This is a genomic window from Dyadobacter sp. BE31, assembly GCF_031457695.1.
Classification (GTDB): domain Bacteria; phylum Bacteroidota; class Bacteroidia; order Cytophagales; family Spirosomataceae; genus Dyadobacter.
Genome location: NZ_JAVDXA010000002.1, coordinates 346,028 through 403,698, shown reverse-complemented (window position 1 = coordinate 403,698; position 57,671 = coordinate 346,028). Strand labels below are relative to the sequence as shown.

The window sequence follows — 57,671 nt, the reverse complement described above, 5'->3', positions numbered from 1 at the left end:
TAACCGCTGGTTCTTATCGCATTTACGCAGTCGACGAAGCCATTTATTCCACCGGAAACAAAGAACCGAAAACTGTCAGCTGGTTTGAAAAAGAGGAAATAACCTATTCCAAAACGGATTCGAACGGCGTTTCAGAATGCCATATCTCGTATTCAATCCGGACAAAACCAACCGATTACTGGCAAAAAACAAAAGAATACAAAGCCTTTGTTTCCATCGACAAAGTGTTGCAGAATAAGGATAATGAATTGATTACTTCACTTGTATTCCCATACAGTCCGGCTGCTAAATGGGATGCATTTCAGCATTTCTCCATGGATGACGAGAATCCCCGGTATGGCCATTTGTCTTATTATGAAAATCTGGATCAACCGGCGCAAATCGATTCCCTTTATTTTCCAACTACTTTAAAAGTCACCGAACGTTTGGACACAACCGGGGTATTGCTATATCGTTTGGGATATAAGTATTACGCCGACGGCGTGGGTTTGGTCATGGATGTACAAACCGATTACGACTACCTTCAAAACAATGGGGAACTTGTCGATTACCGGGTAATCGACAAGGGTGTTCGCAGGATTCGGAAGATCATCGGCTATGGTATGGGAAAGTAGCGGCGATGGCTTCTTCGATCTGCTTTCTGAGCATGTCCGGATTGTTTGCGGCCTGAATTGCATGAATGCGGCCGGTGGGATCAATAATATAGGTTGTCGGATACACCGTCACATGATACGATTGGATGATCGGGTGCTCGCGCAGCTTGTTTTCCGTAAAGGCATGGTACCCCTTCACCCCGAATTTCGAGATTGCTCTCTTCCAGGTCATTTCATTGTCCACCGACACGGTTAAAAATACCACCCGCTCGTCATGCTCAAAGTGTTTCTTGACCGGCGCGATGGATTTAAAAAGTGCGTGGCACGGCCCGCAGCTGGCAAACCAGAAATCGAGGTACACAGTCTTACCACGGAACGAAGCAAGGTTGATTTTTTCTCCCGACAGATTTTGCACCGAAAACTCCGGTGCCTTATCCCCCGACCTGAGCAGGCTCCTGGCGGCCAATAAATCCAGAATATGCTGTTTCCACCGACTATCGGCAAGTAGTTCGGCAGCGCGCAGCACTACGCGCTCATTCAATTCACCCGGAGCCGTGGTGATATCCCATTTGAGCGTCATGAACAGGACAGGCGTACGCAACTTCCGAGGCAGCATTTCGACCAGTAGCTGGTACTTCCGATCCTCGAAATTATCGGTAATGGGCTGAATGTTATCTTCCAAATACATGGAAGCGAGGCTCTTGACGGCATCGACGTAGAACCTCGAATCATAAAATGCCTCGTCGTAATCCAGTAGCTTCTTCATTTGCGCTATGGACGCTTCACTCAGTTTTTCCCGATGGTTGGCCATAATGTTACTGTAAGAATCCCCGAAAACGGCTACCAGGCCACTTTGCTTTGCTTGCTGCTGAGTAGCCGCCAACGCTCCAAGTAACTGCTTATGGCTTTCAGCGCTCATCGATTTAGCCGCGAGGTCGATTCGCTGTTGAACATCGTCCTTCAAACTGTCAATTGCAGCAAACATATCATCCACGGGGTACCTACGTCCCTTCGCGGCGGCGGCAATAGTGCGTGCCATCCGCTTGAAATCCATCATCGAATGCACGATCACGAATTTCTCCCTGCCTTTTCCGGTGTAGGAAATGCTGTTTGCGAAATCCAGCCGGTCGTAAGCGATAACAATACTGTCGCCGGGCTCGACAAACCCTCCAAAATAGTTGGTACCATCGCTGAAACTGAGAAATGTAGATTCTGTTATATCAAACTGATAACCGAAATCCCCGCCCTTCATGGGGATGACCACCCCAACCGGATTGCTGCCGAGGTTGTTTGAAACAACCGTACATTGAAGGTTTTCTTCCGCGGCATTGCGGGCGTGCCCTCGTAGCTGCACACGCCCGGCGGAAGCCAGGTGCACAGAAAAAAGCACAGCGAGACACCATACAAACAATATTTTCATGGCTAATAAATAATTGATAAGCACGCTTAAATCTCCACTCCCACTGGATTTGACTCTTCCGACAGGATAAATATTTCTTCGACAGGCTTGCCGAAAACCCGCGCCAATTTGATTGCCAGCACCGCGGAGGGAATGAATTTGCCTGTTTCGATCGCATTGATCGCCTGACGCGACACATCCACGCGCCCGGCCAGCTCGGCCTGCGTCATACGCCTAACGGCACGCTCTACACGCAAGGTATTTTCCAGTTTCATGTCCCGGGCGCTCAATCCTGGTCCGCATTGAAGTAGATACCCGCGTAATAACGGAGCGCGTAGGCCACCAGAAAAGTGCCACTGGCCATCCCCAGAATGCCCTGAAATGTATTTTCCATTTGATAGCCGGGTGTAAAATAGAAATACGCAAAGGCGATCAGTCCCACCAGAAACTGCGCGATTACCGCAAACTGAATGGCTTCCAGCCGGATCCTGTAAAAATATTCGTCCGGCTCCTTTGCCAGAAACACCATGCCGGCCCCAATCGTAAGCATGCACGCCGACACAATTCCGAACGCCGCATTGACGTCCCAAAAATTGGCAGGATAAGGATAGGCGCCGTCGGGCAGCGTGTAGGCTGGCAAAATAATCCGGTAAACGTTGATCAGCCCTTCCCAGGACGCAACCCATAAGCCCAAAAACCCGGTAATGGCCAGGAAAACCCCGGCTGCCCGATACCTCGCTGAACGTGATAGTGCCATATTATAAAAGTTTAGTCGACTGCAATGTAATATACAGTTTACTAAAAGTAAAGTATACTTTACAAAAATATACACAACACCCTCAAAAATTGTCGCAACGAGGGAAGTACAGTATCTTACGGCGTTTCCTTTCTTCAACAACCAGCAGCAATGAAAGCGTTCTTCACTCGTTTCTTCACCTTCAACAACTGGGCAAACAAGGTTATTGCCGACTTCATTTCAGCCAACGACATACAGGACGAGCAGGTATTGCGAATTGCCTCTCATCTCGCACACGCGCAACGAAACTGGTATTTCAGGGTGATAGGGCAGCAGAACGACGTTCCGCTTTGGACACCGCTGCAACCTCCGGCCATCGCCGCACAGCTCGCGGAGAACGGGGCGCTCTGGCTCTCGCACCTGAGCGAATTGCAGGACGACGACTTTCATACCAAACTGGCTTACAAAAACATGGCCGGGGATCCGTACCTCGACAACCTCGCGGATGTGCTCACGCATATCGTGAACCACTCCACCTATCACCGGGGGCAGATCATCAATCTCATACGCGGGCTGGGTATGACGCCCCCCGGAACAGATTTCATCCTTTTTGCAAGGCAAATTCCCTGATATCACTTATAAAGATTGAATGTAGGCCCTGATCAACGCCACCCCGGCCGAATCGGGCACGGTTGTGCCTAGCTGCGGCATGCGGATGTTGGGGTTTGTCGCCTGAATCCGGTGCAGGATGTGGTCTTTCCGTGCCCCGATCCGCGTGGCTGAAAATGGAACTTCGTAGCCCAAAAACAACCGGGTACTTTCCGCGAAACCTGTGGACGAGTGGCAATGCGCGCAGTTGACGTCCAGGTATGCACGCGCCCGCTGATCCAGGGCGATGGAAGAATCTTGCCAGTCGGGCAGCGGCGCGAGCAGATCGTCGGGTTGTAAAGTCAGCAGACCTGCCCGCTGGAAATGCAGCAGCTGGCTTTCGTGATTGGGATGATCCATCAGGGATATATTCATGTTCCGTGATTTCGGGCCAATGGGTGTAATGGAGCGGCCCGAACGATGGCAGGAAGAACATTCTTCATTGGATGGAATGTGGTAACGCAGCGTTTGGCGAAGCCCTCGTTCATTCACCCAATTCACCGTTTCGTCCGTCCCGTTTTCCAGCAGAAATGCATCGGTTTGGGCTGCATTCCATTTATAGGTCCCCACATTCCATTGCCCTTTGACTTTTATCAGAATCCGGGTTTCGATCAGTTGTTTGCCGGCAGCGGGCTTTCGCTTGTCAGGATAATAAAAGAATGTCTTAACGAGGATCGAACTATCCGGAAAAACGGCATTGCCGGATGAATCAAAGGAAAATCGCGCCCCTCGCGGCAAATGGAGCAACCGCTGTTTTTCGGCATAATCGGTAAAAAGCTGGGTAGCCAGGTAATACTTGTGAAAACCGGCGGCGGGCCGTTCGATCGACCCGTCCGGAAATATCCCATAATCGGATAATTTGGGCGATAACGTGGCAGTGTTGGCAATGGGCGCCATATTACCGACGTCACACGAGCCGATTCCCCCGGCCACACCGCACAGCAAAATAATCGCGCTGTTGATCAAGTAGGTTTTCATGGCTTTTTCAGGGTTGGAACGAAATTTTTCAGGGTTGGAACGAAATTAAATCAGCTTCTTATGCCAGTCGACCCGGTAGCCGTATACCCAATCCATTTTCCGCGCTTCCAACTTTACGAAAAATGGAAGCAGCAAATCGCGGAAAAATTGCTGAAAACGGTTGGGAACAGTCTTAGTATCGCCCACTTTGCGTGCCTGCCGGATGATTGCCTGCACCCGCGCCTGGCGTAGCGACTGGAACCGGGCAAATGCTGCCTGCAAATCGGCACAGTCACGGATGCACTGGGCCAGTACCAGCGTATCTTCCAGCGCCAGCGATGCACCCTGCCCGATATGCGGAGCTGTGGCATGCGCCGCGTCGCCGATCAGGCATACGCCGCCCTGATGCCACTGGTCCAGAAACGGTATATCGTAAATCGGGTAAATCTCGATAGAATGGGCCCGCTCGATAATCGGCACGATCGGTTCAGGGTCATTCCTGTGCAGCGCCACCAACCGCTTCTTCAAATCCGCGAGTTCCGACTGATTCAGCTCATGCCGCTGAGGCGCCGTTTTCTGAGCGATGTTGTTGAACCACCAGACTTCTCCATGCGTGGAAACCGCGTATCCGAAGAATCCCCGCTCCCCGAACGTCATGCGAATGGAGTCGGCCGGAACTGCAAAATCGGGCCGGGTAAATCCGCCCGTCGACAGCAGGCCTGTGTATTGGGGTTCGGGCGCATTGGGAAAAACCGCCCGGCGTACGGCAGAATGAATGCCGTCACAGCCGATCAGCAAATCGCCCTCCGCGGTGGAGCCATCCGCAAAAGAGACCGTCACGGTACCCTCGCGCTGCCCGATGGCGACGAGCCGTTTACCAAATTCGATCGCTATGCCGGCGCGCTCAGCCGCCCGTCGCAAGGAGCCGTTGAGCAAGCCCCGCTTCACCTGGATCGTCTCGCTGCCATAGCGCGACGCCTGCTCCGCATTGTCGATAACCCCGATTGCCTTGTTACGCGCATTAAAAAAACGGATCTTGCCGGGTGTAGAATCGGCCATTACTTCTTCGAGTGCGACATATTCCCTCAAAATATTCAACCCATTTGGAGAAATACCCAGAAATGCGCCCTGGGTATCGTCCGCCGCTTCCCGGGCCTCATAAATAACGGCCTGCACGCCTATCTTTTGCAGCGCGAGCGCCATAGCGGGGCCGGCGATCCCGCAACCAATAATAATTGCTTTCATAATATCGATATGTTTAGCTGCCGCACACGGCTAAGCTTGGGGAACCGCATTACCGGCAGACTTCACCGTACGGTTAAGTGGAATGAGTACGAGTGAAAGAACCATAAATGCCGCTACACGAACCAGGTTCATCTGCCGCCAGTGCGCAGCCTTTTGCACGAGCATCTGATCGACGGTATCCGCGGCAGGTATTTGCTGAAAGAAGATGATCACCGGCGCGAAATACAGCAGCGTCCACGCCCGCACGACGATATGCGCCACGAAAACAACGAGCAGCACCTTTCGCCGGGCCGGTATTTTCCAATTCAAAATAAGGGCTGCCAGAAATGTCACTTCATGCAGCGAGTGAGCGACGATCCAGAAGGCCTTAAAATCCAATCCATAAGGCCCGTGAAATAAATGCAGGGACGCTGGCGGGGCGGTCGTCCAGACCGGCACCAGCACGGCCGTTTCAAATAACTGGGCCCCGTTGAGTAGCAGATAAGCTACTGTGGTGATTAACAGCGACATGTTAGCCGCCTCGCGATCTACGGGCGAGCTTTCAAGTGAAATTTCCATTTAAAATATATCGGTTCGGTTGTTATGTTGACAAAATTACATCGGATTAGATATATAAACAACGAAACCGACTATTTTATTTACATTTACAGCAAAAACGATCCATTATGAAGCCAGTTGTCGAATTGATCAGTGAATGGGATAGCTACCAGGAAACGCATCCGGACGCTACCGTGGCCGGTTTCTGCCGGCATTATCTGGCGATGGTGGAAACAAAAGGGTCGGGCGAAGGCCTTTTTTCCGGCATCGAGCCGCCGGACATGACATCCACCGTAGCCAAGCTGATCGGCCGGCTGGGCGCCATGCTGACCACGTATTCCAAACTCGCATTGAAAGAGGACGAGGAAGTGGAGCTGGACTGGTTCTATTGCCTGAATGCCATTTTCCATCAGGGAGAGGCCCGCAAAATTGACATTATCACCTATAATTTTCTCGAACAGACCACCGGCATCGATATGCTCAACCGGCTGAGAAAAGCCGGCTACATTTCCGAACGAGCCGATCCATCCGACAAACGCGCGAAGCTCGTGCAGCTCACCGCCGAGGGGAAACAACTGTTGTTCAGGCTTTATGAGCGGCTGTACCTGCCGGCCTATCTGCTGTTTGGCGGGATGTCCAAAGTGGATTCCCATCTGATGGTGAACCTGCTGGGGCCTATTGAGCAGAAGCACGGGAAGATATTGGAAGATAACCGCGCCAAAGGCTTCGCCGATTTGGTGGCTGAAACATTAGGTCCGGAAAAGCTCGAAGAGATAAATAGTTATCAGCAAAACCAGATTACCCAATTCGCTGCGGGCAAGCAGTAGCGGCGCACCATCAGTTTGCGACGGTAATCCGGTAATGATGGGGGCTTTGGCCGGTAATCTCCTTGAACCGCCTGTGAAAACAGCTGAAATTCGCAAAGCCGCTTTCGTAACAGACCTCTTTCAGGTTGATATTGTCGTCCATAAGCAGTTTGCAGGCATTTCCAACCCGGATTTCCGTCAGGAATTGGAGGTAGGTCTTGCCGGTCCGGGATTTGAAATAGCGGCAAAACGAATTGGGTACCAAGCCGGCTATCCCGGCGACGTGTTCGAGATAGATCTTCTTGTGGAAATTATTGAGGGTGTACTCGTAAATATCGTTGATCCGGTCGTTCTCCGAATCCAGCAGAACGCTCTGGTAGCCGATTGAGGATAGCATTACCGCTTCGTCGGACCGGTAAATGGTATACAGGATCTTCATCAGCGTCATGATCCGGTCGGGGCCCTCGGCGTGATCCAGACAGGCGATCTGCTGCCGGACCTCGTCCTTCAACCGGCCGGTCAGGAGCAGTCCCCTGCCCGCTTTCTCCAAAACCAGCCTGACCGGCTTGTTCTCGCTCAGGTCGAGAAATTTTTCTCCCCAGAAATCCGGCATAAAGTGGATGACCGTCGAAACGACATTACCCGAGACGTCCTCCACTTCCGAAGGCGCGTCAAATCGCCAGTAATGCGGCAGAAGGCTTCCTACCAGCACAATATCTCCCGCGAGAAACCTTTTGATATTGTCCCCCACAAACTGCGTCCCCGAACCCCTGTGAAAATGGATCAGCTCTACCTCCGGGTGGTAATGCCAGCGGTTGTTGATGTTCGTCATTTTATCCTGACGGACACTGAACGAATGTGCCTGCGCATTGGGGACGCGAAGAAGCTGCGGTTTCATACAAATATCTATACACCAAAAATACGTCGTTTAGTGATCAAGATGTTAATATCTCTTATAATTCAGTTAATGTTTTGCGCAATCTTCCTATCAAAATACAATTCCTTTGTATTGTTATAAAACCACAGACCCAACAAGGCAACTGTAATATTATCAGCGCATTTCCGGCTGTAACCGGCTATCATCATGAAGACATTAGTTTGCGAAACTCCCGGGAATTTCCGGTACCACGATTCCGACATTCCTGCTCTCACGGAAAACCACACGATCTTAAAAATCAGAACCATCGGCATTTGCGGCACTGATTTACATGCATTCGAAGGAACGCAGCCGTTTTTCAGCTACCCGAGGATACTCGGCCATGAGCTCGCAGGTGAAATCGTGGCCACACATGGAGCGCCGGGCTTTTCCGTAGGCGAAGCCGTTACTTTCCTGCCCTATTTCAACTGCGGGCATTGCATCGCGTGCCGGAACGGGAAAACCAATTGCTGCACCAGCATGAAGGTGTTCGGGGTGCATATAGACGGCGGAATGTCCGAATTCATTTCCGTCCCTTCCGACAAACTCGTTCATGCCGAAGGGCTTACATTCGAGGAACTGGCATTGGTTGAGCCGCTCGCCATAGGCGCACATGCTATCCGTCGGGCCGAAGTTACAGCCAACGATACGGTGCTGGTAGTGGGGGCAGGTCCCATCGGCCTGGGAGTCATGGAGTTTGCCCGGATCGCGGGTGCGAAGGTTATCGGCCTGGATATCCACGCCGGCCGGCTGCGATTCTGCGAGGAAAAAATCCAGCTCCAACACGGCATCAATGGTTTGACGCAGGACGTGGCCCGGGAACTGGTCAGACTCACCGACGGCGATATGCCCACTATAGTCGTCGACGCCACCGGCAGCCTGAAAGCCATTAACAAGGGGTTCGAGTACCTGTCGCATGGCGGTAAATATGTACTTGTGGGCCTGCAAGGAGGAGAGATTGCATTCAGCCACCCCGAGTTTCATAAGCGGGAAGCCACGCTGATGAGCAGTAGGAATGCCACACGCGCCGATTTCGAATACGTGATCAGCTGCATTAAAGACGGCCTGATAACCCCGTCGAACTACATTACCCACCGCGTCCGGTTCAGCGAGGTCGAGTCGGACTTCAACAGCTGGCTCGATCCTGCCACGAACGTGATCAAAGCCATGGCGTTCCTGGATTGAGCACGCATCCCTAATCAGAAAACTATCTATCTTATCCGAACCTCTATGAATTTTTTACCCAGGAAGTTAATTGTGGCCTCAGTGTTGGGGCTATGGTGTTTCAGCTCGCACGCGCAAGAGTCTGCCGGGTTGAAACTTTGGTATAAAAAGCCGGCCGCCAGGTGGGTGGAGGCGCTGCCGGTCGGGAACGGGCATATTGGCGCGATGATCTTCGGAGGCGTCGAACAGGAGCTGCTGCAACTCAACGAAAGCTCACTTTGGTCGGGCGGGCCTGTCAAAACGAATGTGAACCCGGCGTCGGCGTCCTATCTTCCGCAAGTGAGGGAAGCGCTTTTGAAAGAGCAAGACTATGAGAAAGCGAATGCATTGCTGAAAAAGATGCAGGGGCTTTACACCGAGTCGTACATGCCGATGGGTGACTTGCAGATCAGGCAGGACTTTAAAGACAAAAAGCCAACCAGCTACTACCGCGACCTGGATATTGCCAATTCCGTAGCCAGCACGAGTTTCACCGTCGATGGGGTGAGCTACAAACGGGAGATTTTCACATCGGCGCCCGACAATATTTTGGTCATGAGACTATCGGCTTCGAAACCGAAACAGCTCAATTTCACGGTTTCGGCCAACAGCCGGCTGCATTACCAGCTCGAAACCGCCGGGAAGGAGCTCGTGGTAAATGGCAAAGCTCCCTCGCACGTTAATCCGAACTATTACAATCCACCGGGACAGCAGCCGATCATTTACGACGACCCCAATGGCTGCAATGGCACGCGGTTTCAGTTCAGGATCAAAGCGGTGAGCAAGGATGGGATCATTTCGACGGATACCTCGGGGATTTCGGTCAAAGACGCTAGCGAAGTGTTTGTGTACCTGTCGGCAGCCACCAGCTTCAACGGCTTTGACAAATGTCCCGACAAAGACGGCAAAGATGAGAAAGCACTGGCCAAAGGTTACCTGGATAAGGCATTAGCCAGGACCTACGCCGACCTTAAAAAACGCCACGAATTTGATTATCATACCTATTTCAACCGCGTTAAGTTCGAGCTGGCAGATAGCTCACCTGCCAACCCCAATCTGAAACTGGCATCGGATGAGCGCCTGATGGCCTATTCAAAAGGAGACTATGATCCGAAACTGGAAGTGCTTTACTACCAATACGGAAGGTATTTGCTGATTTCGTCCTCGCGCCCCGCGCTACCGGGCGTACCCGCGGGCCCGCCTGCGAACCTGCAAGGCATATGGAACAAAGAAATGCGGCCGCCTTGGAGCTCCAACTACACGATCAATATCAACACGCAGATGAACTACTGGCCGGCAGAGGTGACGAACCTTTCGGAAATGCATATGCCGCTGCTCACGTGGATCAAGGATCTTTCTCAAACCGGGAAGGTCACTGCAAAGGAATTTTACGGTGCGCGAGGCTGGGTGGCACACCATAATGCGGACATTTGGGGGTTATCCAACCCGGTTGGTAATGTAGGGGACGGTGATCCCGTGTGGGCCAACTGGTATATGGGCGCCAACTGGCTGTGCCAGCACCTGTGGGAGCACTACCGGTTTTCGGGCGACAAGGCATTTCTGCGCGACAAAGGCTATCCGCTCATGAAGGAAGCGGCCCTGTTTACGCTCGACTGGCTCGTGGAAGACCAGGACGGTTACCTGGTAACGGCCCCTTCCACCTCCCCGGAGAACAAGTTCAAAGACCCCAAAGGCGGGGAAGCGGCCGTTTCGGTAGCGACCACCATGGACATTTCCATTGTGTACGACCTGTTTTCCAACCTCATCGAGGCCGCGGATGTGCTCGGCAATGATGCGGAATTTAAAAAGCTGCTGATTGAAAAAAGGGCTAAACTTTACCCATTGAAAATCGACAAGCGCGGCAGGTTGCAGGAGTGGTACAAAGATTTTAAAGAAACCGACAGTTTGCACCGCCACGTATCCCACCTGTTTGGACTGCACCCGGGACGTCAGATTTCCCAAAACACGCCGGAGTACTTCCAGGCAGCCAGGAAAACGCTCGAAGTGCGCGGCGACCATGGTACCGGGTGGAGCAAGGGTTGGAAAATCAATTTCTGGGCACGGCTCCTCGACGGCGACCATGCCTACAAGCTCATTCGCCAGTTGATGAAATACACCAACGAAGGCAATAGCGAATACAAAGGCGGCGGTACCTACCCCAACTTTTTCGACGCCCACCCGCCCTTCCAGATCGACGGGAACTTTGCCGGAACTGCGGGGATGTCGGAAATGCTGATCCAGAGCCATTTGAAAGAAATACACCTGTTACCCGCCCTCCCATCCGACTGGAAGGAAGGCAGCATCAAAGGCCTCCGCGCCCGCTCCGGATTTGAAGTGGATATCAACTGGAAAAACGGAAAACTGACCAGCTCTGTCATCAAATCACTGGACGGGCAAATGTGTACGCTCAAAACCAATGCACCCGTGAAAGTTGCCGGTGCAACCACCCGGAAAACCGACGCCGGATATATTACCGAGTTTAAAACCGCAAAAGGAAAAACTTATCAGGTTCTGGCCGTCAACTGATTGCGTTCAGGTCTGTACCTGAAATCAATATAAAGTCTGTTCAATAAAATAGCCCGGTTGCGATCAGCAACCGGGCTATTTTGTATTGGTAGTGAACTAGTTAATGCCGTACGTCCGTACGATAGGCGTCGCGGATCTGTCGCTGGTACTTTGCATGCAGCATCGCGGCCACTTCGGCGCTGCTACCCTTCGGCTCGACCGGGTAATCCTTCCGCATATTCACCCATTGCCACTCCCATTGGCGGATTGATTTTTCGAAAGCCTGCCAGTCAGGCGCGGTACCGGATTTCAGAGAACTCCCCAGCATACCAAAAAACTGCTCCCACCGCACCTTGTAAAAGTCGTTGAGCAATCCGCTCCACTGGCGGTTGGCGTATTCATGCAACGGACTATCCGCATCGCCCCAAAGCGTGATCAGGTCGCGGGCATTTTGTTCGTAGAGCGCTTTTTCGGCCGGGGTGGCTCCCCATTGCCTGGCCGAAGCGATCCAGGGCCCGAGTAAAAAATCCTTGCGGGTCGCCAGCAGCAGGTCCATGTCGGTGATCAGTTCAAGAAAAGCGCGGCTGTTTTTTTCGAAAGTCGCCCTATCCCTTTTGTGAAACGCCTCTACCCATCGCTTCTGAACGACCAATGCATAGTTGGCCAGCACCTGCCGCGAAATGTCGGTCAGGTCGTACAGGTAACCTTCGGTATGCGGTCCTTTCGCTGCCGACTCTACAAACAAGTCCCAGGCCGGAAGCAGGTCGGCCGGCGGGTAGTTCAGTTTAGTCCGGGTCCAAATGGTAGTGGAGTCCAGTGTAGGCCTGCCCGTGATGATCGATTCGGCCCCGTCGCGTATTTCCAGGCCGTTGTAGGCAGTCCGCCGGAGGATTTGCCAGGCCTTCACCAGCCGCTGGTCGTCGCTTCCGTAGCGGTTTCGCGCGTATCGGGGGAGCCACTCATCGAGGTCAATGGGCGTTGTCCGCCAGGTGTGGTCCATCATCAGTTCGTAAATCACCGGGTTCTGCTCGATGGCCTCCATCGTCAACCCAATCCCTTCCATCCGTTTTTTGGCGGGGTTGTTCCAGGCGGCTGCCGGCCCCGTGGCCACACCATCCATTCGTCCGAAGAGGTTCACGTTCCCGCCGAAGTTATTGAGCATATTCCATATCCATGGTTTGCCATAAAAAGCGTCCGTCCGCTTCCAAACCGGCTCTATCTCGGCGGCCAGGTCCAGCAACAGCATCCGGTCGTCGGGCACCGCATTGAGCAATGCTTCAATCTGCGGCGCTTTCCAGAACTTACGGTCGCTGTAAAAAAGCCAGCCCTGCATCACCCACACCGCGTCGGGGTCGGCCTGGCGCATGCCTTCGTAAATGCGCTCGCTCAGCTTGGAAAGGTAGGCGGGATCGTCCGTTGGCGGCTCATTCTCGTTGAATGTATCAGCCGAATACAAGTGGTCGGTGCCATAAAGTTCTTTTTGTTTATCCAAAAAACGCTTCCCTATCTCCGCAAAAAGCGGGTCTTGCGAATCGAGAATGTAGGTATCCCCGAAACCGTTGGTCCAGTTGGTCGCTTTCAGCTGTGCATTGGGGTATTTCTTGCGGAATGCCGCCGGAACGTGCCCCGTAAATGCTGGCAGTACGGGTTTCATGCCCAGCTCCCGCTCGCGCCGGACGATCTGCTGTTGCAGGGCTTTGTGGCTCTCCATCCAGCTGCGCGGCAACGGTCCGCCCCAGCCATCGAGATTCCCCATCCAGAACCAGCCGAAATAGGCCGGCCCGCTGAAAAAATCTTTCAGGTCGTCCTCGCTGAACCCCATCTCCTGATACACCTGCAACCATACATATTCTTCCCCGGTAATGGCGAGCGGCATATTGATGCCGTGCAAGGCCATCCAGTCGATCTCCTTCTGCCACCGGTCCCAGTTCCACCAGCTCATGGTGTAGTTGAATGTACAGTAATTGAGGTTGTAACGGTATTGGTACACGGTCTCTTTCCGCACTTTGGCCGGCACGACGGGCAATTGGGCAGGCAGTGCCAGGTTTGTGCCGTTCCAGGTAATCTGGCAATGCGCATATTCAGTCAGGTAGTGGTATAAGGCAGAGGCTATCGCTACGCCGCTGGAACCACGAAGGACGATTTTACCCGCTTTACTTTCGATTTCAAATTCATCCTTGCCCGACCCCGAATGCAGTTCCTCTACCTGAAAATGCGAAGCGTGCGTTGGAACCACTCGCTGTATCAGGGAACTTGCCGGATTGACAACCGCCTGGGCGATGGAAGTCTTCGCGAGGACACTCATCAAAAAGATAAGACAAAACCGGTTGACCCTTCCCAACCATCGATGAGAAGAACCACCATTATGGAAATGATTCATTTTAAAATACGGAATGATTGGCCTGTCGACAGCTGAACGCTGTGACTGGAACGATGTGAATGAAGACATTCTCCGTACCCGAAATACAGCTACGGAGAATGTTGTAAATCAATAACCCGGATTCTGAACCAGCGCAGGATTGAGTTGCAGTGCTACCCTTGGTATCGGAAAAATGCGTTTGTTCACGTCCGAATCGGTTTTGTAGCCCCATTTGCCTTCAAACTTCCCGAAACGGATCATGTCATTCCGGTGCCAGCCCTCCGAGACAAATTCACGCGCTCTTTCCGCGTAGATAAATTCAAGATTGACACTCGTCAAAGCCGGCGAGGTGGTCCGCTGCGCCCGCAGCTCATTCACCAGGGAAAGTGCGGTATGGCCAAGCGTCGGACTTCCGCCGCGCATTATCGCCTCGGCTTTCATCAAAACAATATCCGAATATCTGAATACGGGGATATCATTGTTCTGATTCCGGTTGAGCGAGCTCGCATCAGGGTAAAACTTCATATTGCGGTACCCCATGTGCCAGGCGATTTCGTCGTTACCCGCGTCGAAAGAAGCCACATCCTGACGAAGTACCACTTCGGGCGTCAGTTTCACCTGGTAGGTGTAGGGCGCCGCCGGATCGCTGCCTTTGTAAAACTGGTCGTAACCGATTTTGGTAGTCGTAACGGTCAGCGGTGTGACGCCGTCGTTCATATACTGCAACCCGGTAAGCCATTGCTTGTTGCGAATATCGCCCTCGTCATTGAAATTGGCGTAATATTCCGGTAGTGTACACGCACTTCCCGCAGGCGTGTACGGCAGGTTGAACTTCTTCACCATGCTCCTCGGAATGTCGTACCGCGCGCGGATGTTGACGCTTCTGAAAGGAAAAGTATTGGTTTGGGCCGGATCGTAGGGAATGGCGAAGATAAACTCCTTCATCTGCGGCCCGTTGTTCGGATAGAACATATTCAGATAGCTGCTTCTGGGCTCCAATGCATACAATCCCGAACCGATCACCTTGTCGCAGGCGGCAATGCAATCGTTATACCGGTTTGTGCCGGTGTAGTATTCGGCGTTCAGGTACATTTTTGCCAGCAAGGCATAGGCAGTCCATTTGTTGGGCCTTCCGTATTGAGCCACGCCCGATACTTCGTTCAGATTGGGAATCGCTTCCAGGATTTCCTTTTCGATAAAACTGAAAACCTCTGTCCTCGGCGAGTTGGTTTTGGGTGCAAAATCGCCGTAAGTCGTGTAGATAGGCACATTCCCGAAGGCGTCCATCATCATGAAATAAGCCAAAGCACGTACGGTCTTGATCTCCGCAAGGCTCGTTTGTTTCGCTGCGCCATCCGGCATTTTCTGTTCCAGGATGGAGAGCGTCTGGTTGGCGACGCCGATAATGGTCGACAACCAGGTCCAGTGGCCGTTCACATAGCCGTTGTCCACCGTCCAGGTGTGCAGGTGCAATGTCTGGTTTTGGCCGCCGTCGTACCAGTTACCTCCCCGGGCGGGCATAATACCCTCATCCGTGCTGTATGCCGCGATCTGATAGGCTTCCGCTCCGAAATTCCCTCTCAATGCCACATAAACAGGCCCGGCTGCGGAAATGAATTGTTCGTCCGTACTCGGGAAAACGTCGGTCGTCAGCGCGGTCGTGACCGGCACGTCCAGGTCGTGGCAGGCAAAAAGCGCGGTTGCCGCCAGCGTCGAGAAAAATAGTTTTATATATGAATTCTTCATGATTCTCCTTCGATTTTAGATGGATATGTTCAGACCGAATAGAAACGTACGGGTCTTCGGATAGAAGTTGTTATAGTCAACCCCCGGAGCGATCCCGCCCTGGTTCACCTCCGGATCAACGCCCTTGTATTTGGTGATGACAAACAAATTATTCACGGAAGTGTACACCCTTAGACTTTTGACAAATGGCCCCAGCTTCTTGAAATTGTAGCCCAGCGTAGCATTGTCGAACCGCACAAAACTTCCGCTTTCGAGGAATCGCGACGAGTATACATAGGCGTTAAAATCACTGGTGGATTCGTTAGCCGCATCCACGAGGATATTGGAATACTGCGCAGTACTTGGCCTGAACAGGTCGGCGCGGGTCGCATTGAAGACCTTGTTTCCGAATACACCTCTGATGAACACGTTCAGATCGAAGTTTTTGTACCGCACGCTGTTGGTCCAGCCCAGCATCAGCTTCGGCTGCGCACTGCCCAGGTAGTGATAATCTTTCCCTACTACCGGTGTGGTCGTGAGGGTACCGTCTGCCGCCACGAATTGAGAAACACCCGCTTCATTTTTGCCGGCATATTTAAATGCAAAGAATTGTCCCAATGGCCGGCCCGCTTTCAGGATTTGTAATGATCTTCCCGACTGGCCTCCTCCCTCGGGATACGACAGCAATACCGAGTCGCCGCCCGCAAACAGGGGATTGGTAAGGCTGGTGATCTCGTTTTTGTTATGTGCCAGGTTGATTCCGCTCGTCCAGCTGAAATTGGTATTTTCCACCACTTTCGCATTCAGATTGAACTCGATTCCCTTGTTATTCACGCTTCCCCCATTCGCCACAATGCTTCCGGATGGAACGAGGATCGGGTTCACGGTGTAGGAATAGATCATTCCCGTGGTGTTTTTCTCATATACTTCCAGCGAGCCGTTTACCCGGTTACCCAGCACGGCAAAGTCGAGACCGATGTTGGTGGTGGCTGTTTTCTCCCATTTCAAATCCGGGTTTTCGGATTTTGTAGGACCGTATGCGCCGGTAAGTGCGCCATTGTAATAATATGTACCCAATGCGCCGGAGATAAATTTCGCTGTGTAGGCATTGAACCCGCTTGCATTGCCGGTAACACCGTAGCTGGCCCGTAATTTCAGATCACTGAACACGCGCTGGCTTTCCATGAAACCTTCCTGGCTGATTCTCCACGCCGCACCCACCGACGGGAAGTAACCCCATTGATGATTAGCCCCGAACACCGAGCTGCCGTCCCTTCTGACCGAACCTTGCAGCAAATACTTACTTTTGTAGTTATAGTTAAACCGGGCAAAATCCGAAATCAGCTGGGTTTCCTGATAAACACCATCCGGTCCGAAGCCAATCTGGAAACCTGATGTTCCATAGGGATTGCTCAAAGCGAGGTTATTGTAGGTAACGTTATCAACCGGAAAATTGCTGGTAGTCACCTGAAAGCCCTGTCCTATCTTATTGTTCTGCCACGAGTAACCCACTACCGCGTTAATGGTATGATCGCCGAATTCCTTGTTCCAGGTCAGGTAAGTTTCCAGGATTTTACTGGTATTCTGGTACGAACTCCTGTTGGCCTGCCCGTTTTTACCGAATGATTGGACAGAGTGGAAGCCCAAACCCGGATCCGGGTTATCGTACATATTGTTATAGTTATTCGTAAAATACTTGTTGTAGTACGTACCCTGCAAAGTATTGGTGTTCAGGTACGAAATGTCCAGATTATAAGTCAGCCCGAAAGGCAGCTCCACCTGCGTTTTGAAACTTCCGATGAGATTGTTCGACTTCGTATTCATCTCACTGTTATTGATCATCGCCACCGGATTGTAATAGTTGGTATTCTGAAAATTTTCAAAATAGGAACCGTCCTCTTTTCTGATCGGTGAAACAGGCAGGTAGGAAGTCGATTGCAGCAACACGGTGTTGCGATACGGAATATCGTTGCCATTGCTATGCGAGTTCGTCACCGAGAAGCCGAATTTCAATTTGTCCTTCAAGGCACGCTGCTCAATGGACAAACGGCCGATGACGCGGGTCAGATCACTGTTCAGCAGGATACCGTCTTTCTTCACGTAGTTCAAACTCGCGGCGTAGGCCGTATGCTCGCCGCCGCCATTGAACGACAGGTTGTGATTGGTGGAAACCGCCGTCTTTTTCTGGATAGACGACTGCCAGTCCGTATTGGCCCCTTTGTCATCGGCAGGCGTAAAGCCGATGCCGTTTTTGTCCAGAAAAGCCCTCAGCTGGTCCGCGGTCATCATATCCAGTTTGTTCGAAACCTTCTCGATGCCCACATAACCGTTATAGGAAATCTGCATCGTCCCTGCTTTTCCCTTTTTGGTGGTGACCATGATCACACCATTGGCGGCGCGGTTACCATAGATGGCCGTTGCAGCCGCATCTTTCAACACATCGATAGAAGCGATATCATCCGGCGCAATGGTGGCAATATCGGCGCCTGGCACACCGTCGATCACGTAGAATGGCCCCTGCGCGCTGTTAATCGTGGACGCACCGCGCATCACCACCGCTGCCGGCTTGTTAGGATCGCCGCTGGCTGTGATGTTAAGTCCCGGCACTTTCCCTTGCAGCAATTGTCCCACGTCGGTAATGGCGCCATTATTGAGCTCCTCTCTTTTGACCGTACTGACCGCACTCGTGAGATTTTTCCGCGATTGCTGGCCGTAACCAACCACTGCCACCTCATTCAATGTCGTGTTACTTTCCTTTAATGAAACCGAAATGCTGGTTTGCTTGCCTACCAGGACCTCCTTGGATTCAAACCCGATGTAGGAAAAAACGAGTACATCCGTATCCGCCACATCGATCGAAAAATTTCCGTCGGTGTCCGTCACAGTCCCGAGCTTGCTGGCCTTCACAACGACGGTCACACCTACGAGCGGCTTTCCGTCCGAGCCCATCACCTGCCCCTTGATCGGCTGCACGGCTTTGGGAGCCGGAGGGGCTATCTTCAACTGCTTTTTAGCCTGCAAAACCACCGTCTTGTCCACGATGGAATATTCCAGCGGCTGGTTGACGAAACATTTGGCCAACACTTCTTCGAGCGTGCTCTCCCGCATGGAGATCGTCACCCTTTCCGACTTCTGGATCAGCTCCGTTTTATACCAGAACGAGTAGCCGCTCTGTTTTTCGATTTCCTTCAAAACCCTTTCCAGCGGCGCATTCTTCGCCAGAATGGTGATCTTCTGCGAAAAGCTGCTGGCGCTTACCTGCATGCAGAATGCGAGCGAAAAAATAAAGATCAGTTTCATAACCAGAATGGCCCTGATAAAGGGAGAGCGGGGAGGTCCTTCGTAGGCATACAAGGCGCCCAGCCCCTTTTGGATAAAAGAGTTGTGGTTCATACTTTTGTCTTGAGAGTTGGTACTAAACAGTAGGACAATTGTTTAAGAATGCCAGGCTCTTGCAGGATCGGGAGCGGTTGCAACGTTCCCGTTCTTTTTTGCAGACACCGGCGAAGTGGGTCGCTATTCGGTCATAGGCAGGAGGTTTACGGTGTTACAATAATGGTTTTATCTTCAATCCTGAACTTCACCCCACTCAACGCAAGGATTTTCAGCAGTTTGGACACATTGGAATTGCGCGGCAGGCGGCCCGTGAAATTCTCTCCGCGGGTGTTCCCTTCATATTGCACTTCTACGTCATACCAGCGCGACACCTGCCGCATGATGCTTTCCAGGCTCTCGTTTTCAAACTGGAAATAGCCGTTTTTCCAGGAAAGCTCTTTGTCCGTATCCACACCGTCCACCACCCTCACATTTCCTGTCCCCGCATTGATACGCGCCTGCTGGCCGGGTACAAGCAACGCCTCGCTGGCGCCCCGCGACACTTTTACCGACCCTTCGAGCAGCGTCGTCCGCATTACCTTCTCGTCGTCGTAGGCCATTACATTGAAATGCGTACCCAGCACGGTAATCCGTGTTTCACCATTTTTCACCACAAAAGGCATTTGCTTGTCATGCGCCACTTCGAAGTATACCTCGCCGGTAATCTCCACATTCCGTTGCTTGCCGGTGAATGCGGTCGGGAAGCGGAGGCTCGACGCCGCATTCAGCCAGGCACCCGTCCCGTCGGGCAATACGATGTGATACTGGCCGCCCTTGGGTGTAGTTACCGTATTGATCACCGGCGCCGCGGCCGCCTCCTGCCCCGACTTGTACACCAGCTGGCCTTTGCCCGACTGTGTTACACTCGTGCCTCCCTGGCTCGCCAGCAACCCGTTCCCCGCGCTGTCCAGTGTGATGCTCGACCCGTCGCCCAGCGTCAGGACCGCCTTGTTACCGCCCGGGGGCAGGTCGGCGGGCTGCACCGCGATGGCCTTCTGTTGTGCCAGCTGCACCTTCCCCTGGTAACCCTTCCACCAATAGAGGCCAAATCCGATCACAAGCGCCGCCGCCACCAGCTTTGGCCATAGCCAGGTGACGCCGCGCGCCTGGTCTCGCTCACCAAAAGTGGTTTCCTCCTCCGGGAAAATGTTCGACAGAATACGGTCCGATGCGGCTTCCGGCATCAACTCCCGGGGCTCGAAACTATCCCAAGCCCGTTCCAGTCCCCGGGTAATGCGCTCGTCATCCGGATTCAGGCGCACCCATTCGGCGAGCTCCTGTTTTTCGGAAGAAGCAATCGTCCCATCCGTCCATTTGCCTATGAGAAGGCCTATCCGCTCGTCGTTCATAAAATATCATCAATGCGGCATTGCCCCTTATTTAATTTGGCCATACGCCTATTTGTTTCAAACTAAAGCAAGCAGTTTCGACCGGTTGCCAAATGAAAGACAATCGGGAAAACAACAGGGACTAGTCTGCGAAGAAAATTTTTGGATTATTTTTTCAAAGCGAGCAAGGCGGTCACCACGAGCAGCGAATCGGCGTGGCGGCGGAGCTGGTAACGAATGGTTGCCATTGCCTGCACCATGTGGTTTTTGACAGTATTGGGGGAGATTTTCAGGAGTCCGGCAATCTCTTCATGGCTTTTGCCTTCATCGCGACTCAGCCGGTAGATCGCCTTCTGCTGAGGCGGCAGCGCTTCCACCACGGATTGCAGCACTTGCTCCACCTCACGCGCAGCGAGCATTTCTTGCGCATTATTGCCCGCGTGATCGCCCTCCCGGAACATTTCCGAAACGATCGCCATCTCGTGGGCCACGCGTTTGAAATGATTGAGTACCTGATTTTTAGCCATCCGGAAAATATAGTTTCCGAAGTTATCGATGGAAGCCATCGCGGCGCGCTCCGTCCAGAGCTTCATAAATACATCCTGAACAACATCCTCAGCCAGCATTTCCGACTGCGTCAGCCGCAATGTGTAACTATATAGCTTGTGTTTGTGACGGTGAAAGAGTGTGACAAAAGCAGCCTGACTTCCCTGGGCCGCAGAGAGTAAAAGATTCGTTTCCCGATCCAGATAAGCCTCACTCAAACGCTATACAGAATTAATGACCAACAAGTAACCAAAAGACGATACATTATTCTAAAAAACTAGTACAATTTAAACAAAAGTATGGGATGACACAAACAAAACAAAAAGCATAACAAGCGCGAAACCGGAAACATCCTCCTCTCGCCCGGCACCGCAGCTGGTTACTTCCGCTCACTCGCGGGCCCGCCTGATGTCTCCCGTTTGAGCGCCTGCATAAACTGCAATGGCGATTTACCATACTCTTTCTTGAATACCCTCGAAAAGTTGGAGCTGCTTTGCAGGCCGACACGGTCCACCACTTTGTTGAGCGGGATGTCTTCGTGGGTCATGATCTGGATCGCTTTTTTAAGCCGGATGGTACGCACAAAATCCCCGACAGACTGATCGGTAATGTTTTTGATCTTTTGGTACAGTTTGGTCCGGCTCGTGTACAAATGCCGGCAAAGGAAGTCGACATCCAGGTCCGGATCTTCCATATGGTCTTCGATGAGTTTCAGCAATGCCTGAAAAAACTCCTTATCCTTCTCCGAATGCACCAGTTCGCTGGCCTCGGAAAGGTAGTTATTGGTAAATTTCTTCCTGAGTTTTTCACGCTGTTCGAAAACGTTGTTGACCGTCAGCATCAGCAGGTCAATGCTCAGCGGTTTGGAGAAATAAAAGTCCGCACCCGATTCCATTCCCTCGATTTTGCTGGTGAGTGCATCCTTTGCGGAGAGGATAATGAAAGGAATGTGGCTGGTTTCAAAACTTTCCTTGATCTGCCGGCAAAGCTCGATCCCGCTGATACCTGGCATCATCACGTCGCTTATAATGAGATCAGGCATCTTTTCCGCGGCCAGCTTCATGGCCGTATCACCATCGGCAGCCTCGTAGATAAAGTACTGTTTTTCAAACCTTTGCTTCAAGAACAAACGCAATTCGGCATTGTCATCCACAAGCAGGATGCGTTTGCCGGACTGCACACCCTCCTGCCGGCCCGACACCGGATCGGTAATAGGCGCGAGGATCGAATGGTCGGTAGGCTCCAACCGTACCTCCGGCTCGAAGCTGGACGGTGCACGCTCCGCCTCGGCCCAGTTTTCTTCTCCCAGCGGTATGCCGATGATGATCTCGGTGCCTTTATAGCGCTCGCTGTAAACGTAGATGTCGCCCTTGTGCAGGTGCGTTAGGCTCTTGACGAGCGCAAGCCCTACGCCGGAGCCCAGGTGGTCGCTGCTGATGCGGTAGTAGCGGTCGAAAATACGGGTAATGGTGTCTGCCGAGATACCGATACCCGTATCCGCCACCCGGAAATACAGGTACTGCCGTGCCCGATGCCCCTCGTGCAGCAACTCGAAGCCTGTCTCGAACGACGGCTTGAATCGGTTGAGATCGGTAAAAATCTCGAAAGTGACCTCTCCCCCATCCTGCGTGTATTTGAATGAGTTATTCAGCAGGTTCAGCAATATCTTTTCGAGAACCTGGGCATCGAAAAGCCCCATTAACGGCCAGTGCGCTTTCTTCCGGGTGTGGTCGGTGAGATTCAATACAATGTGTTTGCTGGCTGCTACGCCATCAAACTCCGCTGCCAGTTGCCGGCAAAACTCGCTGATCGCCAATGGTCTCACTTGCAGTTTAATCAGACTGTCGGATACCTTTTTAAAGTTCATCAACTCGCTGATCAGGTTAATGAGCCGCTTTGCATTCCGGTGCATGAGCTGGTAGGAATGCCCGAGCGTGGCGTCGTTGTTCTGGCTTATCAGGCTTTCCAGCGGGCCCAGGATCAGCGACAGCGGCGTGCGGAATTCATGCGAAACATTCGTGAAGAACATCAGCTGTTGCTGGTAAAACTCTTCCCGCTGACGGTGGATCTCCTCCCGCTTCTGCTCGGCCACACCGCGCACCTCTATCTCCCGTTTGAGCCGGTGCCAGCGCGCCTGGTAAAAGTAAATGCCCGCCAGCGCGGAAATGCCCAATAATGCATAAAGTGCCTTCGCCAGGTCGGTTTTCCACCATGGCGGGCTGATATTAATGCTTATTTCGGCGCGGCGCTTGCTCCATATGCCGTCGTTGTTGGTCGCTTCGAGCACGAGCTGGTAGTTTCCGTAACTCAGGTTGCTGTACCCGGCCCTCGGGTTGTTGCCGTCGGTGTAATTCCAGTCTTTGTCAAAACCGATCAGCTTGTAGCGGTAACGGCATTTCAGCGGGTTGGCGAAATGCATGGCCGAGAAAGAGACGACGAAGTTGTTCTGCAGATAATTGAGTTCCACATTCTCGCCATACCCGATGGCCTGGCTCACCACATTGTCCATATCGGCCGAGCCGCCGATTTTAGGCCGCCGGTTGTTGATCAGGATACCCGTAAAAACCGGCTTGGCGGCGATCGTGTTGAGGCGTATTTGCTGCGGGTAAAAGTAATTCAGGCCATTGATGCCTCCGAAATACATTTTCCCGTCGGCCGCTTTGAACGACGACCTGATTTTAAAACTGTTCCCCTGCAAACCGTCGTTTTTATCGTAACGGATCAGCTTCCCGGTTTTCGAGTTGAGGCATAGCAAGCCGTTTCCCCCCAGCCAGATATTGTCGCCGTCGATCTCAATGCCTTCCACATCGTTGAAAATACCGTGGTTTTCGCCAAAATGCTCAATGCGCGTGGAACGGTCGCGCTCATGCAGCGAGAGGCGGTGCAACCCGCCCCCGATCGTGCCGATCCAGTAGGTACTGTCATTCTGCCGGCCTATCACGGCGCTGTAATCCGAACTGAGCGAATGCGATTTCGACGTTGCCCGGTAGCTGATGGCCCGCAAGATCCTCCCCTGCGCGTCGACCGTGATGCGTTTCACGCCTTGCCTGGTCGCGACAAACAATTCCGGCTTGTCCTTTTCAGCCAAAATAAAATGGCCTTCGGCATATTCCCTGACATGGTATTTCCCTGCCGCGTCCTTCCATATCACACCGAGTTTCTCGAGATTTCCGTACCAGATATTTCCATAATAGTCGGCCGTCAGCGTCGTTATGCCAAAAGTGGGAAACCGTTGATGACCATCGGGTTTCCATAAGGTCTTCCTGTCGGGCCTGAGAATATCGATCCCCGACTCGGTGCCGATCCATAGGTTATGGGCTTGGTCAAATGTCAATGCGGCAACATTATCATTGCGCAGCCTGACGGCCGAATTCACGGCATTATAATTCGTGCGGGCTCCCGATTTGCGGTTGTAATAATCCAGGCCATTCGCATTGGTACCGATCCACAGATCGTTTCCATCCTCATAAATCGAACGTACGTAGCTGCCCGTCAGCGAATTGGCCTGCCCGGGCTCGTGGCGCATGGTATAAAACAGCTTTTGGTTCAGGTCAAAATAGTTGAGGCCCCCACCCGACGTCCCGACCCAAAGGCAATCCGACCGGTCGATATATACGCGAACCACCGCTGTGGAATTCAAACTGCGCGGCGCCGATACCTCATCGATTTTCTGGATCAGATTGAGGTTTCCATCCAGGCGGATCAGCCCTGTGCGGGTATTCACCCAGTAATCCGGGCCATTCCCTGCCGCTATCCCGACAATGGGCGTGCATTCGGCGCAGGTGAACTGCTTTCTGACGAAGGGAAATTGCCCGCCGCCGGTGAGTAATACCTGGTTGCCCGAGGCGATCAGCAAATTGTTCCGGTTATCGAAAAAGATACGCCTGAAATTCTCCGACGGCAAACCGCTCACCGGCACCTTGGCAAACTGTCGCTGTCCTCCGAGCCGCCAAAGCCCTCTGTCGCCCGCGAAATGGAGGATCCCACTGCGATCGGGCTGCATATCGAAAAAGCGGACGCCGGTGGGGACGCCCAGCGGCAGCTCCTCCAAAGAAGTACCGGCAATGCGGTACAACTTGATCTGGTAGTCGGTCAAGCCGTAAATCAGGTCACCACTTGTTTTGAAAAGCTTCCAGAAAACAGGGTTTTTGCCCGAATTCCGGATTGTGTAATCAATATACCGCTCATTGGCGGGGTCGAAGCATTGCAGTCCGTTTTCGGTACTGAGCCATATCTTATCTTCGCCATCCGGATGGAGCGCGATAATGCGGTTTTTGAATGCGTTTTGGAGCGGCACATTGGTGTTGTAAAACCGCTGTATCGAATAGCCGTCGTAACGGTCCAGGCCGAAGTTGGTCCCTACCCAGATATACCCCTTCCGGTCCTGCGCAAGATCGTTCACATCGGTATGCGACAATCCCTCATCCACCGTCAGGTAGCTGAACTTATAGGGGAAGCCCTGCCCGAGGACACTCGGGACAACGTACGCAACCAGAAGCAGGGATATTAACAGGCTCCTCATCAGATTTAATACAACCGCCTATCAGCAGAATACCATAAGCAGACAAAATTCCGTCTTAAACCGCATTTGCGCAACCGTTTTGCCAGCCGTTTTTGGAAGAAATGCACAATTTGTCAAGAAATGTGTATGATCTGGCAATGGCTGTACCCTCCCTAAGTTAGTTATTTGCAGCGCATTTGTTTTGAACAAATTAATCCCCAAATCATCACATACAGCACTCGTATCCGCCATTTATGAACACCCTCGCCATTGTTCCGATACTGGGAAAAACCCCGCTCGGGCACGCTAAAATCAACTCACAGAAACCTCTCACCAGTCTTTTATTCAAGCGGCTTTACCTGTCCATCCGGCAACATTCGCCGTGGAAGGGAACGTTGGTAATGGACCTTACCAATAACCCTAACTCCAAAGACAGCAAGACCCAGGACGATTTCAGAAGCTACCTGGCAGCGAAGGAATCGTTGTCGGAAATGCAGATCACCCATAAGCAAGCATTCGCCCAGCTTTACGCCCGGTGGCTGTCCGAGCTGGGCCGCCAACCCGACCGCCTGCGCATTATTTACGACAAAGATCAGGGGTTTATCGAATATGAGGTCAAGCTGGTGATGCAGGGCAAAGAAAAAGTGGTAATCCAGGTCCAATAACGCTGTTCAACGGCATTCTCCATCAGATCCCGCCTGCATCGGGCGGGATCTTTTAATGCGCTTCTACCCGCATTCCGAACTGGGCCGACAGGTTAGCGGCCAGATAGGGGCTGCCCATCTCCCATCCTCTGGTTTTGCCATTGAATGCTACATAGGCCGAAAGCCCCTTGCCGATGGCATGGAACAGCCTGGCGTGAGCTGCTCCGCCCGTCAGATGTTCCTGTTTCAAAAACGATTCGGGCTGCTGCCAGCCTTGCAGCGTGAGGTCGGCGTACCATTTATCGGCGAGGCGGTGGTTGGCTACGCCCAGTTCAATGCCGTAGTATCCGTGGTCGCGGTTGTTGTAGCGATGCGCGCCGAATAACAGGTCGCGGCTGCCTGCCTGCACAGGTACGATCAGCGAAATGCTATTCCCGAAATGGGTAGGCGCATACTGCGTAAAGAAGCTGAAAGCAACGCCCCGCCCCAATCGGATCCTGTTGATCATCAATATTGCAGGATTGAGGTAGTTGAGCAGTGAGAGCTTTTTTTGCCTGAGCAGAAAGGTTTGGGCCTCCTTACTCAGCTCCGAAAACCCTACCCGCCTGTTGACACCTTCGCCGCCCTTGAACCTCGTCCGTTCGGTAAATGCGGTTTCCGGGCTGAACATATCATAAGCCCAGGCTGTCAGATCAGCGCCGGCAAAATCACGCTCCGTTTCCAGCGGGCTTTCGAATGCCGGCGACCATACTTTGGCCGAATCGCTCCCGGGGCTGGTCGAAAACCGGAAATAGTTGTGCACATACCAGGCATTGTAGAGCACCAATGCCCCTTTGGGCAATGTCCGCTTTTTGTAAAAATCCTCTACTACGATGCGTTTATTAAGCAGTACTTCCGATTGCACGCCGGCAGTATAAGCATATAGCAGCGCGTTCGGGTTCGTTTGCTTCAAAGCCGACAGAGCGGCATCGGTAATCCCGTAAACCGTCCCGTCCCACCGGTTTGGAAACCAGTTGCCGTTTTTGGAGGCGATTCCGTTCACGCCCAGCACCGTCCGGTGAAACTCCTCGTGCGCCCATTCCCCAAGCGGGATGGGCAGCTCGCTCGCAAAACGCGAAAAGCCGAGCGTCATACCGTATTTGAGAATACCATTCCAGATCTTTTTCCCAGGCGACTTCGGGCGTACGATGACATTGCCCAGGGCGTCGATCCCCCAGAAGGAAAGCTCATACATACCCCGCGCATATTCGAGGGACTGGTCCATCGACACGTAGCGCTGCGGGAGGTTGGCGAGCTGCGGATAGTCCACCAGCGGGACGGTAAGCCGGAGCTTGTACTGCAAGGTGTCCTGCGCCTGCGCGGGCAAATGCGCGGCCAGCAGCGTCAGTGACGCCGCAATTAAAACTTTGATTTTCATGGCTGATTTATGGTGATTGGATAAAAATTCACTTGGCAAGCAATGCGTCGGCCGGGTCGCGGCCCGAAAGCAGGTCCTCCCGCGATGGTCTCACGACGACATCGGGCATGATCCCTCGGGAAGCCCCGGATTCGGGTTTGACGGTCATGTAGTAGCCGGCAAGCGGAATGCCCAGATCCAGCCCGGTAACGGGCAGCTTGTAAATCGCGAATGTGCCGCTGTTGTCGCCCTGGTAGGCGCCACCCGATTCCTCCCCCATGAACACGCCCCGGCTCTCACTCCGGGCGACTGCCAGAAACTCCGATGTGACAGAGTAGCTCAGCCCGTCCATCAGAAATGTAACATTTCCGGTATATGCCTGCCGGTGAGGGCGATGGGTGCCGAGATTCTGGTGTTTTTTAAATAACAAGTGCCCCTCGGCGTCTTTCCTGATAAACCACCTGGCCAGCCCGATGAACCGCGGCAAGTATACGTTCCCCCGGCCGGGCACATCCTTTTTGCGTTTCACTTTCACTTCAATGCGATCGTAATACCGGAAATCGTTTCGGGCGATGTGCGCGTACAGATGCTTCCCCAATGCATCGTTACCTCCTTCATTTCCCCTCACGTCAATGATGAGCCGCTGTACTTTGCGGCTGCCGATCTGCACGAAGGCCGAATCCAGGAACCGCCGGAAATACCTGTCGCCCTGCTGCGGATAAAATGTTGCGATCCGCAGCCGCGCCACCGTGTCCGAGGGGAAGCTCAGGTGATTGTGACCGGTCAGATAAGAGGTGTTCTGGTTCAGCACCTGCCAGGCGTCGGTACCGATGCCTGCCATTGCGATGGTCGTTTCCGCCCCGTGATCGTTGGCCAGTACGACTGCAAACGGGCCACGGGCCAGCTGAACGAAATCGGCATACCAGGCACTGAAATATTGCTGGATTTGCGCATCGGCGGAAGTTTGCACGTGTGCATCGACAAACAATTGCGCTCGCAAGGCATTCAACACCGATTCGATGGGTTGCCCGTTAATACCCTTCACATATTTCCCCACAGCCTCCGGGTACCCCGACCGTGTCACCAGCAGCCGTCCGCTGTTATCGAAACGCACAATTACGGGAATAAGGTTATCTGTAAAAAAATAGCATGGAAACCCTTTCATGGGCGGGAACAACTTGGTGTGCCCGCAGCGGATCTTCGTCAGGGCCGGGTTCACCATCCTGTAAAAAGAAATGAAGGAAGTTGAGTCGCTGCGTTTGATCACATTTCTCACCGAATCGAGCGCATGCAGGACTTCTTCGCGCGGCCCGAAACGCCCGAAACCGGGGTGAAGAGTTACCACCGCCGACTGGATCATTTCCAGGTCGGACAGCAGCGCGGCGGCGGGATATTTTCTATCAGGCAAAGATTGTGCACCGGTTGCTAAGTATATAGCCAGTTGCAGGAGGGCAGTGAGTAGTGTACGAAGTTTCATTTTAAAATTTTCCGCAATTTTGGCTAAAAACGAGGCGGGCGTCGTCCTTCCCGACAAGTTCATACCTCTTTTATGTACCTGTTTAGCGCATTCACGTTCCTGTTTTGATCACAGCCATACTTCTTTCAGGTATCATTCAGGGCGGGTTTCTTGCCCTTATGCTGCTGCGAAAACCGTCCAATCAGATCGCCAACCGGATCCTCGCCGCACTCATTCTGGTGCTGATGAGCCACCTTTTCCTGATCTGCCTGGACGTCAAGGATCTGTTTCTCGCGTATCCGCATTTCAGCAGGCTGTCGTGGCTGTTGCCGCTTCTGTACGGCCCGCTCATCCTGCTGCTGACGCAAAGCATTACCGATCCCGATTTCAGGCTCCATTGCCGGCAATGGCTGTCGCTCCTGCCTTTCGCGGTTTACTTCCTGATACTACTCCCCTATTTCGCCTTACCGGCGGCCGACAAACTGGCTTACCTTTCCGACCCACGGCTTGTCGCGCAACAGGATTTTGGCCGGATGAATACCCTCACCAACTACCTGCACGTGGGTTTCGTCGTGGGTGCGTTGGCGACGTTCTACCGCAACCTCCGCAAACGTACCGACCACTTTTCAAACAGCGAGCTGATCGACGTCCATTGGCTGAAAGAATTCCTTTGGATCGTGCTGTCGGTCATGCTCTTTTCGGTGGTCACATTTTACGCCCGGAAGTACCGGCTCGCCTACCTCGAGAGCATTTACCCGGCGCATTTCCTGCTGGTGGTGGTACTTGTTTACTGGATCGCATTCAAGCTGCTTCACGAAAAAACTGCCCTGACGCCCGTTCCTGCGCCCCCGCAGGCGCATCCTGCACATGAGGCGGAACCGGCGATCAAATATGCGAAAAGCAGCCTTTCCGATGCGCTCAGCGACGACATCGCCCAAAGAATCACAACCCTGATGCACTCCGAAAAGCCTTACCTGGACAATAATCTAACGCTCGTCGAGCTGGCGGCACGCCTGGATATCCCCCGACATCAGCTTTCACAGGTAATAAATACGGCATTTGGCGTAAATTTTTTCGAATTTGTCAATCAATACCGGTTACAGGAATTCAAAATCCAGGCACTCGATCCATCCAACCAGCATTTATCCCTACTGGGCATCGCGCTGGAATGCGGTTTCAACTCCAAGGCGACCTTCAACCAGGCATTCAAAAAGCTGGAAGGAACCACGCCGTCCGATTTTGTGAGGAAGAGCCGGGAAAGTGTCTTGAAATAATCACCAGCGAAACGACATGCAATCGCAGCTCATTCTTCAAAACCTGGCCGAATCCATCCGGCTTGACCCGGTCGAAACAGATTTTTTTCTGTCGCTGTTACAAGGGCAGAAGCTCCGCCGAAGGGAATATCTCTTGCAGGCAGGCGAGGTGTGCAGGTATCAGTCATTCGTGGTCTCCGGCTGTTTGAAAGTCTCCTACCTGGACCCTGCCGGCTCGGAACACGTCGTGAAATTTGCCCCTGAAAACTGGTGGGCGTTCGATCTCGAAAGTTTTGCCCTCCAATCGGGCGCATTTTATTCCATTCAGGCAACTGAGGACACTGAGGTACTGAAAGTCAGCCGGGCGAATATGGATCTGTTGCTGGACCGTGTCCCTCAGTTCGAGAAATTCAACCGGCTCATGTATCAAACGGCTTACATCGCATTGCAGCGCAGGGTTACCCAAAACCTCGCCAGCAAGGCCGATGAACGTTACCAGCAATTTCAAGCGAAATACCCCGGCCTGCAAAACCGGATCGCCCAGAAAGACATTGCCTCCTACCTCGGAGTCACCCCCGAATTCCTCAGTTCGATGCGCCGCCGTGAAATGCTCATGCATTTTTAACGCAACCCAATTCTTAATCTACCTTAAGAGTTTACGCTTTTTCCCGGCCTTGTTTTGTGAAACTAAATTCAACAATAGATGGATCAAAGCATTGCTTACACAAACACCGACTGGTCGGGCCTTTTGCTGCGCCTGACGCTCGCATTGGTCATGCTCCCGCACGGCGCCCAGAAAATGCTGGGAATTTTCGGCGGCTACGGATTTAAGGCCACGATGAGTTTCTTTACGGAGTCGATGAAACTGCCGTCGCCCGTCGCATTCCTCGTCATTATCATCGAGTTTGTCGGGCCAATAAGCCTTCTTCTCGGCTTCGGCACAAGGCTCTGGGCGACGGCGCTCGCCATCGTCATGATCGGGGCCGTCTGGACGACAAGCGGCCAGCATGGTTTCTTTATGAATTGGTATGGCAACCAGGCCGGGGAAGGTTTTGAATACCATTTGCTGGTCATCGGCCTTTGCCTGTCCCTGCTGATCTCCGGCGGCGGACAATATGCGCTCGACCGCCTGTTCTGAACGGGCACCTTCGGCGGGAGCCGACCCTGCTAAATGGAAGACCGGAGGATAGCGGCGAAGAATTGCCGGATATCCTCCACCAGCAAATCAGGCACTTCCATGGCCGGGAAATGGCACCCGCTTTCATAAAAAGACCACCTGTCGGGTTCGCCCATGAACGAGGTCAGTTTTTTCAGCAGGCTTTCTTCTTCTTTTTTACCAAAACAAGCCATGGCGGACGGCACCTTCGGCGGCGCCCACTGACTGGCTTCCTGGGTGCCGCCCCAGTCAAAGGCCATGCTCATGTTTTCAGACAGAATGGCTGCGCTCGACGCACCCAGCTGGTTGAACCAGTATAAAGAAACATTTGTCAGCATGAGATCCATCCCAATGGCATCTTCGGGCAGGTCTTTGTCATGGTCGGTCCATTCCTTATACTTTTCAACCATCCAGGCGAGCTGGCCTACCGGGCTGTCCGACAAGGCAATGCCGATCGTGTCAGGTCTGGTCGCCTGAATTTCGAGGTAGGCGGTACCCTCCTTTTTGTAGCGTTTCATGCGTTCGAGCACAGCCTTTTCCGCGTCCGTGAACGACGAATCGTCCGCAGGGAACATCCCTAACCCGGCGACGGCAAAAAAGTCCGAATTGATGTGTGTTCCTATGAGGTTATACGCAGCTACGCCCGACATAATTCCCGCGATGCCTGCGCCCATATCGCCGCCATGCACAGCGAATTTCTCGTAACCGAGCCTGTTCATCAAAGTGGCGAATGTCGTCGCGATCTTGAACATATTGTAACCCTGCACTTTGACGGGCACCGAAAACCCAAAGCCCGGAATGGAGGGGATAACCAGGTCAAATGCGATTTGTTCGGGATCCTCAGGATTTGTTAACGGCTCGATGATTCGTGTAAAGTCGGCGAATGATCCCGGCCAGCCGTGGATTAGCATTAAAGGCACCGCATTTGCCCTGGCCGACCTGATGTGCAGGTAGTGGATGTTCTGCCCTTCGATTTCGGTTATGAAATGCGGGTATTGATTCAAATGCGCTTCTTGTTGCTTCCAGTCGAACCGGTGCTGCCAATAGTCGGCAGCTTGTTTCAGGTAATCGACCGGAACACCCTTTTCCCATCCATTTTGAATAGCCGGGGTGGTCCAACGGGCATTGGCAAGTCTTTGTTTGAGGTAATCAACTTCCTGGGCAGAGATCTGAATTTTGAATGGCTGCATGACTGTCGAATTTTGAATGTGAAACTGATAACATGACAAAATTCGGCACCATGCGTCCGGCAGACGATAACAATTGTTAATAAACGCTACCGGCGGTTCCGGATGCGGCTCAACGACACGGAAGTAACGCCCAGGAAGGAGGCTATGTAATGCTGGGGAACCCTTTGAAGTATCTGCGGATATTGTTCCAGCAGCTCATGGTACCTTTCCTCAGGGCTGTTTTTAATCCTGGAAAGAAACAGTTTTTCAACGTACAGCAATCGCTGGTGCGTTTGCTCTTCCATTGCTTCGCGGATCAACGGCGAGCCCCCGATAATCTCAGAATAATCCTTTTTGGTGAGCGTGTGAAGCACGCATGGTTCGAGGCTTTCGATCGCATACAGGCTGGGCTGGCCGTAGCGGAAGCTTTCGGCCGAAGAAATGCCCTCTCCTTCAAAGAAAAATTGAAAAGTAATGTCTTTTCCGTCCTTGTTGAAAGAAAGCCGGAGGCAGCCCTTTTCGATAAAGTAGACCTTCCTGGCAACCTCTCCTTCTTCGAGCAGCACCGTTTTCGCCGGAATTTCCTCCCTCCTAAACAGATGACCGAATTTAGCCCACTCAGCCTGAATGTTTTGGTCCGCCATGAATTTCCTGATTTCCGGGCTAACGCTTGCCTGTGGCGCCGCCCATGAAAAGAATATCCCGATACCTGATTTCCGCAAGGGCATTCAGCTTCCATCTGACCAGCTGTTTTCGCCAGCCAATCGCCTTGTCAAGTTCGTGGCCATATTCGGCCATTACCTGTTTTTTAATCGCCTCGCGGAGACCACTCCGCTGAGCAGGACGTGGATTCAGGAAAAAACCATTGTTGTCGGGAAGCATATTGATCCGGATTTTGATTTAGGTTTCGTAAGATACGTTTTTACAAGTAATATTACAGCCTCCTCCCCTTTTATGGGATTGATAAACCGCATCTAACTTCATGGACCAAAAGACAATACGAATCAAAGACATTGCCCTTAAAGCCAAAGTATCCCCCGGCACGGTAGACCGCGTCATTCATAACCGCGGAAAAGTGGCGGAAAAAGTCAGGATCCGCATTCAGAAAATCATCGACGAGAGTAACTACGAGCCTAACCTGATGGCGCGCGCACTCGGCTCAAAAAAGCAGTACCGGTTTGCTGCGCTGATTCCGGATCATCAGGTCGATTCGTATTGGCTGGCTCCTAAAACGGGCATTGAAAAGGCCGTCGTTGAGCTGAAACAGTTCGGTGTTTCGGTGCGGCAATTCATTTTCAATCCCTACGATGCCAATGATTTTATCAAAAAGGCGGAGGAGCTGACGGCCACGCGTCCGGATGGTATTTTCCTCTCGCCGATCTTCTACCACGAGGTACTGCCCTTCCTCGCACAATGGCATGATACTTCGGTTCCCTTTGTGCTTTTCAACACGGAGATATCCGACCACGGGCCATTGAGCTACATTGGGCAGGATTCGTATCAGAGCGGCAAGCTCGCCGGCAAACTCATGCATTACGGCCAATCGGAGCCTTGTTCGATCCTGATCGTGCATATCGACGAGAAAATCGACAATGCGGCCCACTTGCTTAAAAAAGAGGAAGGCCTGCGCGACTATTTCAGCCAGCAGCAGGATGCTTTCGGCATTACTACGATCGAACTCGACAGTTCTGACACCGAAAGTTTCAACAACAGGCTCGCCGAAGCGGTCGATGGCATCGCCGATCTCCGGCATATTTTCGTCACGACTTCCAAAGCGCACCTGGTTGCGGCGGAGCTCGAACGGAGGCAGCTGGGCGATATCCGCATTATCGGCTACGACCTGGTACCCGCCAACCTGCATTACCTCGAAAAAGGCAGCATCGGTTTCCTGATCAACCAGAACCCGGAGCGGCAGGGCTACCTCGGTATCCGGCAACTGGCCGACTTCCTCGTGTTTCGTAAAGCCGTATCCAAAACGAAGTTCCTGCCGCTGGACATCATCACGCTCGAAAACCTCCGGTACTACCTGGAAGAAGACGTGAAGAATACGGCGGAAAAGCTCGTCTGACCGGCAGGCAGTACAAGCAGCCGGTTAATTTGTAACCGATAATTGCCCTTATGTAAATCAACAAAATTAAAATTTTATAAAAGTGTGTACGCACACACTTTTATTTGGTAGTTTCGTATTTATGAAACTGACCCTACCGCTTCTTTTCATCTCCCTGGTCTCGTTCCGCCCGTCCGTTGCGCAGGAACTTCCTTATGTTTCCGGCAGCAATTCATGGAACCCCGACTCGCTGGGGAACATCCGAGCCGTAGTAGATGTGAAGCAGAAAGCAGCCGCCGCAAGGGCGGTGATCGACTGGCGCCGCCGCGACGGGCATACCGACAGCGAGGTGATTGTGGTAGACAGCGCGACCAGCCGCCGGGTTTTGAATGTCAAAACAGATCATATCAGCCGCGAATCGGGCGAGATTATTTTCGAACCGGTATCGGGCGCGGGGACCTATTATGTTTACTATTTGCCTTACAAAGTCCAGGGGCGGGCCAATTACCCGACAGCTAACTACCTGAAACGAAGCAACACTGCCACCACGACCTGGCTGAGCAACCTCCAAAATGCGGCACCGGCAAAAGTGCGGCATATAGAAGCCGTCAACGAAATGAGCAGCCCCTACCCGATGGAGGTCATTGCGAAATCGGTGGAAATCAAAAAACTGGTGGCGGCAAATGCTTCGCGGAAGTACCTCGTGTTTCCCGAAGACCGGATGCACGCCATCCGCATGACCGACGACCTGCCGCAGCGATGGATCACGAAAGGCGCCAACCGTCCATTCCGTGACCAGGCCCATCCCGGTGAAAATTATACTTTTCAGCTTGGCGTATACCCTACATCGTTATCACTCGATAATGTGCGCATCCGCTTTTCCGACTTAAAGCACGGCAACGCGGCCATTATTCCTGCGAAAGCATTCTCCTGCCTCAATACCGACGGTACCGGCTGGGATGCGCAACCGGTCAAAAAGCAGGTAGCGGTCGCCAAAGGTAAAGTACAGGCGCTTTGGTGCCTGGCCGACATCCCCGCGAACATCCCTGCGGGCGCCTACACGGGCAAGGTTTACGTAACTGCCGCCAATGCCCCTGAAACGGCTATTGCTATTACCCTGCAAATCGGCGGCCCTGCGCTGGCCGACAAGGGGATCAGCGAGCCGCAAAAGCAGACCCGACTGGCGTGGCTCAATTCCACCATGGCGCAACAGAACGAGGTAATCAGCCCCTACCTGCCGTTGCAGCGGCAAGGCAATACGGTTTCGCTTTTGGGCCGCCGGTTTACCATTGGCAGCAGCGGGCTGCCGGAGCGCATTGAAACCTATTTTACACCGGAAATGACCGCCCTTTCGACCACGCCGAAAGATGTGTTGAAAGCGCCCTTCCGGTTTGTGGCGACGGCCAAAGGCGGAAGCATTGAAAAATGGGCAGACCAGGGCGTCCGCTTTACCGAACAAGCCCCTGGAACGGTGGCCTGGACGGCCTCGGGTACGTCCGCACACCTGCGTATGGACGTGAAGGGGCACATTGAGTTCGACGGTTTTGTAGCCTATGATGTCCAGGTAACGGCACTTTCGGACACCGAGCTGGACGACATTTACATGGATATTCCCATGAACCCCGATGCCGCCCGCTACATGATGGGGCTCAACCTCAAAGGCGGCAAACGCCCCGCTTCCTACGATTGGAAATGGGAAGTGGCTACCAAAAACCAGGATGGCGCGTGGATCGGCGACGTCAACGCCGGGCTCAACTTCTCCCTGCGCGACGAGCATTATGTGCGCCCGCTGAATACCAATTTCTACCTTCAAAAGCCCCTTCTGCTGCCCACTTCATGGGGCAATACCAGCAAAGGAGGCATCCGGATATCGGAACGTGACGGACAGGTGCTTGTCCGGAATTACAGCGGCGCCCGTACCATGAAAAAGGGGGAAAGCCTGCATTACAATTTTACGCTGCTCATTACGCCATTCCACGCGCTGGATACCGATGCGCAATGGAAAACACGGTTCTACCACCGTTACAACGATCCCGACTCGATTAAAGCCAAAGGTGCGACGATCGTCAATATCCACCACGCGACGCCTATTAACCCGTATATCAATTACCCGTTCATCGAGCATAAAGCCATGAAGGCGTATATCGACAAGGCCCATCAGGATGGTTTGCAGGTAAAGATCTACAATACCGTACGCGAGCTATCCAACAGCGCTTACGAACTCTTCCCGCTGCGAAGCCTCGGCCACGAGATCTTCTCGCCGGGCAAAGGATTGGGTTACGCCTGGTTGCAGGAGCATTTGGGCGACGATTACATTGCGGCCTGGTATGTACCTGAAATCAAGGATGCTGCGGTTGTCAACTCGGGTATGAGCCGCTGGCATAACTACTATGTGGAAGGCATGAACTGGCTGACGCAAAACGTGGGAATCGACGGCATTTATCTCGACGACGTAGCTTTCGACCGCACTACCATGAAGCGTGTCAAGCGCGTACTCACCCGCGACGGCCACCCGGGCTACATCGACCTTCATTCGGCCAACCAGTACAACAAGAACGACGGGTTCAACAACAGCGCGAACCTGTACATGGAGCATTTCCCCTACCTGAACAGGCTGTGGTTTGGTGAATACTTTGATTATGAGCAAAATAACCCGGATTTCTTCATGACCGAAGTTTCCGGCATCCCTTTCGGCCTGATGGGCGAAATGCTCGAAAACGGCGGTAACCCCTGGCGGGGCCTCATTTACGGTATGACCAACCGGATGCCCTGGAAAGAAGGCAGCGATGCGCGTGCGATCTGGAAAGTGTGGGATGCGTTCGGGATGCAGGGCAGCAAAATGCTGGGCTACTGGACCGATGCCAACCCGGTCAGAACCGACCATGCGCAGGTGCTTACCACCAGCTACGTGCAGGACAAGCGCGCGCTCATCTCCATTGCCAGCTGGGCAGAAGGCGACACCAGTTTCCACCTGAATATCGATTGGAAAAAACTGGGTATCGATCCGCAGAAAGCACAGATCACCGCGCCGGAGATCGTCAACTTCCAGCCGGCAGCCAATTTCACTGCTGCACAGTCTATTCCGGTTACAAAAGGCCAGGGTTGGTTACTGATTATATCGGAAAAGCCCTGATCAGTAAAATGAAGTACTTCATTTTTATTTTCCAGTAAAATTTTCTTTCAAATTGATAAAATGCAGGAATTTTAATTTTAGAGTGTGTGCGCACACATTTTGTTTTCTACATTTGTTTCAACCTATATTTCACTCTAAATGAGCGCATTTGACAGGAGCTACCAACCGGTAGTCGTTCCCGTCTGGAAGAGCTTTTATGTTAACCCCAAAAACCCAATTCCCTATGAAGTTAAAGGCTATACTGAGTTTCATTTTCGTTGCCCTGCTGGCTGTCGGCAGTAGCTTCGGTCAGACCGGCGAGATCCGCGTGTCGGGTACGGTGACCGACGCCAAGGGTGCCGAGATACCCGGTGCCAACGTATCGCTGGCGGGCACTACCACGGGTGTGATTACCGACACAGAGGGCAAGTTCTCCCTCGCCGTTCCCAATAGCCAATCGGTGCTGCGCATTTCGTTCATCGGCTACAAAACAGCCGAGATCACCGTGGGCAACCAGACGGTCTTCAAGGTTACCCTTGAAGAGGATTCCAAAACGCTCGATCAACTGGTGGTGGTAGGATATGGTACCCAGAAGAAGAAGGACCTCACCGGTGCCGTGAGCTCGATCGCCAGCGAAAGCCTCAACCTCGGTGGTGCCACTTCCAACGTGGCGCAGGCATTCCAGGGACGCGCGGCGGGTGTGCAGGTGAGCCAGTCGAACTCGGCGCCCGGCGGTACTACCGTGGTGCGCATCCGGGGTGGTAACTCCATTTCGTCTACCAACGAGCCTTTATATGTGGTTGATGGCTTCCCTTCCGAAACGGGAAAGGACATTAACCCCAACGATATCGAAGACATCCAGATCCTGAAAGACGCATCCGCAACCGCTATTTATGGTGCGCGTGGGGCCAACGGCGTCGTGATCATCACCACTAAAAGAGGAAAGGCCGGAAAGGCGCAGGTGGTTTTCGACAGCTATTACGGTGTGCAGAAAGTGAGCAGCAGCTACGAGAAGATGACCGGCCTGCAAGCCATGGAAATCACCAATGCCAAGAATGCCGAAAAAGGCCTGCCCGCATTGTACACGCCCACCGACCTGGCCAGCGGAATCAGCAACGACTGGTTCAAACTGGCTACCCGCAATGCGAGTGTGCAGAGTTACAGCCTTACCGCCAGCGGTGGCAATGACGATACCCGCGTGGCATTGTCGCTCAACTATTTCAACCAGGACGGTGCATTGAAAAACACCGACTATGACCGCTACTCGGTACGTCTGAATGCCGACAAGCAGTTTGGCAAGCGTTTCAAAATGGGTGCTAACATATACGGCGCGCATACTTTCTCACGCTTCAAGAACTACGACGGATCTATCGTTCCTTCCAATGTGATGTACGGCATTCTCTCGGCCTCGCCTGCCGTGCCTGCCTACAATGCGAACGGCAGTTTCGCCCGCTTCCAGGGCCGCGACAACCCGCTGGCCTGGCTGCTCGCTCCTACCAACGACAAGTTCGGCAACAAGGTTAACGTCAATGCATTTGCCGAATACATGATCACCGACGAGCTGACTTTCAAAGTGAATGCAGGAACGGAATACAATGGTTTCAAAGAAGGTACCTACCTCCCGCGCGACCTTGTGGACGGGGAGAAAGTGAAAGGCCGCGCTACGGTAAACGACAATGCGGCTTACCGGAACCTGGTAGAAGCTTATTTTACCTACATCAAAACCTTCGGCGAGCATTCGATCAATGCGGTAGCCGGTGTTTCGACCCAGGATGATAAAACCGAAGAGCATTACTCGGCTGTTCAGAATTTCAGCTCGGACGTGTTTTTATACAACAACCTGGGTGCGGGAACCGAACGCGTAACCTCTACCAGCTCGAAAGTCAATACCAAGATCGCATCGGCCTACGGCAGGATCAACTACGGCTTCAAAGACAAATACCTGGCCACATTCACGATCCGTCGCGACGGCTCGTCGCGCTTCGGGGAAAACAACCGCTACGGATATTTCCCGTCGGGATCACTTGCATGGCGCATCGGGGATGAGGAGTTTGTGAAAAGCCTCGACTTGTTCTCCGACCTGAAAGTACGCGCCAGCTATGGTGTTACCGGTAACGACCGTATCGGAGACTACGCCTATATGACCACCTTCTCGCCCGTGAATGTGACCCTCGACGGTGATAATTCCTATGGCGGTGTGGCAGCGACCCGCTTGCCTAACCCCGACCTGAAATGGGAAAGTACCGCACAGCTCGACCTCGGTGTGGACATGGCGTTCCTTGGCGGCCGCATTTCGGCGACATTCGATTACTACCACAAAAAGACCAACGACCTGCTGATGAATATCCCTATCGGCGACTGGCAGGGTTTCAGCAGCCAGATCGTGAATGCGGGTGCCATCCAGAACAAGGGTCTTGAACTTTCCCTTAATACGCAGAACATTTCCAAAGGCAGCTTCCGCTGGAAAACCGCATTGAACATTGCCTATAACAAGCAGAAGATCCTCGACCTCGGCGGACGTCCGTACATTATCACTACCACTGCCAACCCTTACGGCGGCCGTGCGGTGGATTTCACCAAGCTGGAACCGGGCCGCGAGCTCAGCAGCTTCTTCGGGTATCAGTATGCAGGCGTGATCAAAACCGGCGAAAGTTATGCGCCGCAGCCCAATGCACCGGCAGGAAGCCCCAAATATGTGGATGTGAACGGCGACAACGTGATCAACGCCAACGACCGCACCTTCCTGGGCCATGCCAACCCGCATTATACTTTCGGGATCGGCAACGAGTTCAGATACAAGAACTTCGATTTGAATATCTTCATGCAGGGTGCATTGGATTACAGCCTGTACAATGCGAATGCGCTGATCCTCGAATCGGGCTTCGGTACTTCGGCACTGAACCGCTGGACGCCTAACAACCAGAACACCGATATTCCACAGGATGGCTACGCTACCACTTCTTATGGTGGTTATATCAACTCCCGCTTCATCGAGGACGCTTCTTACCTGCGCTGCAAGATGATCACGCTGGGCTACGAGCTTCCATTTGGGCAGGCTAGCCGGGTGAAAGTGAGGCTGTACGGCACGGTGCAAAACCTGTTCACGATCACCGGCTACACCGGTACCGATCCTGAGGTGAACACCAAAGCGGCCAACAGCGGCAGCTCGGCCAGCAGCATCAACCTCGCGTCGGGTCTGGATTACACCGCGTTCCCGTCCTACCGTTCCTATACCCTTGGCTTAAAAATCAATTTCTAATAGCATCAAAATGAAATACATCTCAATTCTGTCACTGATGATGTTGTTCGTGGCGGTTTCCTGCGAAAGCCTGATCGAACCGAAAGTTTACAGCATCCTGACCGACGCCAATGCATTCCAGTCGAAAGACGATGCCATTGCCGCCGTGAATGCAGCCTATTCCCGACTGAAACAACCCAGCGGAAGCAACGACTCGTGGATGTATTACGCGGGTTTCCAGGTAACCATCACCGACCTGACCACCGATGCCGGCCATGCCAAATCGGGCGGGGACGTGGGACTCATGTCCGACGCCAACTGGGGACCTAGCAATACCTACCTCGCCTATGCGTGGCAGCACCAGTACAAGCTGGTTTCGGATGTGAACAATGCATTGTATTACATTCCCAAAATCAAAGCGCTGACCGATGAGGAGCAAGCGCAGTTTGCAGGCGAGCTGAAATTCCTCCGTGCGCTGGGGTATTACGACCTTACCAATGCATTTGGCCCGGTACCTTTGATGACCGAAGATTCGGTGGCCAAAAACATCCAGAACCCGGATTATGAAGCGAAAACACCTGTTACCCAGGTAGCGGACATCAATGCGAAGATCATCAGCGACCTGGAATATGCCGCGCAGAACCTGCCATTGAACTACACCAGCAGCAAAATCTACAAAACCAACGACGTTGGCCGAGCTACCAAAGGCTCCGCACTCGCATTGCTTTGCAAGCTTTACATGCGGGAGAAAAACTGGCAGAAAGTCGTGGAGATCAGCCAGCAGATCACCGATCTGAAACAATACCAGCTGTACCCGTCCTACTCGGAACTGTTTGCGGAAAGCAATAAATGGTGCTCCGAAAACATTTTCAGCGCATTGTCCAACAACCTCGTGGATGCCACCGAAATGATGAACCACTTCGGGCCGATCAACCACAAGGAGGTGACCGACCGCTGGCAGTATTTCGGGATCCCGTGGCGGTTCTGGAATACGTTCGAGAAGAATGACGAGCGTCGTGAAATGTTCTTCTACGACTACATCGGTACCGACGGCCTTCGCTACGTGCAGCCACCGGCCGGGGCCGTGAACCCGCCCGCAGGTTACTATTACCTGCCCGACGTCGCCTCGAAGAAATACGCCGACCCGAAAGGCTCTACGACCTACCTCGACGGCCACGTATTCCCGATCATCCGTTACGCCGATATCCTGCTCAGCCGTGCCGAAGCGTTGAACGAGCTCACAGGCCCGAATGCGGAAAGCATCCAGCTGATCAACCAGGTAAAAAGCCGCTCGAAAGCCACATTACTGGGCACGGCAGGCACATTCACCAAAGAAACCCTGCGCGACGCGATCCTGCAAGAGCGCGGATGGGAGTTCTTCTTCGAATGCAAACGCCGCGAGGACCTGATCCGGATGGACAAATACCAGAGCATGGTGAATACTTACCTGAGCGCCATCGGCAAAACACCTCGTATCGATATTAACAAGCACAGATATTTCCCGTACCCACAGGCACAGGTAGACATTAACCCTAACCTTTCGAATACCGGCAGATAACCGTCGGGCAAACATGCAGCCAGGCAGTACGCATTTTCGCGTATTGCCTGCTGCCATTTCAGGGCCGGTTTTGAATTATATTTACAAATCCATTACATCCAGTTCCTATGCAACGTATCCTCCTCGCATTTGCTATCCTGATCACCGGTCTGACGTTCGTTGGCTGCAATGGCACGGGTATCGAAACGATCAGCCTCAGCGCGCCGGGCAGGAACACGCTGAAAGTGAGGATAGACGTAAAAACCACCGACCCGTGCACAGTCCGCATCGAGTACTGGCAGAAGGCCGACTCGCTGCACAAGTTCACGACCACTTCGTCGCCCGCAGGTACCGACCACGCATTGGTACTGACGAATCTGCGGCCCAAATCGCAATACCTTTACCATATTATTTCCTCGGAAGGTGGTAAGGAAACCACCAGCAAGGTTTACGATTTCCGGACGTCGGGCTACCCGATGTGGATCCAGGATTTTTTCCAGACCATTGCGCCCGACTCGACCATCGTTCCGGACGCATTCAAAAAAGGCTTTATCCTCTTCTCTCGCCGCGAAACGCCGGGGATTATTTTCCTGCTGGATCATAAAGGCGATATCCGCTGGTATCATCAGGTGAATGGCACCGGCTTCAAAACCACACATTTCACACGCAACAAAACCATCCTGTCCATTCTCGGGACAGAAGAGTACCCCACCAGCTACGGCAACGAAATCCTGGAAGTATCGCTCACCGGCGATACGCTGCTGCACCTGAAAAAAGGTGAGAGTGATTTCAAAGAGACGATCCACCACGAGATTATCCTCAACGACCGCAGCGAGATCGTGACATTGAATGTGCAAACCCGCATCATGGACCTCAGCTCCGTGGGCGGCACAAAGCAGGATACGGTCAAAAGCGACGGCATTCTGGTGCTCGACCGCAAGGGGAAGAAAGTATGGGGCTGGTCGGTATTCGATGCGCTCGACCCGCTGAAAGACCCCAAAATCATGCAAGAGAAAAAAGACTGGATGCATGCCAACAGTGTAAGTTTCGACCGTGACGGGAATTACCTGATGTCATTTTACAACAACGGGCAAATCTGGAAAATCGACTCCAAAACCGGCAAGGTACTCTGGAAATTCGGCCGGGGTGGCGATTTCAAAATGCCTGCCGAAGGCGTTTTCGACCAGGGTCATGCCGTTCACCGCAATGCCCAGGGCGACCTGATGCTGTTCGACAACGGTACCAGCAAGGAAACGACCCGCACGCTCACATTCGGGCTGGACGAGTCAGCCAAAACTTCCGTTTTGAAACACCATATTACATTACCCAAGGAGTTTTACACCGCGCGCATGGGCAGCGCCTACCTGGTAGGGCCCGATGCCGTGCTGCATTGCAGTTCCAAAACCAACAGCATTGTCCTCACCAACCTCGACGGACGTTTCCTGTGGGCGCTCAAAAGCAGGATTATGCCTTACCGCGCCGAGTTTGTTCCACAAGAGCAGGTTGCCCCCTACCTGGTAAACTGACGCGCGATGCAACCGGTACCCGTCTATCTTTTCCTGACTTTCCTGAAAATCGGCGCCACGTCGTGGGGCGGCTTCATGTCGCTAATTTCGATGATTCAGAAAAAGGTCGTTGAAAAGGACCGTATGCTCGACAATGCGAAGGTTATGGAGGGAATTTCGCTCGCATCAGTACTGCCTGGGCCGATGGCCGTGAATGTGGTTTCCTATGTGGGTTACCAGCTCGGCGGGTGGAAAGGCGCATTCGTCAGCGTTGCCGCGGTAATCCTGCCCTCGTTCGTGTTAATGCTCGCCCTTTCGCATTTCTACTTTCAATATGGCGATGTACCGGCGATGAGCCATTTCTTTGCGGGAATATTGCCTGCGGTCGCCGCCATTATCATCAGCGTGGCGATCAGTATGGGCCGTAAGAATATTTCGGATGTTCCGCAAATACTTATTGCACTCGCTTCCTGCATGGTGGTGTTTGTTTCAAAATCCTATTTCACCACCCTGGCTGTGCTGCTCGTAAGTGCATGGGCAGGTTATTTTATTTATTTCGGAAAGACAAACTCCCCCGCTGCAACTGAATCCACTCCGGGGAAATTCAAAATACCCTATCCATTGCTCGCAATCCTGACCCTGGGCATTGTGCTGGTGGCCTGGCCGCAAAGCAACCCGCTGGCCGCATTGCACCGGACTATCCTGCTGACATTCTCCGGCATGAGCCTTACCCAATTCGGCGGCGGCTACGTGATCATCCCGGCCATGCAGAAGATCATCGTCGACGGCCACCGCTGGCTTTCTGACCGGGCTTTTGCCGACGCCATCGCAATGGGGCAAGTCACGCCCGGGCCGATTTTTATCAGCGCCACCTTCATCGGCTATAAACTGGCCGGCTTCTGGGGTGCATTGAACGCCACCATCGCCATTTTCACCCCGACGGCCATTCTGACCGTCATAGCAGCCCGTTTTTTCAATAAAATCTCCCAATCGGAGGTGGTCATTGCGGTATTTAAAGGCCTGCGACCGGCCATTATCGGGATGATCGTGTCCGCGGGCATCTCCATTTTGTTGGGCGATGGCATAACCTTGTTTTCTGCGGCTGTGTTTGCTGCGGCACTCGGCGCCACGATTTATTTCAAAACCGACCCGGCATTGGTGGTACCGGCTGCCGGCATTCTTGGATTACTTATATTGTAAGTCATGGTATTTATCCCTGTTCAAATCATCGGCACCCAGCGAAGCGGCTCCAATTTGCTGCGGCTCATGCTTAATCAGTTACCCGAAGTATCGGCCCCACACCCGCCGCATATTCTCGAAAGGCTGATGCCGCTCCTGCCCGCTTATGGCGATCTGGCCATTGAAAGCCAGTTCGACCAGCTGATCGAGGATGTGTGCACGCTCGTGGAAACCAACCCGGTACCCTGGGCCGGCCTTACCCTCGACCGCCCGGCTGTCCGGCAGCGGTGCGACGCGCCTACCCTGCCCGAAATTGCCAAAGCGGTGTATGAGCTGAAAGCCGATGCCGACGGCGCGCGGATCTGGACGTGCAAAAGCATGGCTAACATCCATTATGCCGCCGAACTCGAACAGTACAGCACGCCGCCCCGCTACATCCACCTCTTCCGCGACGGACGTGATGTAGCGCTTTCTTTCAAAAAGGCCATTGTAGGTGAAAAACACAGCTATCACCTGGCCCAACAATGGAAGAGCGAGCAGGAGGCATCCATCGCATTGTATGAAAACCTCGACTCCGGGCGCGTGCTCCGTGTGCGCTACGAGGATTTATTAAAAGACCCTGAAACCGAACTGAAACGCATTTGTTCGTTCATCGGAGCAGAATATTCGGCAACGGCATTGGCCTATCATGAGTCGGCCGAGTCGCGGGAGACCGCCAATTCGGGGTTAATGTGGCAGAATGTGGTCAAACCCGTCCTAACCGACAACCACCGCAAGTTCCTGACCGGGCTTTCGGAAGCCGACGTCCGCATTTTCGAGCGCGTAGCAGGCGATACCCTCGAAAAACTGGATTACGAACTCGTTTATGAAAAAGACGGCACGCCATTTTCAGCGGAGGAAATCGCCGATTTCTCGCAGGTCAACCAGGAGTTGAAACAAGAATTCAGGAGCAAACTGAGGCCGGAAGACCTTGAAAAAAGACGCCCGCAGGAGCAACTCCTCAAAGCGATTGCCGGCCGGTTGCCTCTTATCCCTCATTGAAAATTATGCAGATAGACATCAACATACTACCCGCCATAGCCCGCGAAGCCGGGAATGCGATTATGGGCATCTACAACGATCCCACCCGATCGGGCGAGGTGGAAAACAAAGCCGACGACTCGCCGCTCACGCTTGCCGACAAAGCCTCGCACGAAGTGATCGTAGCCGCGTTGGCCAAACATTTTCCGGGCATACCTGTACTCTCCGAAGAAGGCCGTAACATTCCTTTTGAGGAAAGAAAAAACTGGCATACCTACTGGTGCGTGGATCCGCTCGACGGCACCAAGGAGTTTGTGAAACGAAACGGCGAGTTCACGGTCAATATCGCGCTCATACGCGACCGCACACCTGTGATGGGCGTTATACACGTACCCGTAACGGGCGTGACCTATTATGCCGACCAGGCGGGCGGCGCGTGGAAAACCGACGCCGCGGGTAGTGCCGTCAGACTTCAAACGAGCCATGCCGATGCCGGCTGGACCGCGGTAGGCAGCCGCTCGCACGGGAGCCCCGAGGAAGCCGCGGTACTGGCCCGGTACCCCGTCACGAACCAGGTGTCGGTGGGAAGTTCCATCAAATTCTGCTTCGTTGCCGAAGGCCTCGCGCACATTTATTTTCGCCAGGGACCGACCATGGAATGGGACACCGCCGCCGGACAAGCTATTCTCGAATGCAGTGGCGGCAAAATGACCACCGCTTCGGGTGAGCCGTTTTTGTACAACAAAGAATCACTGCTGAACGGCAGTTTCCTGTGCCTGTGCCGATGAAAGCGCATCAAAAAGGGATGGTAGTGTGGCTGCTGGGGCATTCGGGGGCAGGTAAAAGCACCCTCGCCCAAATGCTTGCCCACCGGCTCGAAACGGACGGCTACCGTACGCTCCCGCTCGACGGCGACGTGGTGCGGGCGGGTATGAACAGCGACCTGGGCTTTTCCGATGCCGACCGCCTCGAGAATATCCGGCGCGTGGCGGAGCTCTGCAAAATACTGCTCGAAAAAGACCTCATTGTGATTTGCTCCTTCATTACACCCATGCAATCGCACCGCGACTTGCTGCGAAAAACCCTCGGCGACCGTTACCTCGAAATATACCTGGAATGCCCGATTGCCATTTGCGAGCAGCGCGACGTGAAGGGCCTCTACCGAAAGGCCCGGAACCACGAAATCGAAAATTTTACGGGTATCGGATCCGGCTTCGACGTGCCAACGCAGCCGGATCTCACGATACCGACTGCGTTATGGCAAGCCGACGAATGCGCAGAGGCTGTGTACCGGCTGACGATCGGTGCGATGCCTGGTGGCGGCATTTAATTCTTCCTAGTAGTAAACGTCGTAAAAATTGTGTCCCATGGCCAGTCCGCCTATGTTATTGTATCTGAAACGGGCCGATTGAAATTGACCGGTAATGGCGTCGATCTTGTAAAACCTTGTCATGCCGTCCACTTTTAGCAAAGCATAGGCGTATTCATTGTACCCGCCGAAATCAAAACCATTCACCTTGTCGATCTTCCCGGCAATATCCAGTTTGCCTTCTTTCGTCAGGTTGTTGGTGCCGGACACTTGCCGCAGGATCACATTGGTTTCCCGGTCTATGCCGAACAGGAAGGTGTAACCATAAGGTAGTTCGAGGCCTGGCTGGCTGTTCGAGTACGCGATTGCGTCGAGGCCCTTCTCCTTTCCGGCAGGATAATAGAGCGGCGGAAGCTGGATCACTCTGCCTCTCTCCACATCGATGCTAATGAACAAGCCGCTGGTCGTTATCACCCTCATTTCATTTGTAAGAGGTTCAAAACTGATTCCAAAGCCAGGGTCCGCACTGAGGTTAAGCGGCAAATCGAGCTTGCACGACATTTTCGCTTCGCTGGTCCCGGGGTCGATCTGGTACACCTTGCTATCGGTCGCGAGGGCATACAATTTCGCCAATGGAGCGATGGAGAAATCTATACCCAGCAGCTTTACACCGTCCGGAAGCCCTTTGATCCGGGTTTCACGAATATCCCCGTCTTCATCGATCGAACCGACCGGATTGAAAGTCAGCAGCGTATTGCCGTCATTGATCGCGTAGGCGACGTTGGCGGGAATCGTAATCCCTATGATCTTTCGTTTGGGCAAATCCCCAATCCGCTGCAACCTGCCTGTTTTCAGATTGACATAATCGAGTTCCCATTTACCGCCATAGCGAATGGATGCAATCCCGAATTGCTCACCAAACCGCGTGGTCGTCGAAATGTCAAACCCGCCGACCTCTTCCACGTCGATACCGAAATGGCCGACCGTCGTAATGCTGCCTGCCTCCGGGTTTTCATATCTGACGAGTTTGTCGGCATGGCTATCCAATCCGAAAAGCGTCGTGCTTGTCGCGCCCGGGTAATTATTGCTGTATGCTACCGCTCCGACGTCCGGGGTGGAAACCCCTTTTCCCTCCTGCTGCCCATCTTCCAGGCGCAGCAGCACATTATCGCCTTTGGCCGTCACGATTCGCATACGGTCGCGCACGGGATCAATGTCAAAACCAATGGTTGTATTCAAATCCGTTTTAATTCCTAGCTTGTGGAGGATGAAAACGGGCCGGGTTACGCGATAGCCCGTCGTGTTCACGGAATAGACCGTCCGGAAATTACTGATCGCGAAAATTTCGCCCGTCGTCGGCCGGGAATCAATCCCAATGATTTTCTCGCCCGGGTCCCGCGTTTCCAGTTTGATGGAATCAATGATAGTTCCCGGCTTCCTGACATCCATCCGGTACACCGTGTTGTTCTCATTCAACGCATACACAATCTTGCCGGGCAATTCATAGTCACTCGGGTCGGCCGGCACCCGATGGTCCTCACAAGCCTGCGCCAACAGGCCTAGCAGCACTAATTTGGAAATGCGTAAGGAGGCTCTTCCGGCAGGTACACCATGCAGCCACCTTAGTACCAGCCGCATGCTCTGATTTCTTTTCATGGACAATTGTTTTAAGTGAATTCCTGCTCCGGGCAGTCCGGAACAGGATCACAAAACTATTGGCCGTGATGGGGCGAAGGCTATGACGGATGTTGCAAAATCGGATAGGAAAGTTGCGAAACGGGCTAAAAATCACGTATTGGCGTACTCGCTCGGCGACACGCCGTATTTTTTGCGAAATCGTTTGGCAAAGTAAGATTGCTCGTTGAATCCGACCGAATAGCTGATCTGAGTGAGGGAATCGGCCCGGGAACGGATCAGGATGGCGGCACGCTGCAGGCGGATGTCGTTGATCAGCTCATTGGGTGAAATATCGAACAGCGCTTTCACCTTGCGGAACAACTGCGTGCGGCTGAGGCACATTTCCCCGGCCAGCTGCTCCACGCTGAACGACGCATTGCTCATATTGGCCTCAATGGCAGCGCGCAGGTTCGCTACGAACTTGTCGTCGGCCGACGGAACCCGCTCTTCCGCAGGACCGTTCATGATTTCCTTGCGGTACTTGGCAGCCAGGTTCTTGCGCAGGGATATGAGGTTGCTCACGCGCACGCGCAGCTCGTCCGTGGAAAAAGGCTTAGCCAGGTAATCGTCGGCGCCTGTACGCAACCCATCCATGCGCGAGTCCTGGTCCGACTTCGCCGTCAGCAGCAGCACCGGAATATGGCTGGTGAGCTCATTCTCGCGGATATGGCGGGTGAGGTCGATTCCATCCATTTCCGGCATCATTACGTCGGATATGATGATGTCGGGCATCATTTCAATGGCCGTTTTCAGGCCATCGGCCCCATCGGTCGCGGTAATCACCCTGAACTGGTCGTGAAAGACATGGGCAATAAAATGCCGCAGCTCCTGGTTGTCCTCCACAATCAGCATACAGTCTTCCGCCTGGTTATTGGGCTCCATTTTGGTGGTAATGGGATGGGCTGCGCCGGACTTTTTTAACGCAGCCGGCGCGCCTTCCGCTACTACTATTTCCGCGAAATCCAGTTTCTCTTTCGTCACCGGCAAGGCTATTTCAACAACAGTACCTTCTCCCGGCCGACTCGTCAGACCGAGCTTCCCGCGATACAGCTTGACCAGCTCGCTCACCATCGCCAACCCGAGCCCCGTGCCGGGCTGGCCGTCGTCCACCGTTCGCCGTACCTGGTAAAAGGGTGAGAAAACATGCGGCAAATCCTCCTGTGATATGCCCGCACCCGTGTCCGCGAGGGTGATCTGCAACTCGGAATGATCACCACTGGTACGCAGCGACAGCGTCACATTTCCGCCCGCTTCCGTAAATTTGAATGCATTGGAAAGGATATTGTTCATGATTTTTTCCAGCTTGTCCCGATCGAACCAGGCCTCGGACCGGGGCAGGTCGAAATGCGTGACGAACGCAATTTTTTTAGCCTCCGCGAGTGAATCGAATGACGTGGCCAGTATACGAAGCCATTCCTGCAAGTCGCCATGCGCTATTTGCAGGGTCATTTTGCCCGCTTCCAGTTTGGATAGGTCCAGCAGCTGATTCACCAGATCGAGCAAGCGGTTGGCGTTCCGTTTGACCAGGTTCAGGTTTTTATGGTCGTTACCGGATGGCTTACCCGAACGCAGCATTTCCTCTACCGGCGCCAGGATCAGCGAAAGCGGTGTGCGGAATTCATGGGAGATATTGGCAAAAAAGCGGGATTTGAGCAGATCCGTCTCTTCCAGCTGCCTGATCAGCGTTTTTTGAACATCCAGCAACTGCCTCGACTTGCGGTTACGCGATTGCTGTAAATAGTAAATGATCACCGTTGCCACGGAAAGTAACAGCGAACCAATGATCCAGAAGTTCTTGGAAGCGATTTGCAGCCGCTTTTCCTGTTCCAGCAGCTGTATTTTCTGCTCCTTCTTCGCCGATTTGAACTGCTCTTCCAGCCGGACAATCTGCTTGCTTTTCTCCTCGTTCAGCAGCGTATTCCTGAGATTGTAATATTCATCTATATATTGCCTGACTTTCGGAAAGTCATTCTGCTTCATGCTCAGCTCCACGAGTTTGAGATACACCTTTTGCGTGCCGTTTTTAATGCCGCTTTCCTGGTTGATTTTAAGCGATTGATGCAGGTATGCCTCCGATTCCCGGTACCGGCCCGTTTTGGTATACAATTGGCCGAGATTAGCCAGTATCGAAGCTTCCGCATACCGGTTGCCGCTTTTCCTGGCGGCTACCAACGCCTCGTCGAAATACTTTTCCTGCAATGTGGTGTTGTTGAAATAGCTGCCGTATGACGCCCCGATATTGGAAAGGATAACCGGCAGGTAAAATGGCATGGAATGCTCCCGTGCGATCGCGAGGCTTTGAAAAAACCTTTTCAGCCCCTCTTTATGCTTCTTTCGCCGCAGTTCAATGTCCCCCAGGCCGTTCAGCGCCCTCGCCTGCAAGCCATAGTCGTGGGAAATCTCCGCATATTTTATTGCTTTGGTATAATACCCTTCTGCCTGCGAAAGGTCGTCGAGGTCGGTGTAAATCACGCCGAGGGTCCGGTTACTTTCTGCCACCAGGCCTGTAAATCCATATTTCTCGGCAATGGCTTCCGCGCTCAACGCGTGCCTGATCGCGGCCTCATTCTGCCCGGTCATTTGATAATTCATGGCCAGCCATATCTGCGCGGATGCGATCCCTTTATGAAAAGATAGTTTTTGGGCCAGTCTCAATGCTGCCTCGCCGTTGCTCTGCGCCTGGTTCTGATCCACGCCAAAATAATAGCGACTCAACCGGATGTATATATTCACCCGCACCGTGTCCTCTGCCCGGTGCAGGCTCAGCTCGTGTTTCAGACTGTCGGCTATCGATTTTTGGGCCAATGCATTGCCGGCAAACCAGCACCCCGGCAACATCAGCAGCGCGAGGACGCCGTATTTCTTTTTGAAAAAACTAAAAATCAACCAACACATCATACGGGATCTGATTTGGATAATAGCACCCCGGAAAAACCAGGGTAAAAGAGTCTTTTACCAGCAGGATATTCCCCGATTGCAGCAGCAAGATCAGTGTGCGTAAGTGACGAAAAGAAACAGGGATCGGAATGCGGGTTATCCAGCGCAGGATTTCCGGCAAAATAATGGAAGTTAGCGCAACACGCCAAACCAGAAAGAATGCTTCACCCAACGCCGCCCTGCCCAACCTACCCCCATTTAAGTAACTTACAATTAAAGGTTTAGGAATATCAGTTCATACTGGCGCACAAATGATGCATGCAACAAATTTACCTCTGAATGCATCAAAAGTCGGGGTGAAAGGCGGCCAAAAGCATGAGTTTTGCGAATCGTTAAAGACACCATTTAACCATTAGCCATGAAAACAATTATCTGTTCATTACTCGCCCGCATGCTCTTTAACCAACCCAACTTTGATTTCCTGGAATACACGGGACTCGATTTCGATCCCGCCGAAGAAGGCCATGACGATCCCGTCCCGGAAACGACGGCGGTTATGGCTGATGAGTGATGTTAATAAAGCATTTGAAATGATGTTTCCCATCCTCATACAACCATCCCCTATTGCCGGCGCCTCTTTGGTACGAAAGCTGATCGAAATCCAATCCGTAACTTTACCGTCCATGAGGCTGCTGTTTTTTGTACTGTTTTTAGGCATTTTCCGCATTTCCAATGCACAGGATTCTATCCGGGTGACCTTCGCCGAGGAAGAATCCCAGGAAACATTTGTGAAGCAGCGGTTTGTAGACCGGTATGAGAATGTATTCATGACCAAGGTACCGACGCGCCATATGCTGAAACTGGGGCTTGCATTTACCCCCAACTACATTTTCAGCGTTGAAAACACCGCCAACAATACCACGCCGGTCGAGCTCGGATATGAGTACAAGGTGCTGCCGTCATGGTCGGTAGGTGCCGATATGGGCGTCAGCGGAGGATGGGGTGATAATGCCGGATTGGAAGGACTGATCTCAGGAAAAATTTACGCCCGGTGGTACTACGATATGCGCCGGCGGATAAAGGAAGGGACCGGGAGCAACAACTTCACGGGGAATTTTCTGGCCGTAGTCGGCGAGCGGCAATGGGGCAAGGAGGTGGTGAATAACCAGCTGAAAAGACTCGGGTTGGAGTTCGGCCTGCAACGGCGCTTTCTGAACCGGGGCCGGCTCGAACTGGGCATCGGGCTCTATTACCAGGATTTCCGGCGAGACGATTCCCCCCTGTTGGTGGCTTATGAGTTTGGCAAGTCCTCCCGCATCGCCATCGCTTCCCGCACGAGCATGGGACTCGCTTTCGGAGATTGGAAAAGGCAGAAAAACCAGCCCTTTTGCGAGGTATTGCGCTGCGACGATTTTGTACAACAACTCTGGAAGCTACAATGGCCCACCGTTTATATTTCACCCGATTACTCCAACGGAAGCATTGGCCTCGCTTATGAGCGGAAGTTGAAAAGTAGCCCATTCTCCCTGAACACGCAGTTTTCAGTGAATTACATGCGCATTGTATCGAGAGATTATCCGACACCCGGGGCCAGGCTTACGTCGAACGACTATCAGCTGCAATCGACTTTGCATTTACGCTATTATACCGACCAGAAAAAGGCCATACGGCAAGGTACGGGCGGAAATAACCTGTCGGGCCTCTACGTTGCCCCTTACTTCCACCATCTCTTCTATCACAGCGAAACCTATTTCGGCGAGGGGAAAAGCAAGCGCCATTTGGGACTGGGTGCCGCCGGCGGTTTCCAACAGGTTGTGTTTGGTAGTGCGTTCATCGACGTATCCGCCGGGCTCAGTCATAATCTGCTGAAAATCACCGAAAACTCGCGCCGCTATCTGGGTTACTTCCGCATGGGTTTCGGGCTTGTGTTATAGGGATGGGCCCCAGGTGAGCCACCCTATCTGATCGCGGCGATGCCGGGAGCGACTTTCGGAAATTTCTCGAACACCCTCGAATCGTGGCCCGGCAGGATGTATTTCGGATCGCTTACCAGGGTTTTCATGCGCTTAATGGCGTCGACATAACCCTCCGGATCGGTTGTACCGCCCGGTGAAGGAGGCGTCAGGTGATCGAGGCTGTAATAAATCCAGATGTTGTCCGAAGCAATCACGACTTTCTCCTTACCATTGCTGACCATCACGTACTGCGAGTCATAGGTATGTTTCGAGCCAGTAAAAACGGTCACGCCCGGCAGTATCTCCTTATTATCCCCGGCGATCAGACTTAGCCGCCCCGCCAGGTTGAGGTCTATCACCATCCGGACGTCGCTTTGGGCAAACCCGCCCTTGCGGCCATCCTTTTGCCAGGCAGTTCCCACGAATCCCTCAAAATCGTCCTTTTGCATCCACAGCGTGGCATTCGGGAACAGTGCCGCGCCGCCGAGGTGGTCCCAATGCGGATGAGATAGAATAATATCGCTTACGTCCCCCGGCTTCACGCCCATTTTCAACAATGCCGAATCGGGCCGGATATAGCCGGCGATTTTGAAAAACTCCTCCTCTTTAACCTTTTCGGGCATGAACCCGGCATCCACGAGGATGTTCCGGCCATTCTTGCCCTTTAACAACCAAAACATAAAACTGATCGGGACCGGCACATCCTTCCCGCCTCCGCTGGCCCATTCGGCTTCGTAAAACTGCTTGTCGGTGCCGGCGAATTTGATCGCAAATACTTCATAGGTATCGGATTGCGCCTGAATTAAAAGGGGAAAGCATATTAAAAAAGCGACTGTCGCGATGACGAGTGACTTCATTGATCCAATAATTCGGTTCATGGCTGGGATATGTTAAAGAAAAAACGATGTGCGCGGCTGATCTAAACCAAGGCAGCAGCAAGCAGGTAATTTGCGCAAAAACAGCCAAAATTAAAAACCTGCAAGAACGACCGGATAATAGATTAACGAGGCCGGTAAAGGTATAATCCGATAACGTATAGCCTTTATCGATATAGTGCCTTACAGGCAAAACAAGGTTACTGATAATTGCACCCATTCTATCTAACCTATGAAAAGAACAGCTACTCTCGTGTGCCTCCTGGCACTGTTTGCCCTATCGGCTCATGCGCAAATAATTTTTCAGGAAGACTTCGACGGCATTGGCGGACCAACTGCCGGTGGAGCCGGTACTTACACCTTTCCGACCGGATGGTTGTTACGCAATGTCGACAACCGCACCCCGACCGGTTCGGTGGCCTATGTGAATGAAGCCTGGGAACGGCGCGAGGATTTTTCCTTCAATGTCGCGGATTCGGCGGCGTTCAGTACGTCGTGGTACGCTCCGGCAGGCTCTGCAGACGACTGGATGTGGACACCTCCCATCGCTATTCCGGCCGTCGACGGACTAATGCGCCTTTCCTGGAATGCCGTAGCCTATGACCCGGCCTACCCCGACGGATATGAAGTCCGCGTCATGGCCGAACCGAATGTTCCCACAGGCGGCACTGGCGTGATGGGCAACCAGGTAAGTGCTTCAACCGTGGTCTTCTCGACTGCCGCCGAGGGCTCCGCCTGGACAAGACGCGAGGTCAATCTTTCTGCATATGCCGGTCAGACGGTCCGCGTCGCTTTCAGGAATGTTTCGAACGACAAGTTTTTGCTTCTCATTGATGATGTAATGCTGGAAAGGGTGCTGGATTTTGACGCAGCCCTGGTCAATCCCTCCAAAACAATATTTCCCAAAGTACCCGTCAGCCAGAACTTGCCCCATTCATTCTTTGGCCGGATCAACAATCAGGGAGCGAATACGCTGAGCGGGGCTTATATCAAAGCGACTGTGTTTGACAGTGCCGACCAGGAAGTATTCTCAACACAAAGCACTCCGGTCAATGTGCCGTTCCTGGCAACCAGTGACACATTGTGGACGGCCACTTCGTTTGTAGCGGAAGTGCCTGGGAAATATACCGTCCGTATCGAAACCGTGCTACCCGGCGTTACAGATCAGCGGCCATCAAACGATGCATACATCGATTCAGTGGAAATCACCCAGACGGTATTTGCACGCGACAATGGGATAGTTACCGGCGTACTCGGCATTGGCAGCACTACGCCCGGTTACCTGGGAACCATTTATCCGATTCATTCCGCCACCGAACTCGCCTCACTTTCGGCCTACCTCGTCGGCACCGTCCAACCGGGTAATACCATGCGCATCGGGGCCACTGTGATGAAGTTTCAAAACGGAACGCCGGGTACTGTGCTCTTCGACGCCCCGGCACGCACCCTGACCAGCACGGATGCTTTGAAATGGCACGATTTCAAGGTTAGCCCTACATTAAACCTGCTCCCTGGCGACACGATATTTGTCAGCTTAAAAGAGATAGACAGCACATTGGCTATCGGCCAGGCATCGGGTATTTTCATCCCGCGTACCAACTTCGTGGACTGGCCGACCAACCCGGTCCCCGGTTGGGGCGCCGTAGAGGCATATGGCCCGTCATTTGCGAAGCAATTCATGATCCGGGCCAATTTCGAATGCATTACAGACCCTGCCGCCACTTCCGTAGCTTCGGGCAACACCACCGTAACTTCCTTCCAGCCCCACAGCGATACCCGGTACTACTATGCCGATAATTGCAGCGTGCTGGTCGCCAAAGTAACAGGCGGCGATGTCATTTCCGCCATTTCGGGCAACACGACCGCGCGAGTGTGGATAGATGCGACCCAGCCTGCCCATTTTGTTTAAAGGCATTACGAAATCACACCCGAAACGAATGCAGAAACAGCCACTGGTGTTGTTACATTGTATTTTACGCAAGCTGAGTTCGAAACGTTCAACAATGTTAATGCTCTTAAACTGCCCACCGGCCCCGGTGACGCGGCCGGCATTGCCAACCTCAAAATCGAGAAACGCGGCGGTACCAGCGGTGACGGGACCGGTTTGCCCGATACTTACCCGGGTGCCGCTACGACTATCGACCCTGACGACGCCAACATCGCCTGGAATCCCGACGCCGAACGCTGGGAAGTAACCTTCCCTGTCGCCGGTTTCAGCGGTTTCTTTGTGAAAACACAAAGCGAACCCCTGCCGCTGCGGTTGGTACATTTCAATGGGAAGCGGGAGAAGGGATTTAATCACCTTTCATGGCAGACCGCGCAGGAAGAAAACGTGAGTCATTTTCAAATCGAGCGCAGCATAGACGCCAAAGCATTTGCTACTGTTCATTCCGTGCCTGCAAGGAACGGCGCCAGCCAGCAATACGGCTATTCGCATGCCGACAACCATGAGGGGAAGGTATATTATCGCCTGAAAATGGTAGATCAGGACAAAACCTTCGCATACAGTCGGATCATCGTGCTCGACGGACGGGGAGCTAAGCCGGTGACAGTTTTTCCCAATCCGGCAAAAACAATCTTAAAACTCGATGTTTCCGATCCTGATATTCTGGGAACTACCGCCGTTTTGATCGATATCAACGGCAGGATCCGAAAGCATTTCAGTATTACCGGACAAACTCAGAATATCCATGTGCAGCAATTGAGTACCGGTACCTATTGGATCCGGCTCGATGACGGACGTTCATTCCGATTTGTAAAAGAATAGGGTAAATAATTTCGAATTATTAAATTATTCAAAAAAATATATGGAATAGAGGCAACTGTCGGAGGCTCTAATTGGGTCTGTATATCCGAACCCAGTTATTCATCCCTAGGATATACTTCA

43 protein-coding genes (1 of these 43 cut by a window edge) are annotated in these 57,671 nt (G+C 52.9%); 22 read left to right on the top strand and 21 right to left on the bottom strand.

All coding sequences use genetic code 11. The annotated features are described in order from the left end of the window. Positions 1–614 carry the 3' portion of a hypothetical protein gene (locus J2Y43_RS10560; protein WP_309982156.1) on the top strand. It extends 133 nt beyond the left edge of the window, so 614 of the gene's 747 nt are visible here — the last part of the coding sequence; its start codon lies beyond the left edge, outside the window; it ends in the stop codon at positions 612–614. Here the strand turns inward: J2Y43_RS10560 and J2Y43_RS10555 are convergent. From J2Y43_RS10555 to J2Y43_RS10545, 3 genes are read right to left on the bottom strand one after another with little or no spacing between them, the layout of a single operon-like run. Beyond that, on the bottom strand, positions 589–2,013 hold the full coding sequence (locus J2Y43_RS10555) for a TlpA disulfide reductase family protein (RefSeq protein WP_309982155.1): 1,425 nt from the start codon (positions 2,011–2,013) through the stop codon (positions 589–591). The genes J2Y43_RS10560 and J2Y43_RS10555 overlap by 26 nt on opposite strands. Positions 2,014–2,039: 26 nt before the next feature. After that, the gene (locus J2Y43_RS10550) at positions 2,040–2,267 is read right to left on the bottom strand and encodes a helix-turn-helix transcriptional regulator (protein ID WP_309982154.1); all 228 of its coding nucleotides are present in this window, start codon (positions 2,265–2,267) and stop codon (positions 2,040–2,042) included. Between the two features lie 11 nt (positions 2,268–2,278). Then, complete coding sequence (locus J2Y43_RS10545) at positions 2,279–2,749, bottom strand: hypothetical protein (RefSeq protein ID WP_309982153.1); 471 nt, start codon at positions 2,747–2,749, stop codon at positions 2,279–2,281. Between the two features lie 150 nt (positions 2,750–2,899). On the opposite strand from J2Y43_RS10545, the gene J2Y43_RS10540 reads away from it, so the two are divergent. Beyond that, positions 2,900–3,358, top strand: coding sequence for a DinB family protein (locus J2Y43_RS10540; protein WP_309982152.1), 459 nt, complete (start codon positions 2,900–2,902; stop codon positions 3,356–3,358). A gap of 6 nt (positions 3,359–3,364) precedes the next feature. Here J2Y43_RS10540 and J2Y43_RS10535 read toward each other — a convergent pair whose 3' ends face one another. From J2Y43_RS10535 to J2Y43_RS10525, 3 genes are read right to left on the bottom strand one after another with little or no spacing between them, the layout of a single operon-like run. After that, a complete protein-coding gene (locus J2Y43_RS10535; protein WP_309982151.1) occupies positions 3,365–4,354 on the bottom strand; it encodes a hypothetical protein in 990 nt (329 codons plus the stop codon). 45 nt (positions 4,355–4,399) lie between these two features. Further along, positions 4,400–5,578, bottom strand: coding sequence for an FAD-dependent monooxygenase (locus J2Y43_RS10530; RefSeq protein WP_309982150.1), 1,179 nt, complete (start codon positions 5,576–5,578; stop codon positions 4,400–4,402). 30 nt (positions 5,579–5,608) lie between these two features. After that, a complete protein-coding gene (locus tag J2Y43_RS10525) occupies positions 5,609–6,136 on the bottom strand; it encodes a transposase (RefSeq protein WP_309982149.1) in 528 nt (175 codons plus the stop codon). 107 nt (positions 6,137–6,243) lie between these two features. On the opposite strand from J2Y43_RS10525, the gene J2Y43_RS10520 reads away from it, so the two are divergent. Next, positions 6,244–6,942, top strand: coding sequence for a winged helix DNA-binding protein (locus J2Y43_RS10520; RefSeq protein ID WP_309982148.1), 699 nt, complete (start codon positions 6,244–6,246; stop codon positions 6,940–6,942). Between the two features lie 10 nt (positions 6,943–6,952). On the opposite strand, the gene J2Y43_RS10515 is transcribed toward J2Y43_RS10520, so the two are convergent. After that, complete coding sequence (locus J2Y43_RS10515) at positions 6,953–7,819, bottom strand: AraC family transcriptional regulator (RefSeq protein WP_309982147.1); 867 nt, start codon at positions 7,817–7,819, stop codon at positions 6,953–6,955. 186 nt (positions 7,820–8,005) lie between these two features. Between J2Y43_RS10515 and J2Y43_RS10510 the strand changes: the two genes are divergently transcribed. Beyond that, on the top strand, positions 8,006–9,022 hold the full coding sequence (locus J2Y43_RS10510; protein ID WP_309982146.1) for a zinc-binding alcohol dehydrogenase family protein: 1,017 nt from the start codon (positions 8,006–8,008) through the stop codon (positions 9,020–9,022). A 45-nt stretch (positions 9,023–9,067) separates the two neighbouring features. After that, complete coding sequence (locus J2Y43_RS10505) at positions 9,068–11,566, top strand: glycoside hydrolase family 95 protein (protein WP_309982145.1); 2,499 nt, start codon at positions 9,068–9,070, stop codon at positions 11,564–11,566. Between the two features lie 100 nt (positions 11,567–11,666). Here the strand turns inward: J2Y43_RS10505 and J2Y43_RS10500 are convergent, their stop codons facing one another. The 6 genes from J2Y43_RS10500 to J2Y43_RS10475 form a co-directional block, all read right to left on the bottom strand. Next, complete coding sequence (locus tag J2Y43_RS10500) at positions 11,667–13,850, bottom strand: alpha-N-acetylglucosaminidase (RefSeq protein ID WP_309982144.1); 2,184 nt, start codon at positions 13,848–13,850, stop codon at positions 11,667–11,669. A 183-nt stretch (positions 13,851–14,033) separates the two neighbouring features. After that, the gene (locus J2Y43_RS10495; protein ID WP_309982143.1) at positions 14,034–15,650 is read right to left on the bottom strand and encodes a RagB/SusD family nutrient uptake outer membrane protein; all 1,617 of its coding nucleotides are present in this window, start codon (positions 15,648–15,650) and stop codon (positions 14,034–14,036) included. 15 nt (positions 15,651–15,665) lie between these two features. After that, a complete protein-coding gene (locus J2Y43_RS10490) occupies positions 15,666–19,022 on the bottom strand; it encodes a TonB-dependent receptor (protein WP_309982142.1) in 3,357 nt (1,118 codons plus the stop codon). Positions 19,023–19,168: 146 nt separating this feature from the next. Next, positions 19,169–20,353, bottom strand: coding sequence for a FecR domain-containing protein (locus J2Y43_RS10485; RefSeq protein WP_309982141.1), 1,185 nt, complete (start codon positions 20,351–20,353; stop codon positions 19,169–19,171). A gap of 146 nt (positions 20,354–20,499) precedes the next feature. Next, entirely contained in the window at positions 20,500–21,096 is a 597-nt protein-coding gene (locus tag J2Y43_RS10480) for an RNA polymerase sigma-70 factor (protein WP_309982140.1), read from the bottom strand. Positions 21,097–21,257: 161 nt separating this feature from the next. Beyond that, positions 21,258–25,400, bottom strand: coding sequence for a response regulator (locus tag J2Y43_RS10475; protein WP_309982139.1), 4,143 nt, complete (start codon positions 25,398–25,400; stop codon positions 21,258–21,260). A 233-nt stretch (positions 25,401–25,633) separates the two neighbouring features. Between J2Y43_RS10475 and J2Y43_RS10470 the strand changes: the two genes are divergently transcribed. Further along, positions 25,634–26,044 carry a hypothetical protein gene (locus J2Y43_RS10470; RefSeq protein ID WP_309982138.1) on the top strand — a complete coding sequence of 137 codons (411 nt, stop codon included), beginning with the start codon at positions 25,634–25,636 and terminating at the stop codon, positions 26,042–26,044. Between the two features lie 52 nt (positions 26,045–26,096). Here the strand turns inward: J2Y43_RS10470 and J2Y43_RS10465 are convergent, their stop codons facing one another. Beyond that, positions 26,097–27,440, bottom strand: a complete 1,344-nt coding sequence (locus J2Y43_RS10465; RefSeq protein ID WP_309982137.1) for a hypothetical protein — start codon at positions 27,438–27,440, stop codon at positions 26,097–26,099. A gap of 28 nt (positions 27,441–27,468) precedes the next feature. Beyond that, entirely contained in the window at positions 27,469–28,896 is a 1,428-nt protein-coding gene (locus J2Y43_RS10460; protein WP_309982136.1) for a S41 family peptidase, read from the bottom strand. A gap of 104 nt (positions 28,897–29,000) precedes the next feature. Here J2Y43_RS10460 and J2Y43_RS10455 point away from each other — a divergent pair, with 104 nt between their 5' ends. From J2Y43_RS10455 to J2Y43_RS10445, 3 genes are all read left to right on the top strand, one after another. Next, entirely contained in the window at positions 29,001–30,149 is a 1,149-nt protein-coding gene (locus J2Y43_RS10455) for a helix-turn-helix domain-containing protein (protein ID WP_309982135.1), read from the top strand. A gap of 16 nt (positions 30,150–30,165) precedes the next feature. Beyond that, the gene (locus tag J2Y43_RS10450) at positions 30,166–30,753 is read left to right on the top strand and encodes a Crp/Fnr family transcriptional regulator (protein WP_309982134.1); all 588 of its coding nucleotides are present in this window, start codon (positions 30,166–30,168) and stop codon (positions 30,751–30,753) included. Between the two features lie 78 nt (positions 30,754–30,831). After that, positions 30,832–31,266, top strand: a complete 435-nt coding sequence (locus J2Y43_RS10445) for a DoxX family protein (protein ID WP_309982133.1) — start codon at positions 30,832–30,834, stop codon at positions 31,264–31,266. Between the two features lie 29 nt (positions 31,267–31,295). Here the strand turns inward: J2Y43_RS10445 and J2Y43_RS10440 are convergent, their stop codons facing one another. The 3 genes from J2Y43_RS10440 to J2Y43_RS10430 all read right to left on the bottom strand — a co-directional run bounded on the left by J2Y43_RS10440 (position 31,296) and on the right by J2Y43_RS10430 (position 33,335). Continuing rightward, positions 31,296–32,474: an epoxide hydrolase gene (locus J2Y43_RS10440; RefSeq protein ID WP_309982132.1), complete on the bottom strand. Its 1,179-nt coding sequence runs from the start codon at positions 32,472–32,474 to the stop codon at positions 31,296–31,298. Positions 32,475–32,560: 86 nt separating this feature from the next. Continuing rightward, a complete protein-coding gene (locus tag J2Y43_RS10435; protein WP_309982131.1) occupies positions 32,561–33,097 on the bottom strand; it encodes a Crp/Fnr family transcriptional regulator in 537 nt (178 codons plus the stop codon). Positions 33,098–33,116: 19 nt separating this feature from the next. Next, complete coding sequence (locus J2Y43_RS10430) at positions 33,117–33,335, bottom strand: hypothetical protein (RefSeq protein WP_309982130.1); 219 nt, start codon at positions 33,333–33,335, stop codon at positions 33,117–33,119. A 100-nt stretch (positions 33,336–33,435) separates the two neighbouring features. On the opposite strand from J2Y43_RS10430, the gene J2Y43_RS10425 reads away from it, so the two are divergent. The 9 genes from J2Y43_RS10425 (at position 33,436) to cysC (ending at position 47,421) form a co-directional block, all read left to right on the top strand. After that, complete coding sequence (locus J2Y43_RS10425; RefSeq protein WP_309982129.1) at positions 33,436–34,521, top strand: substrate-binding domain-containing protein; 1,086 nt, start codon at positions 33,436–33,438, stop codon at positions 34,519–34,521. Positions 34,522–34,642: 121 nt separating this feature from the next. Beyond that, a complete protein-coding gene (locus tag J2Y43_RS10420) occupies positions 34,643–37,633 on the top strand; it encodes a glycoside hydrolase domain-containing protein (protein WP_309982128.1) in 2,991 nt (996 codons plus the stop codon). Positions 37,634–37,856: 223 nt separating this feature from the next. After that, positions 37,857–40,871 (top strand): TonB-dependent receptor, encoded by a 3,015-nt coding sequence (locus J2Y43_RS10415; RefSeq protein WP_309982127.1) that lies wholly within the window; start codon positions 37,857–37,859, stop codon positions 40,869–40,871. A gap of 10 nt (positions 40,872–40,881) precedes the next feature. Continuing rightward, complete coding sequence (locus J2Y43_RS10410; protein ID WP_309982126.1) at positions 40,882–42,408, top strand: RagB/SusD family nutrient uptake outer membrane protein; 1,527 nt, start codon at positions 40,882–40,884, stop codon at positions 42,406–42,408. 107 nt (positions 42,409–42,515) lie between these two features. Beyond that, a complete protein-coding gene (locus J2Y43_RS10405; protein WP_309982125.1) occupies positions 42,516–43,913 on the top strand; it encodes an aryl-sulfate sulfotransferase in 1,398 nt (465 codons plus the stop codon). A 6-nt stretch (positions 43,914–43,919) separates the two neighbouring features. Next, positions 43,920–45,092 (top strand): chromate efflux transporter, encoded by a 1,173-nt coding sequence (chrA, locus tag J2Y43_RS10400; RefSeq protein ID WP_309982124.1) that lies wholly within the window; start codon positions 43,920–43,922, stop codon positions 45,090–45,092. Between the two features lie 3 nt (positions 45,093–45,095). Next, on the top strand, positions 45,096–46,112 hold the full coding sequence (locus J2Y43_RS10395) for a sulfotransferase (RefSeq protein ID WP_309982123.1): 1,017 nt from the start codon (positions 45,096–45,098) through the stop codon (positions 46,110–46,112). Positions 46,113–46,117: 5 nt separating this feature from the next. Continuing rightward, on the top strand, positions 46,118–46,879 hold the full coding sequence (gene cysQ / locus J2Y43_RS10390; RefSeq protein ID WP_309982122.1) for a 3'(2'),5'-bisphosphate nucleotidase CysQ: 762 nt from the start codon (positions 46,118–46,120) through the stop codon (positions 46,877–46,879). Then, on the top strand, positions 46,876–47,421 hold the full coding sequence (cysC, locus tag J2Y43_RS10385) for an adenylyl-sulfate kinase (RefSeq protein ID WP_309982121.1): 546 nt from the start codon (positions 46,876–46,878) through the stop codon (positions 47,419–47,421). The genes cysQ and cysC overlap by 4 nt, the downstream gene beginning before the upstream one ends. 6 nt (positions 47,422–47,427) lie before the next feature. On the opposite strand, the gene J2Y43_RS10380 is transcribed toward cysC, so the two are convergent. Together J2Y43_RS10380 and J2Y43_RS10375 are read right to left on the bottom strand one after the other, a co-directional pair. Next, positions 47,428–49,056: a DUF4394 domain-containing protein gene (locus J2Y43_RS10380; RefSeq protein ID WP_309982120.1), complete on the bottom strand. Its 1,629-nt coding sequence runs from the start codon at positions 49,054–49,056 to the stop codon at positions 47,428–47,430. 132 nt (positions 49,057–49,188) lie between these two features. Then, positions 49,189–51,975, bottom strand: a complete 2,787-nt coding sequence (locus tag J2Y43_RS10375; protein ID WP_309982119.1) for an ATP-binding protein — start codon at positions 51,973–51,975, stop codon at positions 49,189–49,191. Positions 51,976–52,372: 397 nt separating this feature from the next. On the opposite strand from J2Y43_RS10375, the gene J2Y43_RS10370 reads away from it, so the two are divergent. Together J2Y43_RS10370 and J2Y43_RS10365 are read left to right on the top strand one after the other, a co-directional pair. Continuing rightward, positions 52,373–52,525, top strand: a complete 153-nt coding sequence (locus J2Y43_RS10370) for a hypothetical protein (protein WP_309982118.1) — start codon at positions 52,373–52,375, stop codon at positions 52,523–52,525. Between the two features lie 19 nt (positions 52,526–52,544). Continuing rightward, complete coding sequence (locus J2Y43_RS10365) at positions 52,545–53,888, top strand: hypothetical protein (protein ID WP_309982117.1); 1,344 nt, start codon at positions 52,545–52,547, stop codon at positions 53,886–53,888. A 23-nt stretch (positions 53,889–53,911) separates the two neighbouring features. Here J2Y43_RS10365 and J2Y43_RS10360 read toward each other — a convergent pair whose 3' ends face one another. Continuing rightward, positions 53,912–54,787, bottom strand: coding sequence for an N-acyl homoserine lactonase family protein (locus J2Y43_RS10360; protein WP_309982116.1), 876 nt, complete (start codon positions 54,785–54,787; stop codon positions 53,912–53,914). Between the two features lie 229 nt (positions 54,788–55,016). On the opposite strand from J2Y43_RS10360, the gene J2Y43_RS10355 reads away from it, so the two are divergent. Together J2Y43_RS10355 and J2Y43_RS10350 are read left to right on the top strand one after the other, a co-directional pair. Beyond that, a complete protein-coding gene (locus tag J2Y43_RS10355) occupies positions 55,017–56,693 on the top strand; it encodes a choice-of-anchor J domain-containing protein (protein ID WP_309982115.1) in 1,677 nt (558 codons plus the stop codon). Between the two features lie 57 nt (positions 56,694–56,750). Then, on the top strand, positions 56,751–57,551 hold the full coding sequence (locus J2Y43_RS10350) for a T9SS type A sorting domain-containing protein (protein ID WP_309982114.1): 801 nt from the start codon (positions 56,751–56,753) through the stop codon (positions 57,549–57,551). The last annotated feature ends 120 nt before the right edge of the window (positions 57,552–57,671 follow it).

What these genes read in the sequence shown, in the direction of transcription:
- J2Y43_RS10555 (WP_309982155.1), bottom strand. Translation starts at nt 2,013, where the DNA reads ATGAAAATATTGTTTGTATGGTGTCTCGCTGTGCTTTTTTCTGTGCAC.
- J2Y43_RS10550 (WP_309982154.1), bottom strand. Translation starts at nt 2,267, where the DNA reads ATGAAACTGGAAAATACCTTGCGTGTAGAGCGTGCCGTTAGGCGTATG.
- J2Y43_RS10545 (WP_309982153.1), bottom strand. Translation starts at nt 2,749, where the DNA reads ATGGCACTATCACGTTCAGCGAGGTATCGGGCAGCCGGGGTTTTCCTG.
- J2Y43_RS10540 (WP_309982152.1), top strand. Translation starts at nt 2,900, where the DNA reads ATGAAAGCGTTCTTCACTCGTTTCTTCACCTTCAACAACTGGGCAAAC.
- J2Y43_RS10535 (WP_309982151.1), bottom strand. Translation starts at nt 4,354, where the DNA reads ATGAAAACCTACTTGATCAACAGCGCGATTATTTTGCTGTGCGGTGTG.
- J2Y43_RS10530 (WP_309982150.1), bottom strand. Translation starts at nt 5,578, where the DNA reads ATGAAAGCAATTATTATTGGTTGCGGGATCGCCGGCCCCGCTATGGCG.
- J2Y43_RS10525 (WP_309982149.1), bottom strand. Translation starts at nt 6,136, where the DNA reads ATGGAAATTTCACTTGAAAGCTCGCCCGTAGATCGCGAGGCGGCTAAC.
- J2Y43_RS10520 (WP_309982148.1), top strand. Translation starts at nt 6,244, where the DNA reads ATGAAGCCAGTTGTCGAATTGATCAGTGAATGGGATAGCTACCAGGAA.
- J2Y43_RS10515 (WP_309982147.1), bottom strand. Translation starts at nt 7,819, where the DNA reads ATGAAACCGCAGCTTCTTCGCGTCCCCAATGCGCAGGCACATTCGTTC.
- J2Y43_RS10510 (WP_309982146.1), top strand. Translation starts at nt 8,006, where the DNA reads ATGAAGACATTAGTTTGCGAAACTCCCGGGAATTTCCGGTACCACGAT.
- J2Y43_RS10505 (WP_309982145.1), top strand. Translation starts at nt 9,068, where the DNA reads ATGAATTTTTTACCCAGGAAGTTAATTGTGGCCTCAGTGTTGGGGCTA.
- J2Y43_RS10500 (WP_309982144.1), bottom strand. Translation starts at nt 13,850, where the DNA reads ATGAGTGTCCTCGCGAAGACTTCCATCGCCCAGGCGGTTGTCAATCCG.
- J2Y43_RS10495 (WP_309982143.1), bottom strand. Translation starts at nt 15,650, where the DNA reads ATGAAGAATTCATATATAAAACTATTTTTCTCGACGCTGGCGGCAACC.
- J2Y43_RS10490 (WP_309982142.1), bottom strand. Translation starts at nt 19,022, where the DNA reads ATGAACCACAACTCTTTTATCCAAAAGGGGCTGGGCGCCTTGTATGCC.
- J2Y43_RS10485 (WP_309982141.1), bottom strand. Translation starts at nt 20,353, where the DNA reads ATGAACGACGAGCGGATAGGCCTTCTCATAGGCAAATGGACGGATGGG.
- J2Y43_RS10475 (WP_309982139.1), bottom strand. Translation starts at nt 25,400, where the DNA reads ATGAGGAGCCTGTTAATATCCCTGCTTCTGGTTGCGTACGTTGTCCCG.
- J2Y43_RS10470 (WP_309982138.1), top strand. Translation starts at nt 25,634, where the DNA reads ATGAACACCCTCGCCATTGTTCCGATACTGGGAAAAACCCCGCTCGGG.
- J2Y43_RS10465 (WP_309982137.1), bottom strand. Translation starts at nt 27,440, where the DNA reads ATGAAAATCAAAGTTTTAATTGCGGCGTCACTGACGCTGCTGGCCGCG.
- J2Y43_RS10460 (WP_309982136.1), bottom strand. Translation starts at nt 28,896, where the DNA reads ATGAAACTTCGTACACTACTCACTGCCCTCCTGCAACTGGCTATATAC.
- J2Y43_RS10450 (WP_309982134.1), top strand. Translation starts at nt 30,166, where the DNA reads ATGCAATCGCAGCTCATTCTTCAAAACCTGGCCGAATCCATCCGGCTT.
- J2Y43_RS10445 (WP_309982133.1), top strand. Translation starts at nt 30,832, where the DNA reads ATGGATCAAAGCATTGCTTACACAAACACCGACTGGTCGGGCCTTTTG.
- J2Y43_RS10440 (WP_309982132.1), bottom strand. Translation starts at nt 32,474, where the DNA reads ATGCAGCCATTCAAAATTCAGATCTCTGCCCAGGAAGTTGATTACCTC.
- J2Y43_RS10435 (WP_309982131.1), bottom strand. Translation starts at nt 33,097, where the DNA reads ATGGCGGACCAAAACATTCAGGCTGAGTGGGCTAAATTCGGTCATCTG.
- J2Y43_RS10430 (WP_309982130.1), bottom strand. Translation starts at nt 33,335, where the DNA reads ATGCTTCCCGACAACAATGGTTTTTTCCTGAATCCACGTCCTGCTCAG.
- J2Y43_RS10425 (WP_309982129.1), top strand. Translation starts at nt 33,436, where the DNA reads ATGGACCAAAAGACAATACGAATCAAAGACATTGCCCTTAAAGCCAAA.
- J2Y43_RS10420 (WP_309982128.1), top strand. Translation starts at nt 34,643, where the DNA reads ATGAAACTGACCCTACCGCTTCTTTTCATCTCCCTGGTCTCGTTCCGC.
- J2Y43_RS10415 (WP_309982127.1), top strand. Translation starts at nt 37,857, where the DNA reads ATGAAGTTAAAGGCTATACTGAGTTTCATTTTCGTTGCCCTGCTGGCT.
- J2Y43_RS10410 (WP_309982126.1), top strand. Translation starts at nt 40,882, where the DNA reads ATGAAATACATCTCAATTCTGTCACTGATGATGTTGTTCGTGGCGGTT.
- J2Y43_RS10405 (WP_309982125.1), top strand. Translation starts at nt 42,516, where the DNA reads ATGCAACGTATCCTCCTCGCATTTGCTATCCTGATCACCGGTCTGACG.
- chrA (WP_309982124.1), top strand. Translation starts at nt 43,920, where the DNA reads ATGCAACCGGTACCCGTCTATCTTTTCCTGACTTTCCTGAAAATCGGC.
- J2Y43_RS10395 (WP_309982123.1), top strand. Translation starts at nt 45,096, where the DNA reads ATGGTATTTATCCCTGTTCAAATCATCGGCACCCAGCGAAGCGGCTCC.
- cysQ (WP_309982122.1), top strand. Translation starts at nt 46,118, where the DNA reads ATGCAGATAGACATCAACATACTACCCGCCATAGCCCGCGAAGCCGGG.
- cysC (WP_309982121.1), top strand. Translation starts at nt 46,876, where the DNA reads ATGAAAGCGCATCAAAAAGGGATGGTAGTGTGGCTGCTGGGGCATTCG.
- J2Y43_RS10380 (WP_309982120.1), bottom strand. Translation starts at nt 49,056, where the DNA reads ATGAAAAGAAATCAGAGCATGCGGCTGGTACTAAGGTGGCTGCATGGT.
- J2Y43_RS10375 (WP_309982119.1), bottom strand. Translation starts at nt 51,975, where the DNA reads ATGATGTGTTGGTTGATTTTTAGTTTTTTCAAAAAGAAATACGGCGTC.
- J2Y43_RS10370 (WP_309982118.1), top strand. Translation starts at nt 52,373, where the DNA reads ATGAAAACAATTATCTGTTCATTACTCGCCCGCATGCTCTTTAACCAA.
- J2Y43_RS10365 (WP_309982117.1), top strand. Translation starts at nt 52,545, where the DNA reads ATGATGTTTCCCATCCTCATACAACCATCCCCTATTGCCGGCGCCTCT.
- J2Y43_RS10360 (WP_309982116.1), bottom strand. Translation starts at nt 54,787, where the DNA reads ATGAACCGAATTATTGGATCAATGAAGTCACTCGTCATCGCGACAGTC.
- J2Y43_RS10355 (WP_309982115.1), top strand. Translation starts at nt 55,017, where the DNA reads ATGAAAAGAACAGCTACTCTCGTGTGCCTCCTGGCACTGTTTGCCCTA.